Here is a 57,671-nt window from a genome sequence, read left to right as displayed (position 1 = left end):
CTTCGGTCTGCTCCTGTCGGCGGGCGGCGCCACGGCGGTGGCCACGTTCGAGCCGCATGTGCAGGACCGCGTCCAGGCGTGGCTGCACCCCTTCGCCAAGGAGACGATGGCGCAGAGCGACCAGATCGCCCAGGCCCTGTGGGCATTCGGCTCCGGCGGGGTGCTCGGCACCGGCTGGGGCCAGGGCAACTCGGACCTCATCGGCTTCGCCGCCAACTCCGACTTCATCCTCGCCACGGTCGGCGAGGAGCTCGGGCTGACCGGCATGATGGCGGTTCTCGTCATCTACGGGCTGATCGTCGAGCGCGGGGTCCGTATCTCGCTCGCCGCCCGTGACCCGTTCGGCAAGCTGCTGGCGGTCGGCCTCTCGGGCGCGTTCGGGCTCCAGGTCTTCGTCGTCGCGGGCGGCGTGATGGGCCTGATCCCGCTGACCGGTATGACCATGCCGTTCCTGGCGTCCGGCGGCTCCTCGGTGCTCGCCAACTGGGCACTGCTCGGCATCCTGATCAGGATCAGCGACACCGCCCGCCGTCCGGCGCCCGCGCCCGCCCCGTCACCCGACGCCGAGATGACTCAGGTGGTCCGACCGTGAACAAGCCCCTGCGCCGCATCGCGATCTTCTGCGGTCTGCTGGTTCTGGCCCTCCTTGTACGGACCAACTGGCTGCAGTTCGTCCAGGCCGACGAGCTCAAGACCGACCCGAAGAACAGACGGGTCGACATCGCGCGCTACGCCCAGCCGCGCGGCAACATCATCGTCGACGGCAAGTCGGTCACCGGTTCCACGGTCGTCAACGGCAACGACTTCAAGTACAAGCGCACCTACAAGAACGGCAAGCTGTGGTCGCCGGTCACCGGCTACGCCTCGCAGGCGTTCGGTGCCAACCAGCTGGAGAAGCTGTACGACCCGATACTCACCGGCGACGACGACCGGCTGTTCTTCAACCGCACCATCGACATGATCACCGGCAAGCCGCAGAAGGGCGGCAACGTCGTCACGACGCTCAACGCCAAGGCCCAGAAGGCCGCCTACGACGGGCTCGGTGACAAGAAGGGCGCGGTCGCGGCGATCAACCCGAAGACCGGCGCCATCCTCGCGCTGGCCAACAAGCCCTCCTACGACCCGTCCGCCTTCTCCGGCACCAGCAAGAAGGACAGCAAGGCGTTCAACGGGCTGCAGAAGAAGAACAACGAAGACGACCCGATGCTCAACCGGGCGCTGCGGCAGACCTATCCGCCCGGCTCGACGTTCAAGGTCGTCACCGCGGCGGCGGGGCTGGAGAGCGGCAAGTACGACCTGGACTCCAAGACCGACTCGGAAGACCCGTACAGGCTGCCGCAGACCCAGAAGAACCTGGGCAACGAGGGCAACAACCCGGCCTGCAAGAACGCCTCCGTCCGCGTCGCGCTCCAGTGGTCCTGCAACACCGTCTTCGCCAAGATGAGCGACCAGCTCAGCAACGAGGAGATGATGAAGGAGGCCGAGAAGTTCGGCTTCAACCGCGACCAGAACGACGACTCGCAGGACACCCCGGTCCGGCCGGCGCCCAGCATCTACCCCAAGGACAACCGGCCGCAGAACGCCATGGCGGGTATCGGCCAGGCGTCCAACCGCGCCACTCCGCTCCAGATGGCCATGGTCGCCGCCGCCGTCGCCAACGACGGCAAGCTGATGAAGCCCTACATGGTGGACCAGCTCGTGGCGCCGAACCTGAACGTGGTCGAACAGACCAAGCCCAAGGAGCTGAGCCAGCCGGTCTCGCCGGAGAACGCACAGAAGCTTCAGTCGGCCATGGAGACGGTCGTCGAGAAGGGCACCGGAGAGTCGGGCAAGATCCCCGGCGTCACGGTCGGTGGCAAGACCGGTACCGCACAGCACGGCGAGAACAACAAGGACAATCCGTACGCCTGGTTCATCTCGTACGCGAAGACGAGTGACGGATCTCCCGTCGCTGTCGCTGTCGTGGTGGAGAGTTCCGACACACTCCGCAGCGACATTGCAGGCGGCAAGCTGGCAGCCCCCATCGCCAAGAGCGTGATGGAGGCCGTCCTCGACGGGAAGCAGTGACGCACGCCAGCAGCATCGGGTGAGCCCGGTCACCACGGCCACATCAGGCACGCACCCTGTGGCGGGTACCGTATGCCGAGCAGCACACCGCCGTGTCGCAAGCCTGGGGGCACCGCCCGGCCGAAGGCTGGGGGAGTTTCACGCGCCGCGGCACGGAAGACCGGAGAGGGCTGGAGACTATGGAAGAGCCGCGTCGCCTAGGCGGCCGGTACGAGCTGGGCTCGGTGCTCGGCCGCGGAGGCATGGCCGAGGTCTACCTCGCGCAGGACTCCCGGCTGGGCCGTACGGTCGCGGTCAAGACGCTCCGCGTCGACCTCGCCCGCGATCCCTCGTTTCAGGCCCGCTTCCGCCGCGAAGCCCAGTCGGCAGCCTCGCTCAACCACCCGGCGATCGTCGCGGTGTACGACACGGGCGAGGACTACGTCGACGGGGTCTCCATCCCGTACATCGTCATGGAGTACGTGGACGGCTCCACGCTGCGGGAGCTGCTGCACTCCGGCCGTAAGCTGCTGCCCGAGCGGGCCATGGAGATGTGTGTCGGCATCCTCCAGGCGCTGGAGTACAGCCACCGCAACGGCATCGTCCACCGCGACATCAAGCCCGCGAACGTCATGCTGACGCGCAACGGCCAGGTCAAGGTCATGGACTTCGGCATCGCCCGCGCCATGGGCGACTCCGGTATGACGATGACGCAGACGGCCGCCGTGATCGGCACAGCCCAGTACCTCTCGCCCGAGCAGGCCAAGGGCGAGACCGTCGACTCCCGCTCCGACCTGTACTCCACCGGGTGTCTGCTGTACGAGCTGCTGACCGTACGGCCGCCGTTCATCGGCGACTCCCCGGTCGCGGTCGCCTACCAGCACGTACGGGAGGAGCCGCAGCCGCCCAGCGCCTTCGACCCCGAGATCTCGCCCGCCATGGACGCGATCGTGATGAAGGCGCTGGTCAAGGATCCGGACTACCGGTACCAGAGCGCCGACGAGATGCGCGCCGACATCGAGGCGTGCCTGGACGGCCAGCCCGTCGCCGCCGCCGCGATGGGCGCCGGCGGCTACCCGGAGGACCAGCCCACCACAGCACTGCGCGCCCAGGAGCCGCAGACCTCCATGCTGCCGCCGATGCGCTCGGAGGACGGCGGCTACTACGACGATCAGCACAGCCGTCGCAGGGGCAGGAACCCGTGGTCGACCATCCTGCTGGCGCTCGCCGTGATCCTGGTGCTCGTCGGCGCGATCTTCGTCGGCAAGGCGCTGCTCGACTCGCCCAACAACGATGTGGATGTGCCCAACGTCACAGGGCTGTCCGCGTCCGAGGCCGAGGACCAGATCGGCAACTCCGGGCTGAAGGCCACCAAGGGCGACAGCATCTTCTGCGACGAGAAGAAGGGCACCGTCTGCAAGACGGACCCGGGGGTCGGCGAGAGCGTCGAGCCCGACACCACCGTCAACATGATCATGTCCAAGGGACCGCGGGACAAGGCGCCCCGCAGCGTTCCGGGCGTCGAGGGCGATGTCTACGCCGACGCCAAGCAGAAGCTCCAAGAGGCCGGCTTCAAGGTCGCCAAGAAGCAGCAGGAGTCCGAGGACCAGCAGGCCGGTACGGTCATCGGCCAGGACCCCGGCGCCGGTGAGAAGGCCAAGAAGGGCTCCACGGTCACGCTGACCGTGGCCACCGAGTCCCGGCCCACCGTGCCCAACGTGGTCGACCAGCCCTACGACAAGGCCAAGTCCCAGCTCGAAGCGCTCGGCTTCAAGGTCTCCAAGACCGAACAGGACGACGAGACCAAGGCCGCCGGCACCGTGCTGAAGCAGAACCCGGGGCCCGGCACCAAGCAGGCGGAGGACAGCACCGTCACGCTGACCGTCGCCAAGGCGCCCGCCGACGAGCCCGCCACCGTGCCGGACGTCACCAACCAGAAGCTCCCCGCCGCCAAGAAGGCCCTCCAAGACGCCGGGTTCACCGTCGGCACCATCCATGGTCCGCAAGGCGGCAACGCCCTCGTCGTGACCACCACCCCGCCCCCCAACTCCCAGGGCAAGAAGGGCGACAAGATCGACATCATGACCCGCCCCGGCGGCCCCGACGAGGGCGACGGCGGCGGTGGCGGCGACGGCGGCATCTTCGGCTAGCTCCGCCGCTGAGGGCTTCGCCCCCTCACCCCCTTCGTCTCAGGATATGAGGGGGCGAAGCCCCCTCATATCCCCCAGCGCGACGGCGCGCAATCACGGCGTACAGGGTCCGGCGGAAAAAGCGACGGCCTCAACACCGCGCTCGCTCAACGGATCTCCGCAGGGGGCGTGCGGTCCTTGTCGACGTCTTCCGTGCGGACCAACTCGCCCCAGACGATGTAGCGGTAGCGCGAGGTGTAGACGGGCGTGCACGTCGTGAGGGTGATGTAGCGGCCCCGCTGCTTCATGCCCGAGCCCTTCGGGATCGGGTCCAGCACGTCGACGTTGTACTTCGACGTCTGCGGCAGGGTCTTGAACACCTTGTACACGTACCAGGTGTTCTTCGTCTCGAAGACGACCGGATCGCCCTTGTCGATCTTGTCGATCTTGTGGAACTTCGCCCCGTGCCCGTCCCGGTGTGCGGCGAGGGAGAAGTTGCCGGACTGGTCCTGCGGGAGCGCTGACTTGACGGGCTTGGTGTAGTAGCCCGCGATGCCCTGGTTCAGTTCCTTGGGGTCGGTGCCCTTCTTGACCAGGATGTCGTCGGACGACATCGACGGCACGTGCAGGAAGCCGATGCCGTCCCGGGTGTCGAGGTTTCCGGGGCCGCGGTCGGCGGCCCAGTGCTCGCGGACGCGGTCGCTCTCCTTCCTGGCCTGCCGGTCGGCGAGGACATTCGTCCACCACAGCGAGTAGACGACGAACAGCGCGAGCACCAGCCCGGCGGTGATGAGGAGTTCGCCGAAGACGCCGACCGCGCCGGCTATCAGCCCCCGGCGCGGCGTCGACGCGGACGGACGGCCGGATCCCGCGGAGTCGGCGCCGGGCTCCGCGGAACCGGCGCTGTCAGAAGCACCGGAGCCCTCACCGGAGGTGAACTCCGCCTCCTCGGCGGTCTCCTCAGCGGAAGTGTTCCGCTCGCCCTCGCTCACCTGTTGCCGCCTCCGCCGCTTTCTCGCTGGTCATCGCCCCGGGCCCGCCCGTCGTCGGGGTTCAGTCGACGAGCGCGTCCGGCTTGCCCTTGCTGCGCGGACGTTCGTCCACCATGATGCCCCAGACGATCAGACGGTACTTCGAGGTGTACTCCGGTGTGCAGGTCGTCAGCGTGATGTAGCGACCGGGCTTCGTGTAGCCCGACTTCGGCGGAACCGGGCCGATCACCCCCGTGTCGGACGGGGAGGTGGACGGAAGCTGGCGCGTCACCTTGTACGTGTAGTACTTGGACTGCGTCTCCACCACGACGACATCCCCGTACTTCAGCTTGTTGATGTAGCGGAACGGTTCGCCATGGGTGTTGCGGTGCCCGGCGAGCGCGAAGTTGCCCTTCTTGTCCCACGGCATGGCGGTCTTCAGGGGCTTCTCGTCGTAGTGGCCGACCATGCCCTTGTCGAGCACCTTCGTCTTGGAGATGCCCTGCGCGATGGGCGCGGTGACGTCGATCTTCGGCATGTGGATGATCGCGAAGCCCTCGCCCGGTTTGAAGGCACCGGCCTTGCGCGGATCCGTGCCGTCACCCGGCTTGTGCTCGTCCCACTGTTTGTGGAGCTGGTCGGTGGCGCCGCCCGCCTGCTGGTTGGCGAGGACATTGGTCCACCACAGCTGGTAGGCGACGAAGAGGAGCATCAGCACACCGCAGGTGATGAAGACCTCGCCGATGGCACGACTGGCGATGATGCCGGGCCCGGGCCGCAGCGCGCGGGCCGCCCTGCGTGCCTCCAACCGCGAGGGTCCGGGCGGGCGTTCGGTGTGCGGGCGCCCGCGGGGTGCCTCGACGCCGGTCCGCCGCGCCAACGCCTCCAGATGCGGCCTCCGCAGCCTCACGGTGGTGCCGTCCTCCGTGCGGCCCCGCTCCCCGCCGAGCGCCGTCTCGGGCTCGGAGGGCTGATAGCGCCCGGCCGCATACGGGTCGTGCCCGCCCTCCGGCACCTGCGGCCGGCCGAAGTCGGGTTCCTGTACGAACTGCTGCGGGTCCGGCTGCCGCGGAGCCGGCGTCGGTACCTGCTGAGGCGGCTGTACCGGCTGAGGCTGCTGCGGCTGCGGCTGGGGCTGCTGCTGCGCCTGCTGTACGGGCTCCACGTACGCCTCGTACGGCTGGTACGGCTCGTCGTACGCCTCGCGCGGTGCCGCCGCGTACCAAGCGGGTTCCTGGTCCGCCTCCGCCCCGTACAGGGCGTCAGCCGCCACCGGGCCCGGCTGCGGCGTCACCTCCGGCTGCGGCGGCTGCTGCTGCGGTTGCTGGCCCGGAAGGGGGTCGTTGAGCGGGTCGGCGAGGGCGTCGACGGCCGCACGGTACGGGTCGTACTCCGAGTCGGAGCCGTACCCTCCCGCCCCTGTGCCGTCACCGTGGCCCGTGGTCACCCCGTGACCGTCCCGAATCCGGCTCCGCGCGGCACCCCCAGTCCCGCGGAGCGCTCCACAGCCCCGGCGTCCCCGCACCGCACCAGCCAGTTGGCCAGCATCCGGTGGCCGCCCTCGGTGAGGACGGACTCGGGGTGGAACTGCACGCCCTCGACCGGGAGCTCGCGGTGGCGCAGCCCCATCACCAGATCGGCACCGTCGACCGCTGCGCCACCGGGCGCCGTCCAGGCGGTGATCTCCAGCTCGGCGGGGAGTGTGCCGCGTACGGCCAGCGAGTGGTAGCGCGTCGCGGTGAAGGGCGAGGGCAGCCCGGCGAAGACGCCCGCGCCCTCGTGGGAGACCACCGAGGTCTTGCCGTGCAGCAGTTCCGGGGCCCGGCCGACGACACCGCCGTAGGCAACGGCCATCGACTGCATGCCGAGGCACACTCCGAAGACCGGGATCTCGCGGGTCGCGCAGTGCCGCACCATGCCGATGCAGACCCCGGCCTCCTCGGGCGCGCCCGGGCCGGGGGAGAGGAGTACGCCGTCGAATCCCTCTTCGGCGTGCTGCGGCTCGACCTCGTCGTTGCGCACCACCTCGCAGGTGGCGCCGAGTTGGTAGAGGTACTGGACGAGGTTGAAGACGAAGCTGTCGTAGTTGTCGACTACCAGGATGCGGGCGCTCACGCCGTACCTCCGGGGACTGTGCCGGTGAGTCCGGTGATGTGGTCGGCCGCGCCGTCCACCGTCACGTCGTTGAACGGGAGCATCGGCTCCGCCCACGGGAAGACGTACTGGAAGAGCAGGAAGACGACCCCGACCACCAGCACCATCGAAATCAGTGCGCGTACGTACACGTTGCCCGGCAGATGCCGCCAGATCCAGCCGTACATCCCGCGATGCCGTCCTCTCTCCTCCTGCGCCACACCGGGCACGCGTGCCGTTCGGCCCACCCAAGAGTACGGCGTCAGGGTACGGCGTCAGCCCTGGAGCGCGTCCGGCCTCCCCTCGCCGGCCGGGCGGGTGGCGTCCAGGCGGGCCCAGGCGATCAGCCGGTGGCTGCTGCCCCACTCCGGATCACAGGTCGTGAGGGTGAGGTAGCGGCCGGGGCGGTCGAAGGGGGTGGCGGCTTTGTTGACCGGCGCGGGAACGGAATCGAGCACTCCGGTGTCCCCTGGCAGGGTGCGGTAGGGGCGCCGGGTGAGCGTGTAGGTGTACCAGGTGCCACCGTCGGTGACGTAGACATGGTCGCCGGGGCGCAGCCTCGGGAAGTCCTTGAAGGGGTCTCCGTAGGTACGGCGGTGGCCGGCCACCGCGAAGTTGCCCCGCTGTCCGAGGCCCGCCGTGCGGGTGTAGTGGCCGAGGCCCTTGCGCAGCGTCGTCGCGCGGGTGTTCTCCAGGACGGGCCGGGACCAGTCGCGGCCGAAGCGGGGGATGTACATGACGGCGAAGGACCTGCCGTCCCGGTAGCCGACGCCTGCCGCGCTCCGCCCGGGTGCACCGGTGCCGCTGCCGTTGCCCTCCCGTGCCTGTCCGCCGTCCTGGCCACCATTGGGTGACGCGTCCGCGCCGCCGGTCTCCCCCTCGCCGGAGCCGCCGTCCACGGGGCCGGACGACCACTCCTTCTGGAGCCGGGCGATCTCGTCGTCGGAGGCACTGTCGGCGCGCAGTCCCGTCCAGTAGAGGAGATGGACGACGAAGAGCACGATCAGGATGCCGACGGTGATGCACAGCTCGCTGAGGCTTCGAACGACCGCTCGTAACGCCACGCCGTCTCACTCCCGCACGGTCACTCCAGGGGCTTGGCCTGCCGGAGATCCACTGTGCCGGAGTAGCCGGGAAGAGTCAGTGCCTTGTGCTCGTCGACTTTCCAGCCGAGTCCGTAGGCATCCACGTATTCGAGGTAGTTGCGGATGGCCGGGGCCTTGTCGAGGGCCGCGTGCAGCTTCTCCCGGTCGCCGACGGCGCTGACCTTGTAGGGCGGGGAGTAGACCCTGCCCTGCAGGATGAGGGTGTTGCCGACGCAGCGCACGGCGCTGGTGGAGATCAGCCGCTGGTCCATGACCTTGATGCCCTTGGCCCCGCCCTGCCACAGCGCGTTCACGACGGCCTGGAGGTCCTGCTGGTGGATGACCAGATCGTTGGGTTCGGGGTCGGGGAGCCCGGGGACCTTGGCGGTGGCGTTGGTGGGGGCGTCGTCGAGGGTGACGGTCAGCCCCTGGCCGGAGAGCTTCTTGAGGCCGGCCTGCTCCTCCAGCGCGCCGAGTTTGCGGTCCTCGTCCCGGGTGCTGCCGTCGTCGCGCCTGGCGAGTCTGTCGACCTGACGGCGGAGCCCTGCGGCCTGGCTGTCGAGCTCGGTGTTCTGTCTGCTGCGCTCCTGGATGAGGTCGGAGAGCCGCAGCATGGAACTGTCGCTGCGGATGTTCGTCCCTTGCGCCGTGTTGAAGCTGACCCAGAAGATGAGTCCCGCGAGGGCGAAGACGCCTATCGCGGCCAGCCGTGCAGGCCGGATCAACGATCTGGTCACCGTACCCTTGTCTCCCTCCGCCCTGGGAAAGCACTACGCTAACGGACCACCGTCCCGTGGGCCGTACGGCGGTCAGCAGAGCATCGACAGGAGAGTCTCTCGTGCCGAAGTCACGTACCCGGAAGAAAGCGGACTTCACGCCCCCGCCGGAGAAGCAGGCCACCAAGATTGATCTGAGCAGTGGTGGTGGCCGCCGCTGGGTGGCGCCCCTGATGCTGGCGATGTTCGGGATCGGCCTCGCCTGGATCGTGGTGTTCTATGTCACCAACAAATCGCTTCCCGTCGAGTCGCTGGGCAACTGGAACATCGTGGTCGGGTTCGGCTTCATCGCCACCGGCTTCGTCGTCTCCACCCAGTGGAAATAAGAGTTATCCACAGGCTGATCCACAGCCTTGGAAAACTCACAAGATCTGTGGATAACTTTCCGGGCGTTGACGCCGATGTGATCGCTTGGGCCGCACGGAGAGTCCTGGTCGGCCAAGCAATCGCAAGGGAAACGCACACCTGAGCGAGGGTGGCCCCGGACGGGCCACTCCATGCACAAGATTCCGCACTCGCTGTGGACAACCCGGGGCCGGGCCCTCTTTCGAGCACCTTACGAGGGGTCCGGCACCCGGTTGTCCACCGGGTCGGCGGCAGCCGCAGGCGCCGGGCTCCGCGCCTGCTCAGCGGTGCTTCAGCCGAGCTGGAGCGTCCGGATCACCAGCAGCATCACGACCAGCCCCAGCACCAGCGCGAAGGCGCCGTACTGCACCAACGCCCTGCGCTCGCGGGGCGCGTGGACCATCGCGTAGGCCAGCAGTATGCCCGTGACCAGGCCGCCGACGTGCGCCTCCCAGGCGATGTTCTCCCAGGTGAAGGTGAAGACCAGGTTGATCGCCAGCAGGATCAGGATCGGCCGCATGTCGTAGCGCAGCCGCCGCATCAGCACGGCCGTCGCGCCGAACAGTCCGAAGATCGCGCCGGAGGCGCCCAGCGACGCCTGCTGCGGCGCCACCAGCAGATAGGTGACCGCGCCGCCACCGAGCCCGGAGAGCAGATACAGCCCCAGGAAGCGCACCCGGCCCAACGCCGCCTCCAGCGGCGGGCCCAGGAACCACAGCCCGAGCATGTTCATCGCGATGTGCCAGATCTCCTGGTGCAGGAACATCGAGGTCAGCAGTCGGTACCACTGCCCCTCGGCGACGCCCTCCAGCGGGCCGTACGGCTCGGTCACCGCCTTGCCGAAGAGCAGCAGCTCGTCCAGCAGCCGGTCGCCGACCGAGAGCACCGCGATGAAAACGGCGACGTTGATGCCCAGCAGCACCTTGGTGACCAGCCGCGAGTCCTCCGTGACGTGGCCGCCCGCTACCGTCCTGGGCCGATTGGCGCCCGGCCGGTGTCCGGTCCCCGAGCCGGAGCGGACGCACTCGGGGCACTGGAATCCGACGGAGGCCGGCACCATGCACTCGGGGCAGATCGGCCGCTCGCAGCGCGTGCACGAAATTCCCGTCTCCCGGTCGGGGTGCCGGTAGCAGTGCTGCGGCGCCCGCCCTTCGGCCCCGCCCCCGGGTTGTCCGTCCTGCTCCACGCTCACCCCTCCAGTGTCCGTACGCACCAGCCCCACCCGCCCTGAATACGGACGGGTGGGGCGTGCGGTTCCCCGCCGTTCGCTTGCTGCCGCTCGGTGACGACTCCGGTGACGGCTACTGCCGCTCGATGACGACGGATTCGAGCACGACGTCCTGGAGCGGACGGTCGGTGCGGGGGTTGGTCTGAGTGTTACTGATCTTGTCGACCACTTCCTGGCCGGCCTTGTCGCTGACCTCGCCGAAGATGGTGTGCTTGCCCGTCAGCCAGCTGGTGGCGCCGACGGTGATGAAGAACTGCGACCCGTTGGTGCCCGGCCCCGCGTTGGCCATGGCCAGGAGGTACGGCTTGGTGAAGGCGAGATCGGGGTGGATCTCGTCGCCGAACTCGTATCCCGGGCCGCCGGTGCCGTTGCCCAGCGGGTCCCCGCCCTGGATCATGAATCCGCTGATCACCCGGTGGAAGACGGTGCCGTCATACAGCTTCGCCGTGGTCTTCTCCCCCGTCTCCGGGTTCGTCCATTCGCGGGAGCCCTCGGCGAGCTCGACGAAGTTCTTGACCGTCTTCGGCGCGTGGTTCGGGAAGAGCTGAACGCGGATGTCGCCGTGGTTGGTCTTCAGGGTGGCGTGGAGTTGCTCAGCCACGATCTACCTTCCATCTGTCTGCATTGACTCCCCCGATCCTCCCACGGACGCTGGAGCAAGCGGCTGACCCGGATGCCCGACCGGGAGATGCCGGGCAGAGCACAGGCAGGCATGATCTTCGAAACAGGTGGAAAAACGACTTCCTGTCCTCCGTAGCCGCAGAGGCTGCCGGAGAGACTGCACCCGAGTCATGAGCCACCGAGGAGGAGGAACCGTGACCGCCAGGAAAAGCGTGCGCGCTGCGACCGGCACCGCCAAGGAGAGCGTGCGCCACGCCGCGGAGGTGGTGAAGCCCCATGCGGGCCAGGCCAAGGACACCGCGGCGCGCTACGCGCAGGAGGCGAGTGCGCGGCTCGGGCCGAAGGTCTCCAAGGCCGCCGAGCAGGCCCGCCACTCCGCCCGCGAAGGATACGAACATTACGTCGGCCCCCGGGTCGCCCAGGCTCGTGACGCCCTCCCGCCCGAGGTCGAGGTCGCCGCGGGCCGCGCGGCCAGGCGCACCCGTAAGGCCGCCCGCAAGGCGGCGGACTACGCGGCTCCACGCATCGAGAGCGCGGTGACGGAGGCCCGCGCCGCCGCCGGACCAGCCCGGGAGGAAGCGGTGCAGCGCGGGGCCGCCGCCGTGGCCGCGCTGCGCGGTCAGGTGACGGTCGAGGAGATCGAGAAGCTCTCGCGCCGCCGCCGCAGGCGCTCCAGCACCGGCCGGTTCCTGCTGCGTGCGGGCCTGGTCGGACTGGTGGCGGGCGGCGCCTATGCCGCCTGGCGCTGGTGGGACCGGCAGGCGAACCCGGACTGGCTGGTCGAGCCGCCGGCCGCGACGGAGGTCGGTGATCGGGCGTCGCTCTCAAGTGTGAACGGCTCACCCGCCGAGAGCGGGGAAAGCGGGCTCGATCCGGAGGTCAAGGCCAAGCAGGAGGACGCGGAGTCCGAGGACGGCCACAAGAAGAAGTAGCGGCCGGTGACGCCAGGGGGCGGGAGATTCAGCTCTCCCGCCCCCTGGCTGTGACCTCGCCGTCCTCCGCGTCCCTCGGGTCCCACGGACTCATCGGGCCCCGCGCGCTCCCCGGGTCCTTAAGGGACGGCACCGGGGCCAGCACGTCCGACAGCCCCGTGATCTGCAACAGCCGCAGCACCCGTGAATCGGCGCACACCAGGGTGAAGGTGCCGCCGCTGGCCAGCACCCGGGAGCGGATGTCCACCAGGAGGGCCAGACCGCTGCAGTCGATGAAGGTGACGGGCCGCAGATCGGCGACGAGTCGTGGGGCAGCAGCGGTGGTCAGCGCGTACAGCTGGGGCGTGGTCTCGAGCACCACCGCGAGGTCGATCTCCCCGTGCAGCTCGACCACGGTACGGCCGTGCTCCGTACGGGTGAGCACCGTGCCGGCCGGGCCCTCTTCCTCGTCGGCGGCGTCCGCGGCCCAGCGCTCCTCGCCCGCCGCCCAGGGCTCCTCTCGTTCGGTGGAGGACAGCCTGCGGCCGCTCTCGTCCGGGTGCGGTGCCATCGGTGCCCTCACGTATGACCTTGTGACCGTAGGAGTCCGGGGGAAATCGGCCCGTAAGCATAGGCAGGGGCCTTGGGGGTGGCGCTGCGCCACCCCTGCATCGTCACCCGAACGAGTGTAAAAACCCAATTCTGCTTGCGAGTTGACGCCTCACTCTCACGAGTTCTCCGCATCCGGAGAAACACCGAAGTGGCGGACTACGGGCCGACCGGCCGTGAAAACTGAACCTGTGCAGCAGCAGAACATCCTTGAGGAAACGAGTTCGTTCGTCGGAAGGGCGGCCGAACTGGCGCGGCTGACCGGAGCGCTCAGGGAGCACCGACTGGTGACCCTCGTCGGCGGAGCCGGAGTGGGGAAGTCCCGGCTCGCGCTGCACGCCCTGAGCGCCGCCCCGCCCGAGGAGTCCCGGAGCATCTACTGGGCCGACCTGTGGCCGCTGCGGAGCGACGAACTGCTCGCCGCCACGGTGGCCGACGCCCTCGGCCTGTCGGACCACACCCCCCGCATACCGCTGGACGCGCTGTGCGGCTGGGTGGCCGACCGTGCAGTGCTTCTCGTACTCGACTCCTGCGAGCACCTCGTGCCGCACTGCCGGCACCTGGTCGGCGAGCTGCTGACCGCGTGCCCGAACCTGACGGTGCTGGCCACCAGCCGGGAGCCGCTGGGCATGCGCTGCGAGGCCGTGCTGCCCGTACCGCCGCTCGCGCCCGCCACCGAGGCGGTGACCCTCTTCGGACAGCGCGCCGAAGCCGTCGGCAGACCGCTGCGCGAGGTCTGTGACCAGCGGCTCGCAGCTCGGCTGTGCGCCCGGCTGGAAGGGGTGCCGCTCGCCCTGGAGCTGGCCGCGGCACAGCTTCGGCACCGCACGCTGGCCGAGACGGCGGACCGGGTCCGCTCCGGCCTGGACCTGCCCGACGGCCCCGCGCACCCCGCCGACAGCCCCCGGCGGCCCGCACGGCACAGCGCGGTACGGACAGCGGTGGGCTGGAGCCACGAGCTGTGCCGCCCCACCGAACGGCTGCTGTGGGCCCGGCTGACCGTCTTCCCCGGCAGCTTCGACGCCGACCTCGCCGAACGGGTCTGCGCGGGCGGCCCGTTGAACCCCGCAGAGCTGCGCGCCTGCCTGGCCGGGCTGGTGCACAAGTCGGTCGTCATGGCGGAGGCCGGCCGCTACCGGCTGCTGGAGACCATCCGCGAGTACGGCCGGATGTGGCTGCGGGAGCTGGGCGAGACCGAGCACGTCGCCGACCGGCACGCCACAGCGGTGGTGGAACTGTCCCGGCAGGCCCGTACCGAATGGCTGGGGGCCCGCCAGCAGGCGTGGTACGAGCGGCTGGAGGAGCTCTACCACGACGTGCTGGAGGCGCTGCGGTTCCTGCTGGGCGTCCGCCCCGCGGCGGCCTTGGAGCTGGCCGGAAACGTGGCGTTCTTCTGGGTGTGCTGCGGCCACCTCTACGAAACCCACCACTATCTGGAGCTGGCGCTGGGCTGCGCCCAGGGGCCGAGCGCGGCACGGGCGCGAGGGCTGTGGTCACTGGGGCTGGCCAGGCTGCTGCAGGGCGACCATGAGGCGGGCCGCACCTTCGCCGAGCTGAGCCGGCAGGCGGCAACCGATTCCGGCGACGAGGACGGGCTGCGCCAGGCCGCCTATCTGGAGGCCCTCGCCGCGCTGCTGACCGGACGCCCGCTGGCGGCCCTGGCGACGACCGACGCGGCGCTGCGGGACGCGGACGCCGAAGACCGCCGGCCGCCCGCGTTCGGCGACGTCCTGTGCCGCCTGGTGCGGGCCTTCGCGCTGACCGGCGCGAGGCGGCTGAAGGAGGCCCGCCGCGAGGCCGAGGCGCTGCGCCGGGAGTGCGTACGGCTCGGGGAGTACTGGACCCGCTCGTACACCGACTACCAGCTGGCACTGATCGCGCTGTTCGAGAGCCGCGCGGGTGCGGCCGGTGCGCATGCGCGGGACATGCTCGACGCCAAGCGGCGGATCGGCGACCGCTTCGGTATCGCTCTCGGCCTGGAGCTGCTGGCAACCGCCTGGGCCCAGCAGGGCGAAGCGGAGCGGGCCGCCCTCGCGTACGGCGCAGCGGTGCAGCACTGGGAGATGGTGGGGCACCCGCAGCGCGGCACCCCCGAGGTGGCCCCGCTCCGCGACGAGGGCCAGGCCGCGGCCCGGGCCCAGCTGGGCGACGCCGCGTACGAGGCGCTCTTCCGCAGCGCACTGCATGCCGACCGCGACCACGTGGTGACCTGGGCGACCCGCCCCGACCCGGAACCACACCTGTGAGGGCCCGACCGTTCTGTGAGGGCCCGACCGACGTCCAGGGGGTGCGGGTGGCGAAGCCCCCGCAACGCGAGGCGAAGCCGAGCAAAGACAACGAGGCCGACGAGGTCCGCGCTCTGCGCGGACACACGTCAGCCTCAGCCGAGTGGAGCCAAGGGGAGTCGAACCCCTGACATCTGCCATGCAAAGACAGCGCTCTACCAACTGAGCTATGGCCCCGTCGGGCACCAGCGTACCGGCTCCTGTGGGCGAATTCCGACCGGGTATCGCCCCGCCCCTGTCACCGTCCGTAGGATGCACGGCAAGTTCGCGCGAGCGAAGTGAAACAGGGCAGCCCAGGGGAGACGCCATGGACGCAGCAGCACAGGACCCGACAGCGAAAGCGCGCGAGCTCCAGAGTCAGTGGTACGGCGAGCCGTTGGGGACTCTCTTCCGCCGCCTGATCGAGGACCTGGGGCTCAACCAGGCGCGCCTCGCAACAGTGCTCGGACTGTCCGCGCCTATGCTTTCGCAGCTCATGAGCGGGCAGCGGGCAAAGATCGGCAACCCCGCCGTCGTCCAGCGCGTCCAGGCCCTCCAGGAGCTGGCCGCCGAGGTATCGCGCGGCGATGTCAGCGCGGCCGACGCGACCAACCGGATGGACGAGATCCGGCGCACCGCGGGCGGAAATGTGCTCAACCACACCACGCAGACCTCCTCCTCCGGCGCCTCCCAGACCCCCGTCAAGCGCGTCGTACGGGAGATCCAGGCCCTGCTGCGCTCGGTCTCGGACGCAGCGGACATCATCGAGGCGTCCAACGCGCTCGCCCCCTCCCACCCGGAGCTGGCAGAGTTCCTCAGGGTCTACGGTGCGGGCCGCACTTCGGACGCCGTCAAGCACTACGAAGCGCACCAGAGCTGATCAACGGTCGAACCCCGACTGATCGGACAGAACGCACAAAGCGGAAGCAAGGGGCAGGCGCAGCACCATGGGAGAGATCTTCGCCGGCAGATACGAGCTGGTCGATCCGATCGGACGCGGCGGCGTCGGCATGGTCTGGCGGGCCTGGGACCACCGGCGCAGACGGTATGTGGCCGCCAAGGTGCTCCAGCAGTCCGACGCCCACACCCTGCTGCGCTTCGTCCGCGAACAAGCCCTGCGCATCGACCACCCGCACGTGCTGGCACCCGCGAGCTGGGCGGCCGACGACGAGAAGGTCCTGTTCACCATGGATCTGGTGCGCGGCGGTTCGCTGGCCCATCTCGTCGGCGACTACGGACCGTTGCCCCCCACGTTCGTGTGCACTCTGCTCGACCAGCTGCTCTCCGGCCTGGCCGCCGTGCACGCCGAGGATGTGATCCACCGGGACATCAAACCGGCCAACATCCTGCTCGAGCCCACCGGCACCGGACGGCCACATCTGCGGCTGTCCGACTTCGGCATCTCCATGCGCAAGGGCGAGCCCCGGCTGACCGAGACCAACTACGTGGTCGGTACGCCCGGCTACTTCGCGCCCGAGCAGATGCTGGAGGCCGAAGCGGACTTCCCCTCCGACCTGTACGCGGTCGGGCTGGTCGGGCTCTATCTGCTCACCGGCCGAAAGCCGGACTCACAGGCGCTTTTCGAGCAGTACGAGAACGGGATGCCCGCCGCACCGGAGGGCGTTCCCGAGCCGCTGTGGCAGGTGCTGGGGCAGCTGTTGCAGCCCGACCCCGCCGGGCGGTTCCGCACCGCGACAGGCGCCCGCAAGGCGCTGGCGAGCGCGGCGGAGCTGTTGGACCGGGACGCGACGCTGGAGCAGGAGGCGGTCGAGGTCTTCGACCATCTCGGCCCGTTGCCCGAGGGCTTCGGCCCGGACGGGCCGCTGCGCGCCGCCGCCACGCCGGAAGCGGGCACCCCGGGCGCCCCGGACACCGCGGTTCTCGGCACCGCGGCTGTCGCCCCCGCCGCTTCCGCTGGTGGTGGTGCCGCGGCTGGTGGCGGTGCCGCTGGTGGCGGTGCTGCTGGTGGCGGTGCCGCCCCTGGCGGTGCTGCCGTCGCGCCTGCTGCGGAGCCCGCGCCCGGGCCGCTGCAGCCCTCGCCTGCCCCGCCGCAGCCCTCGCCCACCGGCAGCTTCCCGCTGCAACCGCCGGTGCCACCGGCCGCCATACCCACCGGTGAGACGCAGGCCCATCCCTACGCCCCCGACGCGGGCGACGGCACCCGTCCCTACACCGGCTACCAGCCGCCCGCCCCGGCCCCCGCCCAGCAGCCCGTCGCCGGGCAGCCGAACCCGCCGGCACCGGGCACGCCGCCCGCACCCGCGCCCGCGCCGCCCGCAGCGCCCATGCGTAAGCCCGGCCCGCCACTGAAGATCGCGGTGCCGGTGCTGATAGTCGCCCTCGTCTGCCTGGCGGCAGGTGTGTGGGCCCTCACCTCTGCGAGTTGACGCGGCCCCGCCAGTTGTGGGCTCAACAGGCGGGGCCGGTCGGTCAGTTGTGGGGATAGCCGCCGTAGGGGGGCTGAGGGGGCTGGGAGGGCCAGCCGCCCGGCTGGGGAGCCGCACGGCGGCGAGCAACCAGCAACCACACGGCGAGGACGAAGAGCAACCCGGCGCCCGCACCGACGCCGACCCACCCCAACAAACGCAGGGACGAATCGTCGTCGGCCTGCGCTTCGGTCAGGCCCTTGTCGGCCATCTCCCGGTCCTGGTCGTCGACCCCGAACCCGGCGGCCTTGGCGTCCCCGGCGTACTCCGGGCCCTTCTTCGTACGGCCCTCCACACCGATCCGCAGCGTGACGGGGGTGCCCTTGGGGAACGGCTTGACCATGTCCGGGCTGGCGGTCACGGCCACGTAGTACCAGCCCGCGAAGCGGGTCCCGGTGACGGTGTCGCCGTTGAGGAAGCGGTTCTCGTAGCGGACCGGGTTGCTGTACCGGTCGAACTTGGCGCCGTCTCCGTCGTAGCTCTGGAAATCCTCGTCGTAGAGGGAGCGCCGCGCCGGGTTGTAGATGTTCATCCGGAAGCCGTTGGGCAGGAACATGCTGCCCGTCTCGTCCTCCCGTGCCGCGTTGGGCACCTCCATGCGCGCGTACAGCCGCCGGCCCCAGTCGACGGGCACCCGGAAGTAGCGGGTCTCGCCCGGGCGGAGGCGGTCCTTCCAGACACCGTCGCCGATGGCGCGGGCGTCGTTGAAACCGGTGCCGCCCTTGCGGGACTTCGGCGTGCCCGAGGGCGGCGCCGGGCGGGTGTTGTTGTCGTCGGTCTCCTCCTCGCCGCCCGGCGGGGGCGCGGGGATGCTGCCCTTGAGGCCGGGCTCCTTCATGACCGACAGCTCCAACGGCCAGGAGCTCGGATCCGAGGTGTCGCCCTCCTCGCGGACGACATGCACGAGGTACGGGCCCTTCGCGCGGCACGCCTCGACGGCGGTGTCGCCCACCAGCCGGGCAGCGTAGGCGGACAGCGGGAAGGCGGTGTCGCCGTCGCCGTCCGCCTCTCCCTCGTCGCAGTTGCTGCCGTCGGTGGTCTGGAGCGTCACCGTCAGGCCGTCCTCGTAGGTGACCTTGGTGCCGGGCTCCGGGACGCCGGTCGCGGTGACGTGGACATCGGACTTGGCGTCCAGGTCGAGGGCGTAGTACTTCTCCTCGCCCGGCTTGATCCGGTCGGTGAACAGTCCGGGTTTCAGCTTGGGCGCGTCGGCGCTGCTGGTGGTGCCGGTGACCTTCTTGGCGTCCTCGGACATCTCGTAGAGGCGCGGCTTGCCCGCCGCCCAGGCACCCGGCGCGGACATGCCCAGCGCCGCGGCGGTCACACACAGCGCGGCTGTCCATGCGCCTGCGCGCCCGGCCCGGCCGCGCCCGCGGCTCCAGCGGCTCCAGTTGTGGCGAGTCACCACGTCCCACCCCTCATCCCGTTCATGCTCCGGACCCTGGCACGCCGCCGCAGCGCGAGCCAGGCCCCTCCTGCCACCAGCAGCACGGCTGCGGCGCCGCCACCGGCCAGCACGACCGGGGGCAGCCCGGATTCCCCGGCGTGCTTCCCGTCGCCGCCACTGGACCCGGCAGACGCGCCGTCGCCCAGCGTGGCACCCTTGGCGTCGACGAACGGGGCGTCGTGCTCGGGCCCCTGCTTCGCCTTGCCCTTGACATCGACGCGCAGGACGACACGGACCGCGGCGTTGTCGGCGATCCTGGCGGCACCGGCGCCCAGCGTGACGGCAATGTAGTAGTTGCCGCCGCGCCGCACAGGCTGCACGGAGCTCTGCGACTCCGCGCGGTTCTTCCAGGCGACGGGCACCGTACCCTGCGACACCTTCACCGGGTCACCCCGGTAGGGCTGACGGGAGCTGAACTCCAGGCCGTCCGGGACCGGCAACCGCCCAGGCGCGTACATCTCCGTCCATACGTACGAGGTGGAAGGGCTGAGCTCCCGGCGCTTCGGCTCGTTGGCGAACTCCACGTCGTAGCGGAGCTGTTGGTTCCAGCCGACGGGAACCCGGTACCAGCGGGTCTCGGCCGGCAGCAGGGTGTCCCGCCACACGCCCTTCTTGAGCTTCTTCGCGTCGTTGAAGCCGGTGCCGCCCTCGATGTCCCTGGGCGTTCCGGTCGGCAGCGTGGCGTCCTTGCCCGCGTTCCGGTACGTGGTCTCCGAGCGGGCCGGGACCGCGCCCTTCGGCAGCGCCCGCTCGGCGCCGAGCCGCAGCTCCACGGGCCAGCGTGCCTGGTCGGAGTCCTTGTCGGTGTCGCGGGTCAGCTCGAAGGTGTACCGGCCCGGCTTGTCGCAGACGCGGCTGCCGTCCTCGCTGGGAATCCGGCTGACGGCGGTGGTGATCGGGGTGCCGCCCTCGTCCTGCTGGAACCAGGTCCGGTCGTCCCCGCACATGCTGCCGTCGGAGCTGCGCATCGTGAGCTTCAGCCCGTCCAGCCTGCCGACCCGCGCCCCGGGCTGCGGCACACCCGTGGCGGCGAGGTCCACTGTCTTCGCGGCGGACCGGCTGTCCAGCTCGGTGCTGTACCAACGGGTCTCGCCGGGCCCGATGGTGTCCAGATACTGGCCGGGGGCGCGCAGCGTGGGGGCGTCGGCGGAGGACCGGGTACCGGTGACGCGCTTGCCCTTGAGGCGGTAGCCCGCGGCCGACTGTCGGCCTGCGCGCTCCAGTTCACGGGCCAGGTCGTCGGCCTTCGGCGCGTCGTAGTACTTGCCGTGCCCGGCCTCGGCGATGCACTCCAGCTGCTTGCGGGCCTTGCCCTTCACCTGGAAGCCGATGGCGTCGATACGCAGATCCAGGCCGTCGCGGGACAGCTGCTCGGCGACCTCGCAGGGCTTGGGCGTCCCGCAGGTGTCCTCGCCGTCGGAGACCAGCACGATGGTGCGGCGGCCGAAGCCGTTCTCCGACTCGCGGGGCAGGTCGGCGGCGGCCTTCTTGAGGGAGTAGCCGATGGGGGTCTCGCCCTTGGGCCGCACCTTGGCGACGGCCTTCTTGATGCTTCCCCGCTGCAGCGCCCGGACCGGTTCGGCGAGCCGGGTGTCGGTGCAGCTGTCGGCCTTGTCGGCGCCGTAGACGCGCAGCCCGGTCGGGTAGCCGTCGGGCAGGCTGTCGACGAGCGTGCCGACCGCCTTGCGTGCGGACTGCATCCGGGGCTGTCCCGAGTCGTCCTTCTCGGCCATGGAGCCCGAGGAGTCCAGCAGGATCTCCATCGAGTTGGCACCGGGCGCTTCGGTACCGCGGCCGGCCGGGGCCGACGTGGCCGCGCCGGTCGTCGCCGTTCTGGTCGGGGCCGCCGTGGCGGTACCGGTCGTGGCCGCCGTCAGCGGTCCGGCCAGGAGGGCGAGCAGCGCCCCTCCTGTCACCCCCTTCGTCAGGCGGCTTCGCACTGATCCCATGTCCTTCGTCCCCCTCGGACCGCTCGGGTCTCGGCAACTTTGCTCCCGCACGGTATTTGTTTGCTACAGCAAGCAACAAGAGGAAGGGTGTCACGGTACGGCAACAGGAGGCACCCTCTTACGCCGCCTGTTCCAGGGACCGGACGAGAGAGGCCCCGGCCGCCTGTGGCGGCCGGGGCCTCTCGTTCACTGTTCGCTGGGGCTACACGCCCGAACCTGCGGGCACGGAGTCGGTCGCCTCCGTCCACAGATCCTGCTCGGCGCGGTCCGCCTGGATCTGGCGGTACACGAGGAGACCGCCGATGGCGGCCAGTGCGACCAGGAAAAGCTTCTTCACCGCGCTACCTCGTCCTTCATAGACATTGGGACCTCTCTGGCGGCCGATGATACCCAACAGCCTCCCCGTACAGCCGGGTCGGCCCGGCCGCGCCCTCGCGCGGCGTCAAGCGGTCCGGGAACGCTTCTTCCGCTCGGTCTTCGAGCGCTCGTCCAGCTGGATCTCGCGCTCGGCGCCGAGCACCCCTGCGCTCAGTTGCCGTCCGCGCTCCCGCTCGGCGTTGAACTCGGCGCCCAACGCGATGGCCAGGTTGGTGAGCCACAGCCACACCAAGAAGACCACGACCCCGCCCAGCGTCCCGTACGTCTTGTTGTACGAGCCGAAGTTCGCCACGTAGAACGCGAAACCCACCGAGGCGACCAGCCAGACCACCAGCGCCAGTACGGCACCGGGCAGCACCGAGCCGAAACCGCGCAGCCGCGCGTTGGGCGAGGCGTAGTACAGCACGGCGATGATCAGAATGACGACCAGCACCATCACCGGCCACTTGGCGAAGTTCCACGCCGTCACCGCCGCGTCCCCGGCGCCCAGCGCATTGCCGAGCTTCTTCGCCAGCGGCCCGCTGATCACCAACGCGACCAGCACAGCAGCCTGGAGCAGCACCGCGATCAGCGTCACCAGCAGTTGCACCGGACGCAGCTTGAAGAAGGAGCGGCCCTCCTCCACCTCGTAGATCACGTTGGATGCGCGGATGAAGGCCCCCACGTAACCCGAGGCCGTCCACAGCGCGCCCAGTGCGCCGACGATCAACAGCGCCGTGGAAGTACCGGCGCCGGCCGCCATGGACTCGATCGGCTTCTTGAAGGTCTCGACCGCAGACGCCGGACCGATCGAACTGACCAGATCGTTCAGGGTGCTGACGATCTTTTTCGGGCTCATCACCAGGCTGACGAGCGAGATCAGCGCGATCAGCGCCGGGAAGATCGACAGCACCGAGTAGTAGGTGAGGGCGGCGGCCGAGTCGGAGAGATTGTCCTCCTTGAACTCGGTCAGGGTGCGCTTGAGCGTCTGGCCGAGAGTTCCCTCGCGCGGGTGCGGTGGCCCCTCGGGCCGTCGCCCGGACGTCTTCTCCCGCTCGGGCTCGGGCTCGGGCTTGGCCTCGGGCTCGGGCTCGGGCTCGGGCTTGGCCTCGGAATCGGGCTCGGGCTCGGGCTCGTTCTCTGGCCGGGGTCCGGGATCGGAACTGGTCATCGCAGCACTCCGCTCACCGAGGGGCGCCGGCCGACGCCGGCGTCAGGTCGGGCTACCGGTACCAGAGCCGAAGTCGGTGTAAACGTCACCACAAGGCGTGACCCCGGCTCCACCGGGCGGCGGAGGCGGACGGGCCCAACGGTGGATGTCCCGGCAGCAGCGGCGTCCGACGCTGGGAACGCCCGCAAGGAAAGGGGTCACCGCCGTCGCAGCAGACGCCGGCATGCTCGCAACGCTGACCCCGGGGACACCGCATCCGGTGCCCCCAGGGCGGCCGTCTCAGCGCAGCGGGGTCAGCTCATGGACCTGCGGAGCGCCGGGGTCAGCGGACGTCGACGCAGTCGCCGGTCGAGGTGACCGCAGGAGTGGTCGAGGTGCCCGCGAAGGAGTGGCGCCGGCAGGTGTCCTTGCCTGCGGTGCGGGTGGTCCCGACGACCCCGGCGGACCGCAAGGCGCACCAGGCGCCGCCGGGACACCGGGGAACGCCACGCGCCCTACGGGATGTTGAGGGTCACCTCGCACCGCACGGCCACATCGCGGTTGCCTGCTTCACCGTCGCAGTCGTCGGCCTGCAGCCCTCCGTCGAGGCGGTCGTTGTCCGGGCCCGCCCGCAGGGTGTCCTCCCCGGTGCCGCCCAGAAGCCGGTCCTCGCCGCCCACGGTGCCGATGGTCATGGTGCCGTCGGCATCCACGTTGTCGCCGAAGAGCTTGTCGTTGCCGCCGCGGCCCCGGATCCGGTCCTCGCCCGCTTCGCTGACGTTCTTCGCCGCACTGTCGCCGATGAGGGTCTCGCCCGCCGATCCGCCGATGAGCTCGTCGTCGCCCCCACCGACCGCCGTACCGTCCGGCGGGACGGTGTTGTGGTCCCCGACGGCGAAGGCCCCGCCGTCAGCGCCCAGGTCCAGGACATCGTCGCCGTCCCTGCCGGTGGCGCGTACGGCCGCGATGCCGTCGCCCCGCAGGCCGTCGAAGCCCATGCCTCCCTCGACGAGGTCGTCGCCGGCACCCGAGGCACTGCCCGTGAGGGACGTGCTGTCACCCGCCGCTCCGTCATCACCGGGCCCGCCGAAGATCAGGTCGTCGCCCCCTCCCGAGGCGTTGCCGCGGAAGGTGATGCTGTCGCCGCTCGCGCGGTCGGCGCCTTCCCCGAGGAGCAGCAGGTCCTCTCCTCCGCCGGAGACGTCGCCGTTCTTCGCGAAGACATCGCCGGACACGGTGTCGTTGTCGGCGCCGGAGCTGATCGCGTCGTCTCCGCGACCCCCGCTGACGTTGTCGCCTCCCGCGAGACCGCAGATCAGATCGTTGCCGCCGTTGCCGTCGATGGTGTCGGCGCCGGGAGAGCCGACGATGACGTCGGCGCCCCTGGTTCCGTTGACGATGCCGGCACCGGTGATGGTCGCCGGGCGGCCGAAGCAGGTGGCCTCCTGACCCGGCTCGGCAGCAGTGGCCGCGGGGAGCCAGAGGGTGAACAGTGCTGTGGCTGCGAGGCCGACGGGGAGAACCCGCCGGACTCGCCGCTCTGCCGCGCGGCAGGATCTGTGCGCCGACGGCGATGGGGAAACGCGATCCACGGACATACAAGACCTCCGATTGCTGGACGCCGCCGGTCGCGCCGACCTGGAGCAGGACAGCAAGCCCCTGCTGATGTCGCCCGGCCGGCTCAGGAGGCGGTAACCATTGAATATTTGTGACTATACGGAGGGTTATCGCCCGATATGCGGAACGACGCTGCCGAAGTCCGCGAACATCACCCGTCCCGCCGGAAGGGCCCGCGAACAACGCCGCCCCACGCACCGTCGCGGGCCCGGACATGCGGAAGGCCCGGTCCCTCATGAGGGACCGGGCCTTCCGATCTGGCGTTCCGCCACTGTGCGGCTACCAGGACTTGAACCTGGGGCCTCTTCCTTATCAGGGAAGCGCTCTAACCGTCTGAGCTATAGCCGCGCGCTGCACGGAAAGGTTAGCGCACTTCAGCCGTCGTCCCAAATCGGTTCCGCGAGGTCCGGAGGGCGGTTTCCGCGGGTCCGGGCGGGCCTACTCGTCCTCCGCCAGGGTCAGCTCGACGCCGCCCACGAAGCCGGCCGAGAGGTTGTAGATGAAGGCGCCCAGGGTGGCCAGTGCGGTGGCCAGGACGACGTTGATCACCGCGATGAGCGAGGTGAAGAGCAGGACGCGGGGCAGCGAGAGGAAGGTCTCCAGGTCGAAGCCGCCACTGCCCTCGGCGCTGGTGGCCTCGCTGACGGTGCCGCCCAGGGTGGAGAAGACGCCCATCGCGTCCATCACCATCCACAGCACGGCGACCGCCACGACGGTGCACACCCCCAGCGCCACCGCCAGCAGGAAGCTGACCTTCATCACCGACCACGGATCGGCCTTCGCCACCCGCAGCCGCGCCTTGCGCGTCCGCGGCACCGTACGCGCCCCGGTGCGGGGCTTGCGTACGGTGTCCGACCCGGCAGTGTCCGACCCTGACGACGGCCGACCCGACGGGCCCGGCCGGCCGCCGTCCGGCGACGGATACGCCTGCGGCGGCCGGTGCGGCTGCTGCTCGCCTTTCTGCGGCTGCGGCTGCGGCTGGGCCGGGGACGGGGGCTTCGCCTGCGGCTGCGGCTGCGCCTTCGGCTGCGGCTGAGCACCACTCACGCCCTGCTCCTAGTTGTCCTAGTCGTCGTCCGGGTCGGGCGCGTCCTGCTGCTCCCCCTCGTGGGGGGTACCCGCCGCGGCCTCCACTTCCTCGGCCTCCCGACCGGCTTCGGCGTTACGTGCCACGCCGACAACCGCGTCCTTCTTGCCCAGGTTGATCAGTTGGACGCCCATGGTGTCACGGCCGGTCTCCCGCACTTCGTTGACCCGCGTACGGATCACACCGCCGCCGAGCGTGATGGCGAGGATCTCGTCGGTCTCCTCGACCACCAGCGCGCCGACCAGTGATCCCCGGTCTTCCACGATCTTGGCCGCCTTGATGCCGAGACCGCCGCGGCCCTGGACCCGGTACTCGTCCACGTTGGTCCGCTTCGCGTACCCGCCGTCGGTGGCCGTGAACACGAACGTACCCGCCCGCACGACATTCATCGAGAGGAGTTCGTCGTCTTCACGGAAACTCATCCCCTTGACGCCGGAGGTGGCCCGGCCCATCGGGCGCAACGCCTCGTCGGTCGCGGTGAAGCGGATCGACTGCGCCTTCCTGCTGACCAGCAGCAGGTCGTCGTCGGGGGAGACCAGCTCGGCGCCGATCAGTTCGTCGTCGCGGCCGTCCTCCATCTCGCGGAGGTTGATCGCGATGACGCCGCCGGAGCGGGGCGAGTCGTAGTCCTTGAGCGGGGTCTTCTTGACCAGACCCGATTTGGTGGCCAGCACCAGATAGGGCGTTGCCTCGTAGTCCCGGATGGCGAGGATCTCGGCGATCTGCTCGTCCGGCTGGAAGGCCAGCAGGTTCGCCACGTGCTGACCCCGTGCGTCCCGTCCGGCGTCCGGCAGTTCGTACGCCTTGGCCCGGTAGACGCGGCCCTTGTTGGTGAAGAACAGCAGCCAGTGGTGGGTGGTGGAGACGAAGAAGTGGTCGACGATGTCGTCTTCCTTCAGCTTCGTCCCGCGCACGCCCTTGCCGCCGCGCTTCTGGGCCCGGTAGTCGTCGGTCTTGGTGCGCTTGACGTAGCCGCCACGGGTGATCGTGACGACGATGTCCTCCTCGGCGATCAGGTCCTCGATGGACATGTCGCCCTCGAAGGGGATCAGCTTGGTACGCCGGTCGTCGCCGAACTTGTCGACGATCGCCCGCATCTCCTCGCCGATGATCTGCCGCTGCCGCTCGGGCGAGGCCAGGATCGCCTTGTACTCGTTGATCTTCGCCTGGAGCTCGTCGTGCTCGGCGGTGATCTTCTGCCGCTCCAGCGCGGCCAGCCTGCGCAGCTGCATCTCCAGGATCGCGTTGGCCTGGATCTCGTCGATCGTCAGCAGCCCCATCAGACCCTCGCGGGCCTCCTCGACGGTCTGGCTGCGCCGGATCAGCGCGATGACCTCGTCGATCGCGTCCAGCGCCTTGAGCAGACCGCGCAGGATGTGCGCGCGCTCCTCGGCCTTGCGCAGCCGGAAGCGGGTACGCCGCACGATCACGTCGATCTGGTGCGCGACCCAGTGCCGGATGAAGGCGTCCAGCGACAGGGTGCGCGGCACGCCCTCGACCAGGGCCAGCATGTTGGCGCCGAAGTTGGTCTGCAGATCGGTGTGCTTGTAGAGGTTGTTGAGGACGACCTTGGCGACCGCGTCCCGCTTCAGAACGATGACGAGACGCTGGCCGGTCCGCGAGGAGGTCTCGTCGCGGACGTCCGCGATGCCGCCGATCCGGCCGTCCTTGACCAGGTCGGCGATCTTCAGCGCGAGGTTGTCCGGGTTGACCTGGTAGGGCAGCTCGGTGACGACCAGGCACTGGCGGCCCTGGATCTCCTCGACCTCCACCACGGCCCGCATGGTGATCGAGCCGCGCCCGGTGCGGTACGCCTCCTCGATGCCCTTACGGCCCACCACCAGCGCGCCGCTGGGGAAGTCGGGGCCCTTGATGCGCTCCATGAGGGCGTCGAGCAGCTCCTCGCTGGAGGCTTCCGGGTGGTCGAGGTACCACTGGGCGCCGGCGGCGACCTCGCGCAGGTTGTGCGGGGGAATGTTGGTCGCCATGCCGACGGCGATCCCGGCCGAGCCGTTGACCAGCAGATTGGGGAAGCGCGCCGGCAGGACCGTCGGCTCCTGGTTGCGGCCGTCGTAATTGTCCTGGAAGTCGACGGTCTCCTCGTCGATGTCCCGGAGCATCTCCATGGCCAGCGGCGCCATCTTGCACTCGGTGTACCGCATGGCCGCGGCCGGGTCGTTGCCCGGCGAGCCGAAGTTGCCGTTGGAGTCGACCAGCGGCATCCGCATCGACCAGGTCTGCGCCAGCCGCACCAGCGCGTCGTAGATCGAGGTGTCACCGTGCGGGTGGTAGGTGCCCATGACGTCGCCGACGACGCGGGCGCACTTGTAGAAGCCCTTCTCGGGGCGGTACCCGCCGTCGTACATCGCGTACAGCACCCGGCGGTGCACCGGCTTGAGGCCGTCGCGGATGTCGGGCAGCGCGCGGCTCACGATCACGCTCATCGCGTAGTCGAGGTAGGAGCGCTGCATCTCCGTCTCGAGGCTGACGGGCTCGACGCGCGCACCCGCCTCGGTGTCCACCAGCGCGCTGTCGGGCGCGGGGGCGTTCTCGGGCGTGGGCTCGGGTGTGATGGGGGTCTCGTCGGCCATGGTTAAAGATCAAGTCCTTCTCTGTGTGCGGCACTTCGGGTCCTGGTACGGCAACCAGGGGCCGACGTCAGATATCGAGGAAGCGGACGTCCTTGGCGTTCCGCTGGATGAACGAGCGGCGGGCCTCGACGTCCTCACCCATCAGGATGGAGAACAGGTCGTCGGCGGCGGCCGCGTCGTCCAGCGTCACCTGGCGCAGAACGCGGTGCTCGATGTCCATGGTGGTGACGCGCAGCTCGTCCGCGTTCATCTCACCCAGACCCTTGAAGCGCTGCACCGAGTCGTCCCTGATCCGCTTGCCCTGCTCGCGGCCGAGCTGGATGAGGCTGTCGCGCTCGGGGTCGGAGTACGCGTACTGGAACTCGTCCCGGCTCCACTTGATCTTGTACAGCGGCGGCTGCGACAGAAAGACGTGTCCGGCCTCCACCAGCGGCCGCATGAAGCGGAACAGCAGGGTGAGCAGCAGGGTGTTGATGTGCTGACCGTCGACGTCGGCGTCCGCCATCAAGATGATCTTGTGGTAGCGGAGCTTCTCGATGTCGAAGTCCTCGTGCACACCGGTGCCGAACGCCGAGATCAGCGCCTGCACCTCGGCGTTCTGCAGGACCTTGTCGATCCGCGCCTTCTCCACGTTCAGGATCTTGCCGCGGATCGGCAGGATGGCCTGGTACTCGGGGTCACGCCCCGACTTGGCCGAGCCGCCCGCCGAGTCGCCCTCGACGATGAAGATCTCGCACTTGACCGGGTCGTTGGACTGGCAGTCCGAGAGCTTGCCCGGCAGCGAAGCCGTCTCCAGCAGGCCCTTGCGGCGCGTCAGATCCCGCGCCTTGCGCGCGGCGACCCGGGCCGTGGCCGCCTGGATGCCCTTGCGGATGATGTCCGCGGCCTCGTTCGGGTTCCGGTCGAGCCAGTCGGTCAGCTGCTCGTGGACGATCTTCTGGACGAAGGTCTTGGCCTCGGTGTTGCCCAGCTTCGTCTTCGTCTGACCCTCGAACTGCGGCTCACCCAGCTTGACGGAGATGATCGCGGTCAGACCCTCGCGGATGTCCTCACCCGTGAGGTTGTCGTCCTTCTCGCGCAGCAGCTTGCGGTCCCGCGCATACCGGTTGATCAGCCCGGTCAGCGCGGCCCGGAAGCCCTCCTCGTGGGTACCGCCCTCGTGGGTGTGGATGGTGTTGGCGAAGGAGTAGACCCCCTCGCTGTACTGGCTGTTCCACTGCATCGCGAGCTCGACCGAGAGCATCCGCTCGGTGTCCTCGGCCTCGAAGGAGATGACGGTGTCATGGATCAGCTCGCCCTTGCGGGAGTTGAGGTAGCGGACGAAGTCCGCGATACCGCCCTCGTAGTGGTACCGGACGGTGTTGGGCCTGCCCTCCTCGTCGACGTGCCCCTCGCGCTCGTCCGTCAGCGAGATGGTCAGGCCCTTGTTGAGGAACGCCATCTCCTGGAAGCGCCGGGAGAGCGTCTCGAAGGAGTAGTCCGTCGTCTCGAAGATGTCGCTGTCGGCCCAGAAGGTGACCACTGTGCCGGTCTCGTCCGTGGCCTCGTTACGGGACAGCGGCGCCGTCGGCGCACCCAGCTTGTAGTCCTGCGTCCAGCGGTAGCCGTCGGTCTTGACCTCGACGGCCACCTTCTGCGACAGCGCGTTGACGACGGAGACACCCACGCCGTGCAGACCACCGGAGACGGCGTACCCTCCGCCGCCGAACTTGCCGCCCGCGTGCAGCACGGTGAGCACGACCTCGACGGCCGGCTTCCCCTCGGACGGGATGATGCCCACGGGGATACCGCGCCCGTTGTCGGTCACCCGTACGCCGCCGTCGGCGAGCAGCACCACCTCGATGGTGTCCGCGTGCCCGGCCAGCGCCTCGTCCACGGAGTTGTCGACCACCTCGTACACAAGGTGATGAAGACCACGCTCACCGGTCGACCCGATGTACATGCCGGGCCGTTTGCGAACCGCGTCCAGCCCCTCCAGGACAGTGATCGCGCTCGCGTCGTACGACGGCACCTCGGCACCGTCTTCGGGGACGTCAGGGACGGAAGTGGGGATTGCCTCCGCGGTCTGCGGCGGAGTCGTCTTGTCGTTCTCGTTGAGATCGCCGGAATCGGCCACGAAGCGCCCTTTCTGGCACAGCACAGGCCGTCTCCAGGGCAAGGCGGAGCGGCTGCGTCGTTCGACATGTCCCGCAACGGTGCGGTAGTCCCCCAGTGTACCGGTGGCTGCGACAGGAGTGGGGGTTTGCCGGTGCCTGAGTCCACATGTGGCGCCCTGAACTGGCGTCGTTCGACTCCCCATATCTGGACCGGGGGGCCAAGAGCTTCACAGTGGCACTGAGCGCTTCGATCCGTCTCCGGCTGTCCCGGCCCGCATACGCACGGCGACCGGAGGGCCCGAAGCCTCACCCGTACGTGTCGCCCGGCCCTCTGCTGCCGGGCGCCCGCAGCGGCCCGTACCCCTTGCGCGGAGCCTCCGGGCCGCGCACCTTGATCATCCGTACGGTGCCCTGACCGAGGTCCTCGTTCAGCCGCGCCACCAGCCGCGGCGCCAGCAGCCGCAGCTGCGTCGCCCATGCCGTGGAATCGCAGCGCACCAGCAGCGTGCGCTCCTCCTCGTCGTACCGCTGCGGCTCGCAGTGCTGCGCCACCTCAGGGCCCACCAGCTGCGGCCAGCGCCCCATCACCCCGCCGACCGCCGCCGGGGTCTCCCAGCCGCGCTCCGCGATCAGCCTGTTGACGGCGGCGCCCAGCGGCAGCGGGTCCCGTCCGTCCCGCCGCGCGCCCGAGCGCAGCCCGCCGCCGCGCCGGGCCTGCCGCCGCTGCTGCGCCTCGGCCCCGCGCGCCCGCGCCTGCTCCTTGGCAGCACGCAGCGCGACCCGCGCCAGGTCGACACCACTGGTCGCGGGCGGCTCAGCTGCTGCGGGGGCCTTCCCCGGCTCCTCCGCGGACTCGCTCATGACGGCGTCACCTCCCCGTCCGCCACCGCGAATCGCGCCCCCGCCAGCACATCCGGTACGTCCTCCGGCACGGCGGCGGTCACCAGCACCTGCTCGGCCGGGGCCACCAGCTCCGCCAGCCGCGTACGGCGTCTGGTGTCCAGCTCGGCGAAGACATCGTCCAGGATCAGCACCGGCTCATGCCCCTCGCTCTTGAGCAGCTCGTACGCGGCCAGCCGCAGCGCCAGCGCGTACGACCAGGACTCGCCGTGGCTGGCGTACCCCTTCGCGGGCAGCTCGCCCAGCCGCAGCAGTACGTCGTCGCGGTGCGGGCCGACCAGCGTCACGCCGCGCTCGATCTCCTGCTTACGTGCTTCGCCCAGCGCCGCGACCAGCCCCGCGTACAGCTCTTCCCGGGCCGCGCCGTCCACCGGGCTCCGGTACTCGAACGCGACCGGACCGCCGCCCGGCGCCAGCCGCTCGTACGCCTTGTCGGTCAGCGGACCCAGCACCGCCAGCAGGTCCAGCCGCTGCGCCAGCAACTCGGCGCCCGTACGCGCCAGATGCTGATCCCACACATCGAGCGTGGAGAGGTCCACGCCCCGGCCGCCGTGCCGCCGCGCCATGGCGGCCGATTTGAGCAGACTGTTGCGCTGCTTGAGCACCCGCTCGTAGTCCGAGCGCACTCCCGCCATCCGCGGGGCACGCGCCGTCACCAGCTCGTCCAGGAAGCGGCGCCGTTCGCCCGGGTCGCCCTTGACCAGCGTCAGGTCCTCCGGCGCGAACAGCACCGTGCGCAGGATGCCCAGCACATCGCGGGGCCGCACCTGCGAGGAACGGTTGATCCGCGCCCGGTTGGCCTTGCCCGGGTTCAGCTCCAGCTCGACCAGCTGCTCGCGCTCACCCTGCCGCACCTGGGCCCGTACGACGGCACGCTGGGCACCCTGCCGCACCAGCGGCGCATCCGCCGAGACCCGGTGGCTGCCCAGCGTGGCCAGATAGCCGACGGCCTCGACCAGGTTGGTCTTGCCCTGGCCGTTCGGACCGAGAAACGCCGTCACGCCCGGACCGAGCGGCACCTCGGCCCGGGCGTACGAGCGGAAATCAGCGAGCGAGAGATGCGTGACGTGCATCGCCTGGCCGTCAGCCTCCGACGGGCGGAGTGACGTCGGCGCCGGGGGAATCGGCACCCCGCTCCCCGGCCTTGTCCGCGGCCGTCACCGCGTGCCCGCCGAACTGGTTGCGCAGCGCGGCGATCATCTTCATCTGCGGGGAGTCCTCCTGCCGGGAGGAGAACCGGGCGAACAGCGAAGCGGTGATCGCGGGCAGCGGCACCGCCTTGTCGATCGCGGCCTCCACCGTCCAGCGGCCCTCACCCGAGTCCGCCGCGTAGCCGCGCAGCGCGTCCAGGTGCTCGTCGCTGTCCAGCGCCTTGACGGCCAGGTCCAGCAGCCAGGAGCGGATGACGGTGCCCTCCTGCCAGGAGCGGAAGACCTCGCGCACGTCGGTCACCGAGTCCGCGGCCTCCAGCAGCTCCCAGCCCTCGGCGAAGGACTGCATCATCGCGTACTCGATGCCGTTGTGGACCATCTTCGCGAAGTGGCCCGCACCGACCTTGCCGGCGTGGACGGAGCCGAACTCGCCCACCCGTCGCCCGCCACCGCCCCGAGTGGTCGCGCTTCGCGCGTCAGATTCATTGGGCTTGAGCGCGTCGAAGACCGGCTGCACCTTGGCCACATCCTCGGCGGAGCCGCCGTACATCAGCGCATAGCCGTTCTCCAGGCCCCACACGCCGCCGGAGACACCGCAGTCGACGAAGCCGATGCCCTTGGCCTTCAGCTCCTCGGCGTGCTTCTCGTCGTCGGTCCAGCGCGAGTTGCCGCCGTCCACGACCAGGTCACCGGGGGAGAGCAGGTCACCGAGCTCGTCGATGGTCGACTGGGTGGCCGACCCCGCCGGCACCATCACCCACACCACGCGCGGCGCGCTCAGCGAGTCCACCAGCTCCTTGAGGCTGCTCACGTCGGCGACGTCCGGATTCCGGTCATACCCGATGACCGTGTGGCCCCCGCGGCGGATGCGCTCGCGCATGTTCCCGCCCATCTTCCCGAGACCGACCAGACCGAGCTCCATCACTGCCCCTTAGCTGAGTTTCTTGCTGATTCGTACCTGGATACGACCCTACGCTTCCACAGGCTGTGGGCAGGCTGCCGCCGGGGACGCCCTCGGCAGGCGTCAGCCCGAGAGCCGCACGGGCATGATCAGGTACTTGTACGCCTCGTCAGCCTCGGCGTCCTTGGCCGGACGGCCACTGAGCAGGGCGGGCTTGGTCGAGGTCGTGAACGACAGCTGGGCGACGGGCGAGTCGATGGCACTCAGCCCCTCCAGCAGGAACCCGGGGTTGAAGGCGATCGAGACGTCGTCGCCCTCCAGCTCCGCGTCGACCCGCTCCACAGCCTGTGCATCGTCGCTGGAGCCGGCCTCCAGGGTGAGCACCCCCTGCTCGAAGCTGAGCCGCACCGGAGTGTTCCGCTCCGCGACCAGCGCCACACGCTTGACGGCCTCCACGAACGGCGCCGTCTCGATCACCGCGACGGAGTTGAACTCCGTCGGGAACAGCGTGCGGTACTTCGGCAGGTCGCCCTCCAGCAGCCGCGTCGTCGTCCGCCGCCCGGCGCCCTCGAAGCCGATCAGCCCCTCGCCGGAACCGGAGCCGGACAGCGCCAACGTCACGCTGTCCCCGCCGCTGAGCGACTTGGCGGTCTCCAGCAACGTCTTGGCGGGCACCAGGGCCACCGCGGAGGCGTCCGGCGTCTCGGGCTTCCACAGGAACTCGCGGACCGCGAAGCGGTACCGGTCGGTGGAGGCCAGGGTGACGGTGTCGCCCTCGATCTCGATCCGCACACCGGTCAGCACCGGCAGGGTGTCGTCCCGCCCGGCCGCGATGGCGACCTGCTGCGCCGCCGCGGCGAAGACCTCGCCGGGAACGGTGCCGGTGGCGGACGGCATCTCCGGCAGTGCCGGGTACTCCTCCACGGGGAGGGTGTGCAGGGTGAACCGGGAGGAGCCGCAGACCACGGTCGCCCGTACACCGTCTGTGGAGATCTCCACCGGGCGGTTGGGGAGGGCGCGGCAGATGTCGGCCAGCAGCCGGCCGGAGACCAGCACCGTGCCGTCCTCCTCGACCTCCGCCTCGACCGAGACCCGTGCCGAGACCTCGTAGTCGAAGCCGGAAAGGCTCAGTGTGCCGTCTTCCGCCTTCAACAGCAGGCCCGCGAGCACGGGCACCGGCGGGCGGGCGGGGAGGCTCTTGGCCGTCCAGGCCACCGCCTCCGCGAGCACATCGCGTTCAACCCGGATCTTCACGTTCAGCCGCCTCCTGCTGCTGCCTCTGCTCGTGCTTTGCCGGGCACCAGTCTGACGCACCGGACTGACAGCAGGTGCGGGTGCGGGTCAAGTCGGCGCGATCGGGGTCGGGGCCCGCGGCGCCGAGTTGTGCACAGCCCCCACTTCGAAGCGAATCCCGGGCTCTCTCCGTGTGGTCGTAGTAGTAGGGCCTGTGGAAACGGTGGAAAAGCGCGTTTCCGCAGCTCAGCCCGGGAATTTTGTCCACCGCGCCTGTGGGTGGACCGGTGGAGGAAGCGGGGTTCGCTGTGGACGCGGAAAAGTTCTGCACACCCCGCCCACAGGCAGAGGTGGTTTCCCCACAGCGGCGCCCACAGTTTTACCCGCCTTTCCCACAGCCCAATCCCCGCCCTCGATGTGACGGCTTTCACTCGGACCGGTGAGGAGGCGCGTTGGGTTACCGAACAGTGGACAGCTCTGTGGAGAAGTAGCCGATCACTGGGGAAAAGCAGCCCCAACCTGTGGGCGGCCGGTGGACAAGCCACGAGCCGCCTCGCGCCCTGTCCCGCCCTCCACATCCTGTGGACGTCGCGCGCCCACAAGTACACAGCCGAGTGACCTCGGTAAACCGCCTTCCCACCGGGGCAGTTGTGGACGCCCTTGGGACAACGGAAAAGGTCCCCAGGGTGTGGAAGCGGCAAACCGCCCGTCGCTGTGGACCGGGCCGCTTCTGGACCCATGATTCGAACAGCGAAGGGCCCCCGGGGAGTTGTCCCCCGGGGGCCCTTCGCCTCACGGAGCCTGCGCCGACCGCGCACAGCGGCTGTGTGGTCGGGCGGCTGTGGCCGTTGTGGCCGTTGTGTGGTCGGGCGGCGTCGAGCGGCTGTGTCAGCCGGGCGGCTCGTATCAGCCGGGTGGCTCGGCGGCTCGTGTCAGCCGTTCTTGATGCGGTTGGTCAGCTCCGTGACCTGGTTGTAGATGGAGCGCCGCTCGGCCATGAGCGCGCGGATCTTCCGGTCGGCGTGCATCACGGTGGTGTGGTCGCGGCCGCCGAACTGGCCGCCGATCTTCGGCAGCGAGAGATCGGTCAGCTCCCGGCACAGATACATCGCGATCTGCCGTGCTGTGACCAGGACCCGGCTGCGTGAGGAGCCGCAGAGATCGTCCACCGTCAGCCCGAAATAGTCGGCCGTCGCAGCCATGATCGCGGGCGCGGTGATCTCCGGCGTCGCGTCCTCACCGCCGGGGATGAGGTCCTTCAGCACGATCTCGGTCAGGCCGAGGTCGACGGGCTGCCGGTTGAGGCTGGCGAAGGCCGTCACCCTGATCAGGGCGCCCTCCAGCTCCCGGATGTTGCGGGAGATGCGCGAGGCGATGAACTCCAGCACCTCGGGCGGGGCGTTCAGCTGCTCCTGCACCGCCTTCTTACGGAGGATCGCGATCCGCGTCTCCAGCTCGGGGGGCTGGACGTCGGTGATCAGGCCCCACTCGAAGCGGTTACGCAGCCGGTCCTCCAGCGTTTCGAGGGCCTTGGGCGGCCGGTCGCTGGAGAGGACGATCTGCTTGTTGGCGTTGTGCAGGGTGTTGAAGGTGTGGAAGAACTCCTCCTGCGTCGACTCCTTGTCCGCCAGGAACTGGACGTCGTCGACGAGCAGGATGTCCATGTCGCGGTAGCGCTTGCGGAACGCGTCCGCCTTGCCGTCGCGGATGGAGTTGATGAACTCGTTGGTGAACTCCTCCGAGCTGACGTAGCGCACCCGTGTGCCCGGGTAGAGGCTGCGCGCGTAGTGGCCGATCGCGTGCAGCAGATGCGTTTTGCCGAGCCCGGACTCGCCGTAGATGAACAGCGGGTTGTACGCCTTGGCCGGTGCTTCCGCCACGGCGACGGCCGCGGCGTGCGCGAAGCGGTTCGAGGCGCCGATCACGAAGGTGTCGAAGAGGTACTTCGGGTTCAGCCGTGCGGTGGGCTCCCCCGGACCCGTGGCCGGAGCCGGCTGCGCGGCCAGCGGCCCGGGCGCTCCGCTGGGCGCTGGCAGCTGCGCCGGGCTGTCGTAGTGCGGGGCGGGCGGCCGACCCTGGGGCGGCACCTGCGGGCGGGGCCGCTGCGGGGGCTGCTGGTGCTGCTGCTCGTACGACTCGAAAGACTGCTGGTCGTAGCCCTGCCCACCGCGCTCGTAGGTCTGACTGCCGGCGCGCTCGTAACCCTGTCCGCCGCTGTAGCCCTGGGCACCCTCGTAGCCCTGGCCGGTGTCGTAGCCGCCGCCCTGCTGGTCGTAGGACTGCTGCTGCTCGTAGCTCTGCTGGTCGTACGGCTGCTGCTGGCGCTCGTAGGGCTGGCGGGGCTGGTGCTGCTGCGGGGGATACGGCTCGCGCGGCTGCTGCCAGTGGGAGTAGTCCGTCGGGTACGCGGAGCGGGCACCGGGGACATCGCGGCTCTCGTACTGCTCGTACCGGTCCTGCTCGTATCTGTCCTCGGCGTATCGGTCCGGCTCGTAGCGGTCCGGCTCGTAGCGGTCCTGGTGGCCGTGCTGTTGCGGGGGCTGGGGGTGCGAGGGCTGCTGCGGCTGTGACGGCTGCTGCTGTTCGGGGGCCGGTGTGGGGGACGGGATGGCCGGGGCGGGTGGGGCGGTTGCCTCGGGGGCGGGGCCCGTCACCGTGATCGCCAGCCGGATGGGCTGCTGGCACTCCCTGCTGAGGGCCTCGGTGATCAGCGGTGCCAGGCGGCCCTCCAGGACCCCCTTCGCATACTCGTTCGGAACGCCGAGCAGTGCCGTACCGGAGACGAGGACGAGGGGCTGGCAGTCCCGCAGCCAGCGCTGGTCCTTGGCCTCGACACCCTGCCCCTCGCGCAGGAGCTGGTCCAGCACCCGTGGCCACACTGCGGCAAGATCGGCAGGTAGGTCAGCCACGGGGCACGCTCTCTCACTCGCTGGGTGACGGGTCACTCGCTGGGTGACGGTCGTCCGGTGATCGACCAGGTCCCACGAATGCATGTTTCTCGGGACGGTCGGGAAGGAAGGGAAGTTCGGCCACGGTAGTCACGCGGACGTGCCCCGTTCAAGTCGTTGTCCACAGGCTGTGCACGAGTGCAGTAGCCGGGCAGCGGTGGGCGGAGCGGCCCCCGGGCGGGGCCGGGCGCCCCGCTGGCGCTGGTTTGACCGGATGGCGTAGGCGCGCGTACCGTAACCAGGTCGAGTGTCGACGGCTGCTGCCGCCTGCCTCCGATGGGCAAGATCGGCGGGTTCTCCCGCTCGATCATGAAGCGGTGCACACTCGGGCGTTGCGAGCTACTCGTGGGCGCACGGTGACAGCCGGTCGACTCCCCACACCCAGTCCCGCGGTGATCGTGGGACACGAAGCATCTCTGGAGCCCCCGAGTGAGCAAGCGCACCTTCCAGCCGAACAACCGCCGCCGCGCGAAGACCCACGGCTTCCGGCTGCGCATGCGGACCCGCGCCGGCCGCGCGATCGTCGCGAACCGCCGCAGCAAGGGTCGCGCCCGCCTGTCGGCCTGAGCAGCCTGACCACAGGTCCATGACGTGCTGCCTACCGAGAACCGGCTGAGGCGGCGCGAGGACTTCGCGGCCGCGGTACGCCGAGGACGCAGGGCTGGCCGCCCGCTCCTCGTCGTCCATCTACGCAGTCGAACGGACCCGCATGCGTCGGGGGGAGAGGTTCCCCCGGTGCGTGCGGGTTTCGTCGTGAGCAAGGCCGTCGGCAATGCGGTGATCCGTAACCGTGTGAAGCGGCGCCTGCGGCATCTGCTGCGGGACCGCCTGTCCCAGCTGGCCGCCGGTAGCCTTGTCGTCGTACGGGCGCAACCCGGCGCGGCGGAGGCGGACCACGTGGAACTGGCCCGCGATCTGGATGCCGCGCTGCGGAAGCTGCTCAAAGGGTCCCCTCGCTCAGCTGCCTCGGGGGACAGCCCCCGGATTCCCGGCCGTGAACCGGGAGGGAGAGCTCAGTGAAGTACCCGCTGCTGTGGTTGATCAAGCTGTACCAATGGACCATCAGTCCGATGCTCGGCCCGGTGTGCCGGTACTACCCGTCGTGCTCGCACTACGGGTATACGGCCATCAACCGCCATGGCGCCGTGAAGGGAACGGCGCTGACGGCCTGGCGCATTCTGCGCTGCAATCCGTGGTCGCCCGGTGGCGTCGACCATGTCCCCGCCCGGAAGCACCCGGTATGGCACCAGCGGATCCGCTCCCGCTGGCAGCAGCACCGGACCCAGTCCAACGCCCAAGGAGCCTGATACGTGGACACGATCCTGAGTCCTCTCTATACCGCTGTCTCCTGGATCATTGTCCAGTTCCATTCGCTGTTCAGCCTGGTCTTCGACGAGAACAGCGGTTGGGCCTGGGGTCTGTCCATCTTCTGCCTGGTGGTGCTGATCCGGATCTGCCTGATCCCGCTCTTCGTGAAGCAGATCAAGTCGACCCGGAACATGCAGGCGCTCCAGCCGAAGATGAAGGCGATCCAGGAGCGCTACAAGAGCGACAAGCAGCGCCAGAGCGAAGAGATGATGAAGCTCTACAAGGAGACGGGCACCAACCCGCTCTCCAGCTGCCTGCCGATCCTGGCGCAGTCGCCGTTCTTCATCGCCCTCTTCCAGGTGCTCAACCACATTGCGGGCGACCGGGCGGTGGGTGTGCTCACCCAGTCCCAGGTCGACAGCGCCCGTAACGCCAAGATTTTCGGCGCCCCGATCGCCGCGAAGTTCATGGACAGCGCCGACAAGGTGCAGGAGCTGGCCGCCACGCTGACCGACGTCCGTGTCGTCACGGTCATCATGATCATTCTGATGTCGGCGTCGCAGTTCTACACGCAGCGCCAGCTGATGACCAAGAACGTCGACCTGACGGTGAAGACGCCCTTCATGCAGCAGCAGAAGATGCTGATGTACGTCTTCCCCATCATGTTCGCCGTCTTCGGCATCAACTTCCCCGTCGGTGTCCTCGTCTACTGGCTGACCACCAACGTGTGGACGATGGGCCAGCAGATGTACGTGATCAAGCGCAACCCGACCCCCGGCTCCCGCGCCTTCACGGAGCGCCAGGAGAAGCTGCGCGCCAAGGGCAAGCTCAAGGAGGACCCGAAGGAGGTCGAGGCGCGCGAGGCCGCCGAGGCGGCCCGGGTCCGGCGGCAGCAGCCGAAGCGGCAGCCCAAGGCGAAGCGTCAGACCGGCGGCGGCCCGGTCGCCACGGGCGTCAAGAAGGACGACTCCGCCCCGGCCGCCACGTCCATGCAGAAGACCGGCCAGAAGACGAACCAGAAGCAGGGCGGTCAGTCCGGTCAGTCCGGGCAGAAGCAGTCCGGGCAGAAGGGCGCCGGCCAGAAGCAGGGCGGCGGGTCGAAGGCGGCAGGCCAGGCCAAGTCCGGCCAGCAGAAGTCGGGCCAGAAGAAGTCCGGTCAGCAGCGCAAGGGCCCGCAGCGTCCCAAGCACCCCTCCAAGAAGTGAGCACCGAAGGAGCCCCCGCCGTGACGGACACGACTGCCCCAGAAGGCGCCGAAGCCGACACCGACACCCTGACCCGCCTGGAACAGGAGGGTGAGATCGCGGCCGACTACCTCGAGGGACTTCTCGATATCGCCGACCTGGACGGCGACATCGACATGGACGTCGAGGCCGACCGTGCCGCGGTGTCGGTGATCAGCGAGGGCTCGTCCCGCGACCTGCAGAAGCTGGTCGGCAGGGACGGGGAGGTCCTGGAAGCCCTCCAGGAGCTGACCCGGCTGGCCGTGCACCGGGAGACCGGTGACCGCAGCAGGGTGATGCTGGACATCGCCGGGTTCCGGGCCCGTAAGCGCGAGGAGCTCGCGGAGCTGGGCGCGAAGGCGGCGCAGGAGGCGACGAGCAGCGGGGAGCCCGTCAAGCTGCGTCCGATGACGCCGTTCGAGCGCAAGGTCGTGCACGACGCGGTGAAGGCCGCCGGACTGCGCAGCGAGTCCGAGGGCGAGGAGCCGCAGCGCTGCGTGGTTGTACTCCCGTGACGGAGCGGTCGGGGGAGACCCCGGAGCAGCAGGCGGAGCTGCCGCCCGCTCCGGAGGCGGCGCACAAGGCGTTCGGGGACAGCCTGCCCGCCGTCGAGCGGTACGCGGAGTTGCTGGCGGATGCCGGAGTACGCCGCGGACTGCTCGGCCCGCGCGAGGTGCCCCGACTGTGGGAGCGGCACCTGCTGAACTGTGTGGTGCTCTCCGAGGTGGTGCCCGAGGGCGTCACCGTCTGCGATGTCGGCTCGGGCGCCGGGCTGCCGGGCATTCCGCTGGCGCTGGTACGGCCGGATCTGGAGATCACGCTGCTGGAGCCGCTGCTCCGGCGGACGACCTTCCTCCAGGAGGTCGTCGAGCTGCTGGGGCTCGACCATGTGACCGTGATGCGGGGCCGGGCCGAGGAGATGCTGGGCACGCTGACCCCTGTCCATGTGGTGACGGCCCGCGCGGTGGCGCCGCTGGACCGGCTGGCCGGCTGGGGCGTTCCCCTGCTGCGGCCGTACGGCGAGATGGTGGCGCTCAAGGGCGACACCGCCGAGGAAGAGGTACGGGCCGCCCGGGATGCGCTGCACAAGCTGGGTGTCGTGGAGACGACGGTGGAGCAGATCGGCCGCGGTCTGGTCGATCCCCCCTCGACGGTTGTACGGGCCAGGGTCGGCGAGAGCCCCGGCGGGGTGCGTTTCGCGGCCCGCCGCGTCAAGGCCGAGAAGGCAGCCCGAGCGAGCGGCCGCTCCACGCGGGGCGGCCGACGGCGGCGCTGACGCACGGAGAGGGAGTGACCGGGTCGGCGGTGAAACGCTGATTCGGTTACTCCATAAAAACGCTTAAGACCCCGCGGAGCGGAGTGTCGCGGCGGTCACCGTCGGGTGCGTGTGCATCGTGTTTCACGTGAAACGCCGCTCTCTGTTGCACGGAATCATCAACCGAGGCCGCGCTGCCGCCAGCGCGCGCGGCCAGACCGCCCCTGAGCCCCGCTCGGACGTGGAGTTGTCCACAACTGAGCGGGGCTCGCTGGTTCACGGGACCGAAAGCATGGGAGGCTCTGTCCATAGCGAGCCTGATGTTGAGGAGAGTGAACCGTTGCGGTCCGACGCCAACATCGCGGGACCGATGGCCGACCCGGTCCCCGGTCCCCGCACAGAGCCGGGGGATACCAGCGCGGGTGGGGTCGCTCCCCGCGGTGACGCGGCACGTGAAACGCCACCGCCCATGGATGACACGCCGATCGGCCGCGCGGCCCAGCAGGCGGTCGAAGCGATGAACCGCGCCGGGGAGGGGCTGCCTCGGCCCGCCCAGACGAGGGTCATGGTCGTCGCCAACCAGAAGGGCGGAGTCGGCAAGACCACCACGACGGTGAACCTCGCCGCCTCGCTGGCCCTGCACGGGGGCCGCGTCCTGGTTGTCGACCTCGACCCGCAGGGCAACGCCTCGACGGCGCTGGGGGTCGACCACCACGCCGAGGTTCCGTCGATCTACGACGTTCTGGTGGAGAGCAAGCCGCTCTCGGAAGTCGTCCAGCCGGTGCCGGACGTGGAGGGGCTCTTCTGCGCGCCAGCGACCATCGATCTCGCCGGTGCGGAGATCGAACTCGTGTCACTGGTCGCGCGGGAGAGCCGCCTTCAGCGCGCCATCGAGGCATATGAGCAGCCGTTGGACTACGTCCTCATCGACTGCCCGCCCTCGCTGGGGCTGCTGACGGTGAACGCGCTCGTGGCCGGCGCCGAGGTGCTGATCCCCATTCAGTGCGAGTACTACGCGCTGGAGGGGCTCGGCCAACTGCTGCGGAACGTCGAGCTGGTGCGGGGCCATCTGAACCCCCGGCTGCACGTCTCGACCATCATCCTCACCATGTACGACGGCCGGACCCGGCTGGCATCGCAGGTGGCGGAAGAGGTGCGTAGCCACTTCGGCAAGGAGGTCCTGCGCACCAACATCCCGCGTTCCGTACGGATTTCGGAGGCGCCCAGCTACGGGCAGACGGTCCTCACCTATGACCCGGGCTCCAGTGGTTCGCTCTCCTATCTGGAGGCGGCGCGGGAGATTGCTCTGCGAGACCCGCACATTGAGCAGGCGCAGCAAGCACAGCAGCAGCTTCAGCTACAGCAGGCGCAGGCCCAGCAAGTACACGCACATCACACACAGCAAGCACAGGCGCAGCAGCACGGCAGCATGGCGGAGGGGACTCAGTGAGCGAGCGACGTAGGGGTCTGGGGCGGGGGCTCGGTGCACTGATCCCGGCGGCTCCAACGGGGACGGATACCGCTGACCCCTCCGAGAACGAACAGAAGCCGAACATGTCGGGGGGCTCCACCTCCCCCACCGCTGTTCCCGTGCTCACTCCCGAGAAGGGTGTACGAGGCGTGGCGGCGGCCAAGGTCGCCGCGCTCTCCCAGCGGGAGAACGAGGACGAGGTTTCAGGTGAAGACGCCGTTTCACGTGAAACGGAGCCATCGGCCACCGTGGAGGGCGGTGTTCCGGAGGAGGCGGGGGGTGCGTTCTTCGCGGAGGTGCCTCTCGACGCCATCACGCCGAACCCGCGGCAGCCCCGTGAGGTCTTCGACGAGGATGCGCTGTCCGAACTGGTCACTTCCATCAAGGAAGTTGGCCTCCTCCAGCCCGTGGTCGTCCGGGAGCTCAAGGCCGGCAGCTTCGAGCTCATCATGGGTGAGCGCCGCTGGCGGGCCTGCCGTGAGGCGGGGCTGGAGCGCATCCCGGCCATCGTCCGGGCCACCGAGGACGAGAAGCTGCTGCTCGATGCGTTGCTGGAGAACCTGCACCGCGCACAGCTCAACCCGCTGGAAGAGGCGGCCGCCTACGACCAGCTCCTCAAGGACTTCAGCTGCACCCATGACGAGCTGGCCGACCGTATCGGCCGCTCCCGCCCGCAGGTGTCCAACACGCTGCGGCTGCTGCGGCTCTCTCCGGCCGTGCAGCGCCGAGTGGCTGCCGGGGTGCTCTCCGCGGGGCATGCGCGGGCGCTGCTGTCCGTTGAGGACGGAGAGGAGCAGGACAAGCTCGCTCACCGCATCGTGGCCGAGGGACTCTCGGTGCGTGCGGTGGAGGAGATCGTCACGCTGATGGGCGGCAAGCCCAAAGGCAGCACCAAGCCCAAGGGACCCCGGGCCGGTGCTCGGGTCTCCCCCGCGCTGGACCACCTGGCGGGGCGGCTCTCGGACCGCTTCGAGACGCGGGTGAAGGTCGATCTCGGCCAGAAGAAGGGCAAGATCGTGGTCGAGTTCGCCTCGATGGAGGATCTGGAGCGCATCCTGGGGCAGCTCGCTCCGGGTGAGGGCCGGGTGCTGGAGCAGAAGCTCGCCGAGGGCGACAGTGGCGAGGACGCCGATGCCTCGTAGCGCTGGACCTGCGGAGAGCTGAATCCCCATAGACGGTGAGGGGCCCGGGCTGTCGCTCGGGCCCCTGCTTGTGCCCGTCACAACAGAAGAAACCCGCCGACGAGTTGTCGCCCCATGGATACGATGTCTGTCATGGGGCGACAACTCGTTCCGCTCACGCTGGACAACCTCCCGGATCTGCCGAAGCGCTGCCGTGGGTGCACCTTCTGGGAGCTGGACCCGGTCAGCGGTGAGGAGGCGAAGAAGGCGGGACGGCCGGATCTGGAGAAAGAAGCCTGGATCTCGGCGGTGCTGCTGGAGTGGGGTTCCTGCGGCCGGGTCGTCTATGTCGACGATGTAGCGGTCGGCTATGTGCTGTACGCGCCGCCTGCGTATGTGCCGCGTTCCTTCGCCTTTCCCACCAGCCCCGTCTCCCCCGATGCGGTGCAGTTGATGACGGCCTCCCTGCTGCCGGGGTTCCAGGGGCAGGGGCTCGGCCGGATGATCGTGCAGACAGTGGCGAAGGATCTGCTGCAACGGGGGTTCAAGGCGATAGAGGCGTTCGGGGACACACAGTGGACGGAACCGGCCTGTCTGCTGCCCGCCGACCATCTGCTGTCCGTCGGCTTCAAGACCGTCCGTCCGCACCCCCGCTATCCCCGGCTGCGGCTGGAACTGCGCTCCACCGTCTCCTGGCGCCAGGACATGGAACGGGCGCTGGACCAGTTGCTGGGCAAGGTGCACAGCAAGGAGCCGGCGCTGCGGCCGCTGTGAGGGCGCAACTCGGGGCTTTCGAGGGCGTCTCCGAGTACGTCTGAGGGGCGCGCCGTTTCACGTAAAGCGGCACGCCCCTCAGCCAGTGACGGGATGGTCCTCAGCCGATGAAGTCCGCGAGGTCCTTCTCGATGGCGGCCTTCGGCTTGGCGCCGACAATGGTCTTCACGACCTCGCCGCCCTGGTAGACGTTCATCGTCGGGATCGACATGATGCCGTACTTGGCGGCCACACCCGGGTTCTCGTCGATGTTGAGCTTGACCACCGTCAGCTTGTCGGCGTGCTCGGAGGCGATGGCCTCCAGCGACGGGGCAATCTGACGGCACGGGCCGCACCAGGCCGCCCAGAAGTCGACCAGCACGGGCTTGTCGCTCTTCAGGACGACATCGTCGAAGTCGGCGTCGGTCGCGGTCACGGTGGCACCGGCCATGGTGCTTCTCCTCATTCTCTGTTGACTGCGGGTCGGGTGGGGAGCTGGTGGGGGACAAGGGCGGGTCCCCCGTGGAGGGCTGTCGCGTCAGACGGCTGCTGCGGTCTTCTCCGGCTCCGGGGTCTCCTCGGTGGCCACATCGGTGAGCGCGGCCAGATACCGCTCGGCGTCAAGAGCCGCGGAGCAGCCGGTGCCCGCTGCGGTGATGGCCTGGCGGTAGGTGTGGTCCACCACGTCGCCCGCCGCGAAGACGCCGGGGACATTGGTGCGGGTGGAGGGGGCGTCCACCTTGAGGTAGCCGTCCTCGTCCAGGGTCAGCTCCTCCTTGAAGAGGTCCACGCGCGGGTCGTGACCGATGGCGACGAACAGGCCGGTCACATCCAGCTCGCGGGTCTCGCCGTTCCGAGTGTCCCGCAGCGTCAGACCGGAGAGCTTGCCGTCCTTGCTGTGGATCTCGGCGACCTCGCTGTCCCAGGCGAAGGAGATCTTCGGGTCGGCGAAGGCCCGCTCCTGCATCGCCTTGGAGGCACGCAGCGTGTCCCGGCGGTGGACCACGGTGACCGAGGCCGCGAAGCGGGAGAGGAACGTGGCCTCCTCCATAGCGGTATCACCGCCACCAACGACGGCGATGTGCTGCTCACGGAAGAAGAAGCCGTCACACGTGGCGCAGTAGGAGACGCCGCGGCCGGAGAGCTCCTCTTCCAGCGGCAGGCCCAGCGTGCGGTGCTGCGAGCCGGTGGAGACGATCACGGTCCGGGCGCGGTGGACGGTGCCGTTGGAGTCCGTGACGGTCTTCACAGGACCGGACAGGTCGACGGCGGTGACGTCGTCCGGGATCAGCTCGGCGCCGAAGCGCTCGGCCTGGGCCCGCATGTTGTCCATGAGCTCCGGGCCCATGATGCCTTCCTGAAACCCGGGGAAGTTCTCGACATCGGTGGTGTTCATCAGCGCCCCGCCTGCGGTGACGGAGCCCTCGAACACCAGCGGCTTCAGCGACGCGCGGGCGGTGTAGAGCGCAGCCGTGTATCCGGCTGGGCCCGAGCCGATGATGATGACGTTACGGACGTCGCTCACGGGAGTCTTCCTTGTCTGCCGACTGCTTCCGGGATCTTCTGCCGAGGCTTGCACCCCGTCCAACGGATCCTAAGGGGAAGACATTCCCGGGCCTGCGACCGCGTGTCACCCGCGCGGGTAGGTGCGTTTGAACAGCACCTTCCCGGGGCCCGACGGGTCGGCGCTGACACAGGAGGGGTCCACCAGGTAGGCGTCCACCAGGTTCGGGTCGCCGCCCTGGTGGGGCAGGACGACCAGATAGCCGGAGCGGCTCTCGAAGGTGGCGTCGGCGTCGACAGCCAGCGGGCTCTCCGTACGGTGGATCCCGTCGCGTACGCAGGACGGCATGCCCTGTCCGCCGCCCATCCTGTCGTCGCGAAGCGTCTTCTCGTCGGTGCTGGGGCTCCGCTTGGTGCCGACCGAGGGGGAGTCGCTGGGCGGCGTGGACTTTTGCGGCGCGTTCCGGGAGGGAGACGGCGACTTCTGGTCGGAGAGCAGGTGCTGGACGCGCTTGCGCAGCCGCTGGTCGTCGCTGCTGCCGCCGGCGTCGGTGTCCGTGGGGGCCGTGGAACTCGACGGTGCGTCGGGAGCCTGCTTGCCGGTCGTCGACTGGGCGGTGCCCGAACTCACCTCGGCGGGCGCGGGGTTGGACAGCGCCCGGATGGTGATCCCGCCGAGCGTGAGGACGGCGAGAGACGCAGCCGCCACGAGCACCATCGTCCGCCTCCTGCGTCGGGTGCTGAGGGGGACGGGGGCAGTCGCTGTTTCACGTGAAACGGGACTCTGAGCTGTCTCGGGAGCGGGATTCTCGGAAGATTCCGAAGCCGTTTCACGTGAAACAGCGCCGTCGCGAGAAGCGGCCTCCTCATCCGGGACAGCCTCGTCATCTGGGACAGCCTCGTCATCCGGGACGGTCGCGTCCTCTGAAGCGGTCTCGGTCTCCCCCGGCACCGTGGCTGACAGCAGCGCCTCCGCCGCCAGGGCCGCGTCGATACGACTCGCCACATCCTCCGGCATCTGGGCAGGCCCGGGCAGGGTCCCCAGCGTCTCGCGGATCCCCTCCAGGGAGGCGTACACGTCGGCGCAGAGCTCGCACTCCACCAGGTGGGCACGGAGATCCGCCTGGCGCTCGGTGGGCAGGATGCCCTCGCTGAGTGCGGAGATCTCGGTGACCTCTGGGTGCTCGCCGTACGGGAAAGGAGTGGATGTCATGCCTGCCCCCCTCCCTTCACGGCTCCAGAGCCTGTGGTGTCTTGCTGAGCGTTCCGTCGAGCCTTCCGTGGTTTCTTCGGTGGCACCCCTCTCGGTGTTGGGACGGAAGCGCCCGAGGACGGGTTCCCTTCGCTGCTGCCGCCGCCTTCGGCGCTGCCGCTCCCGCCCGCGCCACCGTTGCTCTCTTTGCTGCTGCCGCCGCCGGGACGCAGGTGGGAGACGAGCGGAAGCAGCCGGGCGCGGCCGCGGGCGCAGCGGCTCTTGACGGTACCCACGGCCACATCGAGCACCTCGGCGGCCTCGGCGACGGGGTAGCCCTGCATATCCACCAGCACCAGCGCGGCGCGTTGCTCGACGGGCAGTTCGGAGAGCGCGGTCACCACCTGCTGCTGCACGTCCTGCCGCTCCACAGGCGCGGCTGCGGACTCGTGAGGTTCGAGGAGCTGTTCCATGCGCTCGGTGTCGTCGGTGAGCGTTGCGCGGCGGGACGCGGCCTTGCGGGCGCGGTCCAGACAGGCATTGACGGTGATGCGGTGCAGCCAGGTGGTGACGGCGGACTGGCCGCGGAAGGTGTGCGCGGCGCGATAGGCCGAGATGAGGGCGTCCTGCACGGCGTCGGCAGCCTCCTCGCGGTCTCCCAGCGTCCGCAGGGCCACTGCCCACAGCCGGTCCCGGTGGCGGCGGACGAGCTCCCCGAACGCCTCCGGGTCGCCCGCGACGTGGCGGGCGAGCAGCTCCTTGTCGTCCGGCCCGGCCATCCCGTCGGGCGCGCCGTCGCTCGCCATCAGCCCCTCCCCTTGCCCTGCCGCGCCCACGTCGGAAGCGGCGTCCACTGCCTCAACCGAGGACCTGGACCTCCGTGACGCGACCACGGTAGTTGCCGTCGTCGGTGAGTGGGAGCTTGGTGAGCCACAGCAGTACGTAACGGGTCTTGATGGGCTTCTTCGCCTTCAGGGTGAGGTGTGCGCCGGAGCCGCTCGTGACCTTGCTGAAGCTGCTCAGCGAGGACGGCATGTCGGTGACGCTGTTCGGCGCTGCCAGGAAGCTTGCCGAGGTCTTGCCGATGAAGTCGACCTTGAGCCGGCTGACCTGCCGGGTCTTCCCCAGATCGAGGATGAGGCCGGCGCCGGACTTGAAGTTGCCGAACGTGGGGTAATTCAGGTACTTGTCCGTGAGCCAGTAGGTGCCGGGCTTGCCGTCCACGGCGTCGCCGACCCGCTCCGGCTTCTCACGCCCGTCCGAGCTCTCCGGGTCGAAGTCCTGCACGTCCTCGACCTTGACCGGCTTACCGGTCCCCGCGGCGTTGTCTTTCCCCTTCACCTGCTTCGCGGACTTCTTGCCGACCGGCGGCTCGCCCTTGAGCAGCGCGTCGGCGACCTGCCAGCTGCCGAGCCCGAGCGCGGCGATCAGCAGCGCGGAGACGCCCCACTTGAGCACCTTGCCGGTACGGCCCGGCAGCGCAGGGGGCGTGGCTCCCGCCCTGGCGGCAGGCGCCCCGGGAGCAGCACCTCCGGGTCCGCCGGGTGCCGCGATGCCGGCCGGGCGCTGATACGCCGGGGGCGCGGTGAAGGCCGGCTCCGGTGGGCGGATCTTGGGCAGCGCGGAGACCGCCTTGGACAGCTCTTCCGGGGTGGTGCAGGGCTGCTCCTGCCGCGAGGCGGTCGCGCCGTCGTTGACGAGGGCGCGCATGGCCAGCGTGGACAGCCCGCGGTGGATGCCCGCGCGGAGCTGCTCGGGCGCCACGAGGGTGCCGATGTCCAGCGAGCCGACCCCCGGCAGTCCGTGCGCACCCTCCTCGTACGGCCAGCGCCGGGTGAGCGCCGCGTACAGCAGCGCGCCGATCGCCTCGGTGTCGTCCCGCTGCGGGTGGTCGCTGGTGACCCCGCGCAGGGCCGCGTTCACGGCGAGACCGCGGACGCGGTATTGGCCGATGCCGGTGCGCAGCACACAGGAAGGCGTCAGCCGCAGGTGCGCCAGCCCCTCGCGGTGCGCCGCGGTCAGCGCCTGGGCGAGCTGGCTGACGAGCTGATACGCCTCGTGCGGCTCCAGCGGGCCCGCGGCGAGCAGCTCGCTGAGCGGAACGGCGTCGGGCAGCCACTCGTGGACGACGTAGACCAGCTCGCCCTCCTCGACCGCGTCAAGGACCTGCACGAACCGGGGGTCGCCGAGCAGGGCCGCCGAGCGTGCCGCGGCGAGTACCTGGCGGGAGCGGGCGTGCCCGACGGGCAGCGCATGGACCCCGACGGCGCGGCGCAGCTTCTCGTCGACGGCGCGCCAGCTGCTGAAGCCGTCGAGGCGGGTGACGCACTCTTCGAGACGGTAGCGCTTGGCGAGCTTGTGGCCGCTGTGCAGCTCGGGCACCCGCAGCTCGGCGGGCGCCATCGCGGCGCCGGCCTCGGAGCCGGTGTCCTGCGCGGCAGGGGTGTCCTTGGGGTCGACGGCCTTCTCGGCGTCGGCGGTGGTGTCGGGCTTCTCGCTGCCCTTGACCTTCTCGCTGCCCTTGGCCCTGGCCTTCTCCTTGTTGGCCTTGGGCTTGGCCTTCGGCTTGTCGGCGTCTTCGGTATCGGCCTTGCCCGCGTCTTCGCCGTCGGCCTTGTCCGTGGGGGAGGTGGCGGAGGTCTCGGCGGCATCCGCGGTGTCGGCGTCCTGGGCCGGTTCAGGGTCGGCTGCGGTCGGCTCGCCCGCGCTGCTCCCTTCGGGGGACTCTTCGGGCGACGTGGCACCGGGGGAGTCCGTCAGAGGTGCGGTGTCGGAGGGGTCGGCCGAGGGCTCCTTGTGCGGGGAGATCCCGGCGCTGTGGCTGTATCCGTTCGTCGCGTCCGTCGCACCGTCGCCCGTGGCCCCGTCCTGCTGGGCGGTCAGCGGTTCGCCGTTCGCACCGCTGGTCTCGGCCACGCCGACAGCGGCTGTGCTCCGTTCCGCCACCGTCGTTCCTGCCTCCCCATCCGTAGTGGCCGTTTTCCTGGAAACGGCCAAAAACATTGTGCCTACACCTCGCCGCTATGCACGACACGCGGGGGCGAATGATGGTTGTATACGCCGGTTTCTCGCCGAGTTTTCATCGGCCGAGTCTGGCGCGGACCATGCCGAGCATCGCCGTCATTTCCTCAATGCGCATGCGCTTCGCCGCTAGGACGAAAACCGCGCCCAAAACGATCCCTCCACCCACCAGGGCGGCGATCGAGCCGAAGGTGCCACTGCCCAGTACGTGGGTGACGCCCCAGGCCGCGGCGCCCGCGGCCAGCGTGGCCGGAACACTGGCGCCGGCCAGCCGCGTGTACGTACGGACCACGTGCCGCCCGTCGAGGTCGCCGCCCAGCCGGTTGCGGAGCCGCCGCCAAGCGACACCGACTCCGATGATGTAGGCGAGCCCGTAGGAGGCGGCCATCCCGACGACGGCCCAGCGGGAGGGCAGCAGCAGGAAGCACAGCGCGGAGGCTGCGCCATTGACGGCGGCCACTATCACCGTGTTGAAGAACGGGGTGCGGGTGTCCTCGTAGGCGTAGAAGGCGCGCAGCACGACGTACTGCACCGAGTACGGGATCAGGCCGAGACCGAAGGCCATCAGCATGTATCCCATGGAACGGGCCGCGTCCACGCCCGCCGAGCCGTAGATCATCGTGCACATCGGGATACCGAGAGCCAGGAAACCGAAGGCGATCGGGACGATGGCGACGGCGGAGTTGCGCAGCCCTTGGGAGATGTCGTCCCGCACGGCGCCGGTGTCGCCGTCGGCGGCGGAGCGGGAGAGCCGGGGCAGCAACGCGGCCATCACGGAGACGGTGATGATCGACTGCGGCATGGTCCAGATGAGCTGCGCGTTCGAGTAGGCGATGTAGCCGGTACCGGAGTCGCCGTGCTGCGCAGCCGTATCGCCCGCCCAGGTGGACAGCTGCGAGACGACCAGCACACCGGCCTGGTTGGCGAGGACGAACAGGATGGTCCACTTGGCCAGCTTGGCGGCCTTGCCCAGGCCGTGGCCGCGCCAGTCGAAGCGGGGCCGGATCCGGAAGCCGGCGGCCCGCAGATACGGGATCATCGCCAGCGCCTGGACCACCAGGCCCAGCAGGGTGCCGACGCCCAGCAGCCGGATGCCCTCGGGGGGGATGGTGTTGACGGTCAGGTTCGAGGTGTCGGCGGTGCCGTACACCCACAGGAACATGCTGATCGACGCGATGATGACGATGTTGTTGAGGACCGGGGTCCACATCATGGCGCCGAAGCGGCCCCGCGCGTTGAGGACCTGGCCCATCACCACATGGATGCCCATGAAGAAGATCGAGGGCAGGCAGTAGCGCACGAAGGTGATGGTGACCTCGTTGGCGGCCGGATTGTCGGCGAGCTTGACCGACATCAGCCGCACCAGCAGCGGAGCGGCGAAAACGGCGGCCACGGCCAGCCCGCCCAGGATCACCGCGACGAGCGTCAGCAGCCGGTTCGCGTACGCCTGCCCGCCGTCCTCGTCGTCCTTCATGGCCCGGACGAGCTGCGGGACGAAAACGGAGTTGAGGCCGCCGCCGACGGTGAGGATGTACAGCATCGTCGGGAGCGTGATGGCGAGCTGGTAGCTGTCGCCGAGGGCCGAGGCGCCGAGCGCGGCAACGATCATCGCGGAGCGGACGAACCCGGTGAGCCGGGAGACCATCGTGCCCGCGGCCATGATGGCGCTGGACTTGAGGAGCCCTCCCCCGCCGCCGGGCTTGGCGGGCGCGGCAGCTTCACCTCCCGCTGCCGGGGCCGCCTTCGGCGGGGCTCCCTTCGGGGCGACGGTGCCGAGGTTGACCGTCTGGGCTGACGGCTCCTCGGCGGCGCCGGGTGCCCCGGGTTCGGGCGGGTAGGGCTGCGGCGGCTGGGTGGGATCCGGGTGGAACGGTGGCTGCTGCGGGGGGCGCTGCGGTTGGGCGTGGCCCTGGTCGCGGTAGAGGTGCGCGAAGGCGTCCCCCGGCGGGCCCGCGGGCTGCTGCGGCGGCTGAGGCGGGCCCGAAGCCGGTGCGGGCTGCGGGGGCGGGCCCGAAACCTGAGCAGGCTGCTGGGGCGGCTGCCCTCCCTGATATGCCTGGGGCTGGGGCGCCTGTTCCTGGTACGGCTGTTGCCCGTAGGGCTGCTGCCCCGGGGTGGGCTGCCAGGCGTGCGGCGGCGGGTCCTGGGCCGAGGGGTCGCGCTCCTCGTACGGGTCGCGCCCGTAGGCGTCCGGCGCATACGCGTCTTCCGGCCGGCCGGAGCCGTCACCGGGGGTCCGGCCCCGGTCGCCGCCATACGGCGCGTTCATCGTCGCTACCTACCCCTGCCCCTGCTCGCCCGGAAGAGTCAACGGTCCACTTTCTCACCCGCGGCCGGAGGGTTGTCGTTTTCCCGTTCGGTGTCGTCTCCGTCACCGTGGGGGGTGTCGGCCGAGTCCCCGGTGGTCTCAGCTTTCGAACCCTCCCTTTCCGGGCCGCCCTTCTCCGGGCTGTCCTCCCCCGGTTCGCCCTCTTGCGGGGCGTCCTCCTCCGGGGTGTCGTTCTCCTCGGCGTCCTCTGAGCCGTCGCCGTCCGGCTGCTCCAGCGGTGCGTCGGGGTCCGGGGCGGGGCCGGAGCGCTTGCGCTGGGTGTACATCCGGATGCCGGCGAGGACGATGAGCAGCACGCCGCCCGCGATCACCAGCAGCACGGTCGAGGTGATGGAGGTCACGTTGACCTGGAACTTCATCACCTTGCCGTAGCGCTCGCCGTCCTCGGTGTAGAGCTGGGCGTAGACGTAGGCGCGGCCGTTGTTCTTGGCGGTGGTGTCGAACTTGAGGGACTGGGTGTGCTCCCCGTCGACCGTGACCCGCTTGGAGTCGCCCACATCCAGGCCGATCCGGCTGGAGCGCAGCTCCAGTACGAGCCCGTCCACGCCCTGGGCGAGGTTGTTCTGGACGGTCACGGGGATGGTGGCCTCGCGTCCGGAGAGCGTGATGTCGGACTTCTTGATGAGCTTGACCGCGCCTCGTAGCTCCAGCAGGTACTTCTCCACGTCGTTGCGGTAGCTCCGGGAGGCTCGGCCCTCGCCCCGCCAGGCGTTGGAGACCTCGCGGTCTATGGCGGTGGTGAACGGTGGTACGACGCGGTTGGCCTGGCTGAGGATCTGCTGGAAGTCGTCCAGCCCGTCCTTGGTCTTGCGCACCTGCTCGAAGGCGGCGGTGGGCAGCTCCGTGCGGCGCAGCGAGGCGGGGTAGGAGGACGGCGACGGCATCTTGCGGCGTGCGTTGGGGTCCGGCTTGGCCTTGGCGGCGTCCGTCAGGCTGCTGTGCTCGGTCCAGCCGCTGGCCGCGAGCGCCTTGATACCGGCTGCCATCGCCTGCGCCTGGGAGACGGTGGGCATCCGCTGCGGGGCGACGACGACGCTGCGGCTGCGGGAGGGGGCCTGCCGGGCCAGCGAGAGGGACTGCGCGGCGAACCGCTGGACGGCCAGCGAGGAGGCTCCGGCCCGCGACAGATCGTCCTCGAAGGCGGTGGACAGCGGTGCGTCGGCAACCAGCGCGGTGTTGCCGCTGCCGATGGGGCGGGCCGCGGTGGGGCTGTAGGAGAGCGCGTTCTCGCGGACGCTGTCGCTGCGGGCGATGACGTTGTGCGCGCCCGCCGAGGTGGCGACGTCCACGATGGAGGAGTCGACGGCGCCCTTGTAGGGCCAGGCGAAGTCCGTGCTCGGTTTCACGTGGAGCACCGTCTCGACCGTCTCCCTGCCCGTCGTGGTGGCCTGGCCCAGCGAGCTGAGCGCCCCACGGATGTGCGTACCGCGGTGGGCGAGCGAGGCCAGGTCGGGGTCGGCGAACGGGAGGGCGACGACCTCCTTGCCGGCCACCGCCCCCTGGAGCTCGTCCAGCCACTGCTTGGCGTACTCCTGGCCCTTTCCGGCGACGGTGTCGTCCGGGCCGCCGCCGGGCTTGTGCACCCGATAGCGGCGGGCCATCACGTCGACGCTCGCCAGCAGATCGGGGTCGATGACCCAGGTGACATTCAGATCCTTGCCGAGTTCCAGCATCTGCTCGAGGCGACCGCCGGGGGCCAGCTCCTTGGCGAGGTCGTCGTCGCGGAAGACCGGGGTCTGCTGCTTGTCGGACTGAGTGCGCGCCGTGACGTGCGGGGTGGAGATCAACGGCCACAGATAGGTGAGCCGGGTGCGGTGGCCGGACGCCTTCTTCTGCCAGGGCAGGAAGGTGCGGCCGATGCCGAGGATCTGGTCGTAGGGACGGTTACGGGTCTGCCCGGTGAGGGAGACGCCGAGCTGGTAGACGCCGTCGGCGCCGAGGTGGAGGTCGCTGACCGGGATCTTCAGGGAGAAGGAGCGGGAGACTCCGGAGGCGAGACCGTTGAGCCGCATGGAGTGGCCGCCGGCGACCTCGGTGCCGTCGGCGCCGGAGAGGTAGCCCTTGCGGCGCGCGGCCTGCTCGATGGCGCTGCGGGAGCCGAGGGTGGGGCCGATACGCGGGGTCAGCCGAAGGTGGCTCAGCGTCGTGCTGCTGGCGTTGGTGACCGTGCCGGTCAGGGTGAGGGTGCCGCCCGGTTCCGGGACGGCGGGGGTGACCTCGTTGACGGAGATCCGGGTGCTGCGGGAGCCCGTGCCGGTGCGGGCCGCGGGCGCTGCCGAGGCTGCCGATGCCGCTTGGGCTGCGGCCTCGGGGGCCGTCGCCGGTGCTGCCGATGCCGCGGGGGCGGCCGTGGGCAGCGCTCCCGCCAGTACGGGGAGCGCGGAGAGGAGGAGCACCGCGGCCCGTCGCTTCCAGCGGTTCGTCCCGTTTGGGCCGGCCGTTCCCCTTGGACCAGGGGGAGCCTGGCTCTCAGCCGCCTCGGCCACGCGCACGTCCATCCCGTCGTCGGTCGTCGTCCCGTTCGCCTGATGGTAACGATGCCCGGAGGGTGGAAGTGCCGCGCCGTCCACCACATGATCACCGGTGCTGGTGGGCGCCCTGCGGGCGGGCGCCGGGAACGGGGGCGCCTCCGGGCGGGGCGGCAACGTAACCTGTGCTGTTGTGCCGAACGCCAAGAGTGACAGCCAGGATCAGCCCACCGCCGCGGCGGTCCCCCCGACGGGGCCCACATCAGACCGACCGGCAGCCGAGCAGCTCAGTGAGGTGCAGCGGCGTGCCGTCAGTGAGCTGCTACGGGTCTCACCGGTGGCGGACGAGCTAGCGCGCCGCTTCCGCGAGGCGGGTTTCCGCCTCGCTCTCGTCGGCGGCTCGGTACGCGACGCACTGCTGGGACGGCTCGGCAACGATCTCGACTTCACCACGGACGCGCTGCCCGAGGACGTATTGGAGATCGTGCGGCCGTGGGCGGATGCGGTGTGGGAGGTCGGTATTGCCTTCGGCACCGTAGGGATCAAGAAATCCGACTTTGTCCTGGAAGTGACGACGTATCGGTCGGAGATCTACGACCGAAGCTCCCGCAAGCCCGAGGTGTCCTACGGCGAGACGATCGAGGAGGACCTGGTCCGCCGCGATTTCACGGTGAATGCGATGGCCGTCGCGCTGCCGGAGAAGCACTTCGTCGATCCGCACGGCGGCCTGGAGGACCTGGCCGCACGGCGGCTGCGTACGCCGGGCACCCCGCAGTCGTCCTTCTCCGACGACCCGCTGCGGATGATGCGGGCCGCGCGCTTCGCTGCGCAGCTCGACTTCGAGATTGCGCCGGAGGTTGTGGCCGCCATGAACGAGATGGCGGGCCGGATCGAGATCGTCTCGGCGGAGCGGGTGCGGGACGAGCTGAACAAGCTGCTCGTCTCCCCTCAGCCGCGCGAGGGGCTTCGGCTGCTGGTGGAGACCGGGCTGGCGGACCATGTACTGCCGGAGCTGCCCGCACTGCGGCTGGAGCGCGATGAGCACCACCGGCACAAGGATGTCTACGAGCACTCGCTGACCGTGCTGGACCAGGCGATCGACCTGGAAGAGGACGGCCCCGACCTGACGCTGCGGCTGGCCGCGCTGCTGCACGACATCGGCAAGCCGAGGACGCGGCGGTTCGAGAAGGACGGGCGGGTCTCCTTCCATCACCACGAGGTGGTGGGCGCCAAGATGACGAAGAAGCGGATGGCCGCGCTCAAATACCCCGGCGAGACGATCAAGGACGTCTCGCGGCTGGTGGAGCTGCATCTGCGCTTCCACGGCTACGGCACGGGTGAGTGGACGGACTCGGCGGTACGCCGCTACGTCCGGGACGCCGGTCCGCTGCTGGACCGGCTGCACAAGCTGACCCGCTCGGACTGCACCACGCGGAACAAGCGGAAGGCCCAGGCGCTCTCGCGTGCGTACGACAGCCTGGAGGAGCGCATCGCGCGGCTCCAGGAGCAGGAGGAGCTGGACGCCATCCGGCCCGACCTCGACGGCAACGAGATCATGCAGGAGCTGGGCGTGCGGCCCGGCCCCGTGGTGGGGCGGGCCTACAAGCATCTGCTGGAGCTACGGCTGGAGCACGGGCCGCTGGGTCGTGACGCAGCCGTCGCGGAGCTCAAGAAGTGGTGGGCCCAGCAGGAGGCGGCCCCGTAGGAGGGCTGACCTGTCCCGTCCCGCCGCGTGCCTCCGTTTCACGTGAAACACGGAAGAGCGCGGCGGCGATGGACGCGTACAGCACCGCAACCCCTACGACGATGACTGCGGAGCGCCCGTCCGGTGGGAGCATGGCGGCGGCCACTCCGGCGGCGCCGACGTAGGCCACGTTGTAGAGCATGTCGTAGAGAGAGAAGACCCGGCCCCGGAAGGCATCGTCCACGGAGGTCTGCACGGCGGTATCCGTGGCGATCTTTCCGGCCTGGGTGACGAGTGCCAGCATGAAGGCGGCCAGCAGTATCGGCACGGGCTGGAACGTCAGCCCCAGCGCGGGTTCCAGCACCGCGGCGGTGCCCGCGCACAGCGCCATCCAGCCGAAGACCCCGGCCCGCCGCACCCCGGAGGGCGTAAGGACGGCGGCGGCGAAGAAGCCCAACCCCGACAGTGCGAGCGCGATACCGAGCAGTTGCAGCCCACCGTCGGTCCGGCTCCTGTCACTCCACGAGTACCGGGCCAGCATCAGCACTGTGACCGTCAGCGCCCCGTAGCAGAACCGCATCAGCGCCGAGGCCGCCAGCGCGTACGCCGCCCTCCGGCGCTCGCGGAGATGGCGCAGCCCGGCCAGCAACCCCCGGGCGGTACTGGCGACGGCGGCCAGCACGCGGGGCTGCACCTCGGTGGGGTCGGGCCCGAGCAGGCCCTTGGCCATCCGTAGGGAGGCCAGGCCGGCCAGCAGATAGACCGCGGCTCCCGTCAGCAGGACGAGGGCGTCCGCCTCGCGGCCCGTACCGGGGGCGAGGTAGCGCACCACGAACGCGACACCGCCGCCCATGGTCGCGGCAAGTGTGCCCGCGGTCGGGGAGAGGGAGTTGGCGATGACGAGCCGGTCGCTGTCCACGACGCGGGGCAGCGCGGCCGAGAGTCCGGCGAGGATGAAGCGGTTGACGGCGGTGACTGTGAGCGCGGACAGATAGACCAGCCACTCGGGAACGGCGCCGAAGACAAGCGCCGCGGTGGCGGTGGCGAGCGCGGTGCGCAGGACGTTGCCGAAGAAGAGCACCTGCCTGCGCCGCCAGCGGTCCAGCAGCACGCCTGCGAACGGCCCGAGGAGGGAGTAGGGCAGCAGCAGCACTGCCATCGCGGAGGCGATGGCGGCGGGGGAGGTCTCCCTCTCGGGGGAGAAGACGACGTATGCCGCAAGTGCGACCTGATAGATGCCGTCGGCGAGTTGGGAGAGCAGTCGTACCGTCAGCAGCTTCCGGAAGTCCGGGAAACGGAGCAGGGTGCGCAGGTCACGTGCGACGGACATGGGGACAGCCTCACACAGTCGGGGCCGAGTCCTGGGGGGTTT

At 69.9% G+C, this 57,671-nt stretch carries 47 protein-coding genes, 2 tRNA genes and 1 pseudogene (1 of these 50 running past the window's edge); 18 read left to right on the top strand and 32 right to left on the bottom strand.

The genetic code is table 11. The features are described from left to right. From ACTWP9_RS32305 to pknB, 3 genes are all read left to right on the top strand, one after another. Window positions 1–592, top strand: the final stretch of a protein-coding gene (locus ACTWP9_RS32305) for an FtsW/RodA/SpoVE family cell cycle protein (protein ID WP_443249878.1). Its footprint begins 827 nt before the window's first position; the window shows 592 of its 1,419 coding nt (coding positions 828–1,419); its start codon lies beyond the left edge, outside the window; it ends in the stop codon at window positions 590–592. Next, window positions 589–2,067, top strand: coding sequence for a peptidoglycan D,D-transpeptidase FtsI family protein (locus ACTWP9_RS32300; RefSeq protein WP_443249877.1), 1,479 nt, complete (start codon window positions 589–591; stop codon window positions 2,065–2,067). The genes ACTWP9_RS32305 and ACTWP9_RS32300 overlap by 4 nt, the downstream gene beginning before the upstream one ends. Before the next feature lie 179 nt (window positions 2,068–2,246). Continuing rightward, window positions 2,247–4,196, top strand: a complete 1,950-nt coding sequence (gene pknB, locus ACTWP9_RS32295; RefSeq protein ID WP_443249876.1) for a Stk1 family PASTA domain-containing Ser/Thr kinase — start codon at window positions 2,247–2,249, stop codon at window positions 4,194–4,196. Window positions 4,197–4,342: 146 nt separating this feature from the next. Here the strand turns inward: pknB and ACTWP9_RS32290 are convergent, their stop codons facing one another. The 6 genes from ACTWP9_RS32290 to ACTWP9_RS32265 all read right to left on the bottom strand — a co-directional run bounded on the left by ACTWP9_RS32290 (window position 4,343) and on the right by ACTWP9_RS32265 (window position 9,101). Continuing rightward, window positions 4,343–5,167 (bottom strand): class E sortase, encoded by an 825-nt coding sequence (locus ACTWP9_RS32290; protein ID WP_443249875.1) that lies wholly within the window; start codon window positions 5,165–5,167, stop codon window positions 4,343–4,345. A gap of 61 nt (window positions 5,168–5,228) precedes the next feature. Next, complete coding sequence (locus tag ACTWP9_RS32285; protein WP_443249874.1) at window positions 5,229–6,593, bottom strand: class E sortase; 1,365 nt, start codon at window positions 6,591–6,593, stop codon at window positions 5,229–5,231. Further along, entirely contained in the window at window positions 6,590–7,261 is a 672-nt protein-coding gene (locus ACTWP9_RS32280; RefSeq protein WP_443249873.1) for an aminodeoxychorismate/anthranilate synthase component II, read from the bottom strand. Before ACTWP9_RS32280 ends, ACTWP9_RS32285 begins: the two co-directional genes overlap by 4 nt. Beyond that, on the bottom strand, window positions 7,258–7,467 hold the full coding sequence (locus ACTWP9_RS32275; protein WP_443249872.1) for a hypothetical protein: 210 nt from the start codon (window positions 7,465–7,467) through the stop codon (window positions 7,258–7,260). The genes ACTWP9_RS32280 and ACTWP9_RS32275 overlap by 4 nt, the downstream gene beginning before the upstream one ends. An 87-nt stretch (window positions 7,468–7,554) precedes the next feature. Next, on the bottom strand, window positions 7,555–8,343 hold the full coding sequence (locus ACTWP9_RS32270) for a class E sortase (protein WP_443249871.1): 789 nt from the start codon (window positions 8,341–8,343) through the stop codon (window positions 7,555–7,557). Between the two features lie 20 nt (window positions 8,344–8,363). Then, window positions 8,364–9,101, bottom strand: a complete 738-nt coding sequence (locus tag ACTWP9_RS32265) for a DUF881 domain-containing protein (protein WP_443249870.1) — start codon at window positions 9,099–9,101, stop codon at window positions 8,364–8,366. A gap of 101 nt (window positions 9,102–9,202) precedes the next feature. Between ACTWP9_RS32265 and crgA the strand changes: the two genes are divergently transcribed. Next, window positions 9,203–9,466, top strand: a complete 264-nt coding sequence (crgA, locus tag ACTWP9_RS32260; RefSeq protein WP_443249869.1) for a cell division protein CrgA — start codon at window positions 9,203–9,205, stop codon at window positions 9,464–9,466. Window positions 9,467–9,777: 311 nt separating this feature from the next. Here crgA and ACTWP9_RS32255 read toward each other — a convergent pair whose 3' ends face one another. Next, on the bottom strand, window positions 9,778–10,677 hold the full coding sequence (locus tag ACTWP9_RS32255) for a rhomboid family intramembrane serine protease (protein ID WP_443249868.1): 900 nt from the start codon (window positions 10,675–10,677) through the stop codon (window positions 9,778–9,780). A 109-nt stretch (window positions 10,678–10,786) separates the two neighbouring features. Further along, window positions 10,787–11,314 (bottom strand): peptidylprolyl isomerase, encoded by a 528-nt coding sequence (locus ACTWP9_RS32250; protein ID WP_443249867.1) that lies wholly within the window; start codon window positions 11,312–11,314, stop codon window positions 10,787–10,789. A 214-nt stretch (window positions 11,315–11,528) separates the two neighbouring features. On the opposite strand from ACTWP9_RS32250, the gene ACTWP9_RS32245 reads away from it, so the two are divergent. Then, window positions 11,529–12,266 carry a DUF5324 family protein gene (locus ACTWP9_RS32245; RefSeq protein WP_443249866.1) on the top strand — a complete coding sequence of 246 codons (738 nt, stop codon included), beginning with the start codon at window positions 11,529–11,531 and terminating at the stop codon, window positions 12,264–12,266. A gap of 28 nt (window positions 12,267–12,294) precedes the next feature. On the opposite strand, the gene ACTWP9_RS32240 is transcribed toward ACTWP9_RS32245, so the two are convergent. Further along, window positions 12,295–12,816, bottom strand: coding sequence for an STAS domain-containing protein (locus tag ACTWP9_RS32240; protein WP_443249865.1), 522 nt, complete (start codon window positions 12,814–12,816; stop codon window positions 12,295–12,297). A gap of 229 nt (window positions 12,817–13,045) precedes the next feature. On the opposite strand from ACTWP9_RS32240, the gene ACTWP9_RS32235 reads away from it, so the two are divergent. Then, window positions 13,046–15,100 (top strand): ATP-binding protein, encoded by a 2,055-nt coding sequence (locus ACTWP9_RS32235; protein WP_443249864.1) that lies wholly within the window; start codon window positions 13,046–13,048, stop codon window positions 15,098–15,100. Between the two features lie 143 nt (window positions 15,101–15,243). Here ACTWP9_RS32235 and ACTWP9_RS32230 read toward each other — a convergent pair. Beyond that, window positions 15,244–15,316: transfer RNA gene (locus ACTWP9_RS32230), tRNA-Ala, on the bottom strand. Between the two features lie 130 nt (window positions 15,317–15,446). Here ACTWP9_RS32230 and ACTWP9_RS32225 point away from each other — a divergent pair. Further along, a complete protein-coding gene (locus tag ACTWP9_RS32225; protein ID WP_443249863.1) occupies window positions 15,447–15,998 on the top strand; it encodes a helix-turn-helix domain-containing protein in 552 nt (183 codons plus the stop codon). Window positions 15,999–16,065: 67 nt separating this feature from the next. Continuing rightward, entirely contained in the window at window positions 16,066–17,505 is a 1,440-nt protein-coding gene (locus ACTWP9_RS32220) for a serine/threonine protein kinase (protein WP_443249862.1), read from the top strand. A gap of 43 nt (window positions 17,506–17,548) precedes the next feature. Here the strand turns inward: ACTWP9_RS32220 and ACTWP9_RS32215 are convergent, their stop codons facing one another. The 14 genes from ACTWP9_RS32215 to dnaA form a co-directional block, all read right to left on the bottom strand. Then, window positions 17,549–18,952, bottom strand: a complete 1,404-nt coding sequence (locus ACTWP9_RS32215; protein WP_443249861.1) for a hypothetical protein — start codon at window positions 18,950–18,952, stop codon at window positions 17,549–17,551. Beyond that, window positions 18,946–20,940, bottom strand: a complete 1,995-nt coding sequence (locus ACTWP9_RS32210; protein WP_443249860.1) for a VWA domain-containing protein — start codon at window positions 20,938–20,940, stop codon at window positions 18,946–18,948. Before ACTWP9_RS32210 ends, ACTWP9_RS32215 begins: the two co-directional genes overlap by 7 nt. A gap of 202 nt (window positions 20,941–21,142) precedes the next feature. Then, on the bottom strand, window positions 21,143–21,277 hold the full coding sequence (locus ACTWP9_RS32205; RefSeq protein WP_019356762.1) for a DLW-39 family protein: 135 nt from the start codon (window positions 21,275–21,277) through the stop codon (window positions 21,143–21,145). 105 nt (window positions 21,278–21,382) lie between these two features. Then, complete coding sequence (locus tag ACTWP9_RS32200) at window positions 21,383–22,468, bottom strand: YihY/virulence factor BrkB family protein (protein ID WP_443249859.1); 1,086 nt, start codon at window positions 22,466–22,468, stop codon at window positions 21,383–21,385. A 494-nt stretch (window positions 22,469–22,962) separates the two neighbouring features. After that, window positions 22,963–24,045: a calcium-binding protein gene (locus ACTWP9_RS32195; protein WP_443249858.1), complete on the bottom strand. Its 1,083-nt coding sequence runs from the start codon at window positions 24,043–24,045 to the stop codon at window positions 22,963–22,965. 293 nt (window positions 24,046–24,338) lie between these two features. Next, window positions 24,339–24,412: transfer RNA gene (locus tag ACTWP9_RS32190), tRNA-Ile, on the bottom strand. A gap of 90 nt (window positions 24,413–24,502) precedes the next feature. After that, on the bottom strand, window positions 24,503–25,111 hold the full coding sequence (locus tag ACTWP9_RS32185) for a DUF3566 domain-containing protein (RefSeq protein WP_443249857.1): 609 nt from the start codon (window positions 25,109–25,111) through the stop codon (window positions 24,503–24,505). 18 nt (window positions 25,112–25,129) lie between these two features. Continuing rightward, window positions 25,130–27,742: a DNA gyrase subunit A gene (gene gyrA / locus ACTWP9_RS32180; protein ID WP_443249856.1), complete on the bottom strand. Its 2,613-nt coding sequence runs from the start codon at window positions 27,740–27,742 to the stop codon at window positions 25,130–25,132. A 67-nt stretch (window positions 27,743–27,809) separates the two neighbouring features. Then, the gene (gyrB, locus tag ACTWP9_RS32175; protein ID WP_443249855.1) at window positions 27,810–29,882 is read right to left on the bottom strand and encodes a DNA topoisomerase (ATP-hydrolyzing) subunit B; all 2,073 of its coding nucleotides are present in this window, start codon (window positions 29,880–29,882) and stop codon (window positions 27,810–27,812) included. A 262-nt stretch (window positions 29,883–30,144) separates the two neighbouring features. Continuing rightward, window positions 30,145–30,699, bottom strand: coding sequence for a DUF721 domain-containing protein (locus ACTWP9_RS32170; RefSeq protein ID WP_443249854.1), 555 nt, complete (start codon window positions 30,697–30,699; stop codon window positions 30,145–30,147). Beyond that, a complete protein-coding gene (gene recF / locus ACTWP9_RS32165) occupies window positions 30,696–31,811 on the bottom strand; it encodes a DNA replication/repair protein RecF (protein WP_443249853.1) in 1,116 nt (371 codons plus the stop codon). Before recF ends, ACTWP9_RS32170 begins: the two co-directional genes overlap by 4 nt. A gap of 10 nt (window positions 31,812–31,821) precedes the next feature. Further along, window positions 31,822–32,811, bottom strand: coding sequence for a phosphogluconate dehydrogenase (NAD(+)-dependent, decarboxylating) (gnd, locus tag ACTWP9_RS32160; protein ID WP_443249852.1), 990 nt, complete (start codon window positions 32,809–32,811; stop codon window positions 31,822–31,824). 102 nt (window positions 32,812–32,913) lie between these two features. Continuing rightward, window positions 32,914–34,044, bottom strand: a complete 1,131-nt coding sequence (gene dnaN, locus ACTWP9_RS32155) for a DNA polymerase III subunit beta (RefSeq protein ID WP_443249851.1) — start codon at window positions 34,042–34,044, stop codon at window positions 32,914–32,916. 911 nt (window positions 34,045–34,955) lie between these two features. Beyond that, a complete protein-coding gene (dnaA, locus tag ACTWP9_RS32150) occupies window positions 34,956–36,932 on the bottom strand; it encodes a chromosomal replication initiator protein DnaA (RefSeq protein WP_443249850.1) in 1,977 nt (658 codons plus the stop codon). A gap of 468 nt (window positions 36,933–37,400) precedes the next feature. Between dnaA and rpmH the strand changes: the two genes are divergently transcribed. The 9 genes and pseudogenes from rpmH to ACTWP9_RS32105 all read left to right on the top strand — a co-directional run bounded on the left by rpmH (window position 37,401) and on the right by ACTWP9_RS32105 (window position 44,123). Next, window positions 37,401–37,538, top strand: coding sequence for a 50S ribosomal protein L34 (rpmH, locus tag ACTWP9_RS32145; protein WP_016906158.1), 138 nt, complete (start codon window positions 37,401–37,403; stop codon window positions 37,536–37,538). A gap of 24 nt (window positions 37,539–37,562) precedes the next feature. Beyond that, window positions 37,563–37,928, top strand: a pseudogene (gene rnpA, locus ACTWP9_RS32140) (ribonuclease P protein component); the annotation flags it as partial. Window positions 37,929–37,987: 59 nt separating this feature from the next. After that, complete coding sequence (gene yidD, locus ACTWP9_RS32135; RefSeq protein WP_443249849.1) at window positions 37,988–38,278, top strand: membrane protein insertion efficiency factor YidD; 291 nt, start codon at window positions 37,988–37,990, stop codon at window positions 38,276–38,278. A 3-nt stretch (window positions 38,279–38,281) separates the two neighbouring features. Next, window positions 38,282–39,484 carry a membrane protein insertase YidC gene (gene yidC / locus ACTWP9_RS32130; RefSeq protein WP_443249848.1) on the top strand — a complete coding sequence of 401 codons (1,203 nt, stop codon included), beginning with the start codon at window positions 38,282–38,284 and terminating at the stop codon, window positions 39,482–39,484. Window positions 39,485–39,504: 20 nt separating this feature from the next. Continuing rightward, window positions 39,505–40,017, top strand: coding sequence for a Jag family protein (locus tag ACTWP9_RS32125; protein WP_443249847.1), 513 nt, complete (start codon window positions 39,505–39,507; stop codon window positions 40,015–40,017). Continuing rightward, entirely contained in the window at window positions 40,014–40,778 is a 765-nt protein-coding gene (gene rsmG, locus ACTWP9_RS32120; protein ID WP_443249846.1) for a 16S rRNA (guanine(527)-N(7))-methyltransferase RsmG, read from the top strand. The genes ACTWP9_RS32125 and rsmG overlap by 4 nt, the downstream gene beginning before the upstream one ends. 271 nt (window positions 40,779–41,049) lie before the next feature. Further along, a complete protein-coding gene (locus ACTWP9_RS32115; protein ID WP_443249845.1) occupies window positions 41,050–42,207 on the top strand; it encodes a ParA family protein in 1,158 nt (385 codons plus the stop codon). Next, a complete protein-coding gene (locus ACTWP9_RS32110) occupies window positions 42,204–43,370 on the top strand; it encodes a ParB/RepB/Spo0J family partition protein (RefSeq protein ID WP_443249844.1) in 1,167 nt (388 codons plus the stop codon). The genes ACTWP9_RS32115 and ACTWP9_RS32110 overlap by 4 nt, the downstream gene beginning before the upstream one ends. A 132-nt stretch (window positions 43,371–43,502) precedes the next feature. After that, window positions 43,503–44,123 (top strand): GNAT family N-acetyltransferase, encoded by a 621-nt coding sequence (locus ACTWP9_RS32105; RefSeq protein ID WP_443249843.1) that lies wholly within the window; start codon window positions 43,503–43,505, stop codon window positions 44,121–44,123. A gap of 100 nt (window positions 44,124–44,223) precedes the next feature. Here ACTWP9_RS32105 and trxA read toward each other — a convergent pair whose 3' ends face one another. The 7 genes from trxA to ACTWP9_RS32070 form a co-directional block, all read right to left on the bottom strand. Continuing rightward, window positions 44,224–44,553: a thioredoxin gene (gene trxA / locus ACTWP9_RS32100; RefSeq protein ID WP_209209333.1), complete on the bottom strand. Its 330-nt coding sequence runs from the start codon at window positions 44,551–44,553 to the stop codon at window positions 44,224–44,226. 87 nt (window positions 44,554–44,640) lie between these two features. Further along, window positions 44,641–45,627: a thioredoxin-disulfide reductase gene (gene trxB / locus ACTWP9_RS32095; RefSeq protein ID WP_443249842.1), complete on the bottom strand. Its 987-nt coding sequence runs from the start codon at window positions 45,625–45,627 to the stop codon at window positions 44,641–44,643. Between the two features lie 105 nt (window positions 45,628–45,732). Continuing rightward, window positions 45,733–46,818 (bottom strand): hypothetical protein, encoded by a 1,086-nt coding sequence (locus tag ACTWP9_RS32090; protein WP_443249841.1) that lies wholly within the window; start codon window positions 46,816–46,818, stop codon window positions 45,733–45,735. Next, the gene (sigM, locus tag ACTWP9_RS32085) at window positions 46,815–47,603 is read right to left on the bottom strand and encodes an RNA polymerase sigma factor SigM (RefSeq protein ID WP_443249840.1); all 789 of its coding nucleotides are present in this window, start codon (window positions 47,601–47,603) and stop codon (window positions 46,815–46,817) included. Before sigM ends, ACTWP9_RS32090 begins: the two co-directional genes overlap by 4 nt. Before the next feature lie 52 nt (window positions 47,604–47,655). Continuing rightward, a complete protein-coding gene (locus ACTWP9_RS32080) occupies window positions 47,656–49,743 on the bottom strand; it encodes a hypothetical protein (protein ID WP_443249839.1) in 2,088 nt (695 codons plus the stop codon). Between the two features lie 133 nt (window positions 49,744–49,876). Beyond that, window positions 49,877–52,087 (bottom strand): murein biosynthesis integral membrane protein MurJ, encoded by a 2,211-nt coding sequence (murJ, locus tag ACTWP9_RS32075; RefSeq protein ID WP_443249838.1) that lies wholly within the window; start codon window positions 52,085–52,087, stop codon window positions 49,877–49,879. A 38-nt stretch (window positions 52,088–52,125) separates the two neighbouring features. Then, complete coding sequence (locus ACTWP9_RS32070) at window positions 52,126–54,645, bottom strand: DUF6049 family protein (RefSeq protein WP_443249837.1); 2,520 nt, start codon at window positions 54,643–54,645, stop codon at window positions 52,126–52,128. A 163-nt stretch (window positions 54,646–54,808) separates the two neighbouring features. Between ACTWP9_RS32070 and ACTWP9_RS32065 the strand changes: the two genes are divergently transcribed. Beyond that, on the top strand, window positions 54,809–56,320 hold the full coding sequence (locus ACTWP9_RS32065) for a CCA tRNA nucleotidyltransferase (protein WP_443249836.1): 1,512 nt from the start codon (window positions 54,809–54,811) through the stop codon (window positions 56,318–56,320). On the opposite strand, the gene ACTWP9_RS32060 is transcribed toward ACTWP9_RS32065, so the two are convergent. Continuing rightward, complete coding sequence (locus ACTWP9_RS32060; protein WP_443249835.1) at window positions 56,283–57,629, bottom strand: MFS transporter; 1,347 nt, start codon at window positions 57,627–57,629, stop codon at window positions 56,283–56,285. The two genes, ACTWP9_RS32065 and ACTWP9_RS32060, sit on opposite strands and share 38 nt — an antisense overlap. Window positions 57,630–57,671: the final 42 nt, after the last annotated feature.

This window comes from Streptomyces sp. 3N207 (assembly GCF_052246355.1).
In the GTDB taxonomy this organism is placed as follows: Bacteria; Actinomycetota; Actinomycetes; order Streptomycetales; family Streptomycetaceae; genus Streptomyces.
This window is presented reverse-complemented; position numbering and strand designations above follow the sequence as displayed.

Bases quoted from the DNA above. Each gene is read 5' to 3' on its own strand.
- trxA (WP_209209333.1), bottom strand. From the start codon at position 44,553: ATGGCCGGTGCCACCGTGACCGCGACCGACGCCGACTTCGACGATGTC.
- ACTWP9_RS32275 (WP_443249872.1), bottom strand. From the start codon at position 7,467: ATGTACGGCTGGATCTGGCGGCATCTGCCGGGCAACGTGTACGTACGC.
- ACTWP9_RS32115 (WP_443249845.1), top strand. From the start codon at position 41,050: ATGGGAGGCTCTGTCCATAGCGAGCCTGATGTTGAGGAGAGTGAACCG.
- ACTWP9_RS32220 (WP_443249862.1), top strand. From the start codon at position 16,066: ATGGGAGAGATCTTCGCCGGCAGATACGAGCTGGTCGATCCGATCGGA.
- ACTWP9_RS32070 (WP_443249837.1), bottom strand. From the start codon at position 54,645: ATGGACGTGCGCGTGGCCGAGGCGGCTGAGAGCCAGGCTCCCCCTGGT.
- pknB (WP_443249876.1), top strand. From the start codon at position 2,247: ATGGAAGAGCCGCGTCGCCTAGGCGGCCGGTACGAGCTGGGCTCGGTG.
- gnd (WP_443249852.1), bottom strand. From the start codon at position 32,811: ATGGAGCTCGGTCTGGTCGGTCTCGGGAAGATGGGCGGGAACATGCGC.
- gyrA (WP_443249856.1), bottom strand. From the start codon at position 27,742: ATGGCCGACGAGACCCCCATCACACCCGAGCCCACGCCCGAGAACGCC.
- ACTWP9_RS32195 (WP_443249858.1), bottom strand. From the start codon at position 24,045: ATGTCCGTGGATCGCGTTTCCCCATCGCCGTCGGCGCACAGATCCTGC.
- murJ (WP_443249838.1), bottom strand. From the start codon at position 52,087: ATGAACGCGCCGTATGGCGGCGACCGGGGCCGGACCCCCGGTGACGGC.
- ACTWP9_RS32170 (WP_443249854.1), bottom strand. From the start codon at position 30,699: ATGAGCGAGTCCGCGGAGGAGCCGGGGAAGGCCCCCGCAGCAGCTGAG.
- recF (WP_443249853.1), bottom strand. From the start codon at position 31,811: ATGCACGTCACGCATCTCTCGCTCGCTGATTTCCGCTCGTACGCCCGG.
- sigM (WP_443249840.1), bottom strand. From the start codon at position 47,603: ATGGCGAGCGACGGCGCGCCCGACGGGATGGCCGGGCCGGACGACAAG.
- ACTWP9_RS32210 (WP_443249860.1), bottom strand. From the start codon at position 20,940: ATGGGATCAGTGCGAAGCCGCCTGACGAAGGGGGTGACAGGAGGGGCG.
- ACTWP9_RS32090 (WP_443249841.1), bottom strand. From the start codon at position 46,818: ATGACATCCACTCCTTTCCCGTACGGCGAGCACCCAGAGGTCACCGAG.
- ACTWP9_RS32240 (WP_443249865.1), bottom strand. From the start codon at position 12,816: ATGGCACCGCACCCGGACGAGAGCGGCCGCAGGCTGTCCTCCACCGAA.
- ACTWP9_RS32225 (WP_443249863.1), top strand. From the start codon at position 15,447: ATGGACGCAGCAGCACAGGACCCGACAGCGAAAGCGCGCGAGCTCCAG.
- ACTWP9_RS32060 (WP_443249835.1), bottom strand. From the start codon at position 57,629: ATGTCCGTCGCACGTGACCTGCGCACCCTGCTCCGTTTCCCGGACTTC.
- ACTWP9_RS32200 (WP_443249859.1), bottom strand. From the start codon at position 22,468: ATGACCAGTTCCGATCCCGGACCCCGGCCAGAGAACGAGCCCGAGCCC.
- ACTWP9_RS32105 (WP_443249843.1), top strand. From the start codon at position 43,503: ATGGGGCGACAACTCGTTCCGCTCACGCTGGACAACCTCCCGGATCTG.